This is a genomic window from Streptomyces sp. NPDC101225 (assembly GCF_044767585.1).
GTDB lineage: Bacteria > Actinomycetota > Actinomycetes > Streptomycetales > Streptomycetaceae > Streptomyces.
In genome coordinates, this window is the sequence record NZ_JBIWOE010000033.1 from 54331 (window position 1) to 111319 (window position 56989).

General features: G+C 71.9%; 42 protein-coding genes and 1 pseudogene. 27 read left to right on the forward strand and 16 right to left on the reverse strand.

What is annotated here, in order from left to right:
• Positions 1–393: 393 nt before the first annotated feature.
• Together ACIRPX_RS34050 and ACIRPX_RS34055 are read left to right on the forward strand one after the other, a co-directional pair.
• A complete protein-coding gene (locus tag ACIRPX_RS34050) occupies positions 394–3060 on the forward strand; it encodes a LuxR C-terminal-related transcriptional regulator (RefSeq protein WP_404202529.1) in 2667 nt (888 codons plus the stop codon).
• A gap of 308 nt (positions 3061–3368) precedes the next feature.
• Complete coding sequence (locus ACIRPX_RS34055) at positions 3369–3566, forward strand: hypothetical protein (protein ID WP_404202531.1); 198 nt, start codon at positions 3369–3371, stop codon at positions 3564–3566.
• Positions 3567–3582: 16 nt separating this feature from the next.
• On the opposite strand, the gene ACIRPX_RS34060 is transcribed toward ACIRPX_RS34055, so the two are convergent.
• Entirely contained in the window at positions 3583–4986 is a 1404-nt protein-coding gene (locus ACIRPX_RS34060; RefSeq protein ID WP_404202533.1) for a DUF2252 domain-containing protein, read from the reverse strand.
• 225 nt (positions 4987–5211) lie between these two features.
• On the opposite strand from ACIRPX_RS34060, the gene ACIRPX_RS34065 reads away from it, so the two are divergent.
• From ACIRPX_RS34065 to ACIRPX_RS34085, 5 genes are all read left to right on the forward strand, one after another.
• Positions 5212–5907, forward strand: coding sequence for an HdeD family acid-resistance protein (locus ACIRPX_RS34065; protein WP_404202535.1), 696 nt, complete (start codon positions 5212–5214; stop codon positions 5905–5907).
• 42 nt (positions 5908–5949) lie between these two features.
• Positions 5950–7299, forward strand: a complete 1350-nt coding sequence (locus tag ACIRPX_RS34070; protein WP_404202537.1) for a hypothetical protein — start codon at positions 5950–5952, stop codon at positions 7297–7299.
• A gap of 3 nt (positions 7300–7302) precedes the next feature.
• Entirely contained in the window at positions 7303–8160 is an 858-nt protein-coding gene (locus tag ACIRPX_RS34075) for a YhjD/YihY/BrkB family envelope integrity protein (RefSeq protein ID WP_404202539.1), read from the forward strand.
• Positions 8161–8275: 115 nt separating this feature from the next.
• On the forward strand, positions 8276–8740 hold the full coding sequence (locus tag ACIRPX_RS34080) for an SHOCT domain-containing protein (RefSeq protein ID WP_404202541.1): 465 nt from the start codon (positions 8276–8278) through the stop codon (positions 8738–8740).
• Between the two features lie 33 nt (positions 8741–8773).
• The gene (locus ACIRPX_RS34085) at positions 8774–9202 is read left to right on the forward strand and encodes a hypothetical protein (RefSeq protein WP_404202543.1); all 429 of its coding nucleotides are present in this window, start codon (positions 8774–8776) and stop codon (positions 9200–9202) included.
• Between the two features lie 118 nt (positions 9203–9320).
• Here ACIRPX_RS34085 and ACIRPX_RS34090 read toward each other — a convergent pair whose 3' ends face one another.
• On the reverse strand, positions 9321–11147 hold the full coding sequence (locus ACIRPX_RS34090; protein ID WP_404202545.1) for an FAD-dependent oxidoreductase: 1827 nt from the start codon (positions 11145–11147) through the stop codon (positions 9321–9323).
• Entirely contained in the window at positions 11144–13126 is a 1983-nt protein-coding gene (locus ACIRPX_RS34095; RefSeq protein WP_404202547.1) for a maleylacetate reductase and hydroxyquinol 1,2-dioxygenase domain-containing protein, read from the reverse strand. The genes ACIRPX_RS34090 and ACIRPX_RS34095 overlap by 4 nt, the downstream gene beginning before the upstream one ends.
• Positions 13127–13337: 211 nt before the next feature.
• Here ACIRPX_RS34095 and ACIRPX_RS34100 point away from each other — a divergent pair, with 211 nt between their 5' ends.
• Positions 13338–14216, forward strand: a complete 879-nt coding sequence (locus tag ACIRPX_RS34100; RefSeq protein ID WP_404202549.1) for a helix-turn-helix domain-containing protein — start codon at positions 13338–13340, stop codon at positions 14214–14216.
• 613 nt (positions 14217–14829) lie between these two features.
• Here ACIRPX_RS34100 and ACIRPX_RS34105 read toward each other — a convergent pair.
• Positions 14830–15444 carry a class I SAM-dependent methyltransferase gene (locus tag ACIRPX_RS34105; RefSeq protein ID WP_404202551.1) on the reverse strand — a complete coding sequence of 205 codons (615 nt, stop codon included), beginning with the start codon at positions 15442–15444 and terminating at the stop codon, positions 14830–14832.
• A complete protein-coding gene (locus tag ACIRPX_RS34110) occupies positions 15434–16090 on the reverse strand; it encodes a TetR/AcrR family transcriptional regulator (RefSeq protein ID WP_404202553.1) in 657 nt (218 codons plus the stop codon). Before ACIRPX_RS34110 ends, ACIRPX_RS34105 begins: the two co-directional genes overlap by 11 nt.
• A gap of 189 nt (positions 16091–16279) precedes the next feature.
• On the opposite strand from ACIRPX_RS34110, the gene ACIRPX_RS34115 reads away from it, so the two are divergent.
• On the forward strand, positions 16280–17506 hold the full coding sequence (locus ACIRPX_RS34115) for a glucuronyl hydrolase (RefSeq protein WP_404202555.1): 1227 nt from the start codon (positions 16280–16282) through the stop codon (positions 17504–17506).
• 81 nt (positions 17507–17587) lie between these two features.
• Here the strand turns inward: ACIRPX_RS34115 and ACIRPX_RS34120 are convergent, their stop codons facing one another.
• The 5 genes from ACIRPX_RS34120 to ACIRPX_RS34140 all read right to left on the reverse strand — a co-directional run bounded on the left by ACIRPX_RS34120 (position 17588) and on the right by ACIRPX_RS34140 (position 25955).
• Positions 17588–20344 carry an alkaline phosphatase family protein gene (locus ACIRPX_RS34120; RefSeq protein ID WP_404202557.1) on the reverse strand — a complete coding sequence of 919 codons (2757 nt, stop codon included), beginning with the start codon at positions 20342–20344 and terminating at the stop codon, positions 17588–17590.
• 4 nt (positions 20345–20348) lie between these two features.
• Entirely contained in the window at positions 20349–21707 is a 1359-nt protein-coding gene (locus tag ACIRPX_RS34125) for an ABC transporter permease (RefSeq protein ID WP_404202559.1), read from the reverse strand.
• On the reverse strand, positions 21704–22645 hold the full coding sequence (locus tag ACIRPX_RS34130) for an ABC transporter ATP-binding protein (RefSeq protein ID WP_404202561.1): 942 nt from the start codon (positions 22643–22645) through the stop codon (positions 21704–21706). Before ACIRPX_RS34130 ends, ACIRPX_RS34125 begins: the two co-directional genes overlap by 4 nt.
• 329 nt (positions 22646–22974) lie before the next feature.
• Positions 22975–23571 (reverse strand): GNAT family N-acetyltransferase, encoded by a 597-nt coding sequence (locus tag ACIRPX_RS34135; protein ID WP_404202563.1) that lies wholly within the window; start codon positions 23569–23571, stop codon positions 22975–22977.
• 107 nt (positions 23572–23678) lie between these two features.
• A complete protein-coding gene (locus ACIRPX_RS34140) occupies positions 23679–25955 on the reverse strand; it encodes a heavy metal translocating P-type ATPase (protein WP_404202565.1) in 2277 nt (758 codons plus the stop codon).
• A gap of 436 nt (positions 25956–26391) precedes the next feature.
• Here ACIRPX_RS34140 and ACIRPX_RS34145 point away from each other — a divergent pair, with 436 nt between their 5' ends.
• Entirely contained in the window at positions 26392–27180 is a 789-nt protein-coding gene (locus tag ACIRPX_RS34145) for an SAM-dependent methyltransferase (RefSeq protein ID WP_404202567.1), read from the forward strand.
• A 19-nt stretch (positions 27181–27199) separates the two neighbouring features.
• Here ACIRPX_RS34145 and ACIRPX_RS34150 read toward each other — a convergent pair whose 3' ends face one another.
• Both ACIRPX_RS34150 and ACIRPX_RS34155 read right to left on the reverse strand, forming a co-directional pair.
• Positions 27200–27748: a hypothetical protein gene (locus ACIRPX_RS34150; RefSeq protein ID WP_404202569.1), complete on the reverse strand. Its 549-nt coding sequence runs from the start codon at positions 27746–27748 to the stop codon at positions 27200–27202.
• 40 nt (positions 27749–27788) lie between these two features.
• Positions 27789–28292, reverse strand: a complete 504-nt coding sequence (locus ACIRPX_RS34155; RefSeq protein ID WP_404202571.1) for an ATP-binding protein — start codon at positions 28290–28292, stop codon at positions 27789–27791.
• A gap of 142 nt (positions 28293–28434) precedes the next feature.
• Here ACIRPX_RS34155 and ACIRPX_RS34160 point away from each other — a divergent pair, with 142 nt between their 5' ends.
• Entirely contained in the window at positions 28435–28665 is a 231-nt protein-coding gene (locus ACIRPX_RS34160; protein WP_404202573.1) for a DUF397 domain-containing protein, read from the forward strand.
• A 150-nt stretch (positions 28666–28815) separates the two neighbouring features.
• On the forward strand, positions 28816–29736 hold the full coding sequence (locus tag ACIRPX_RS34165) for a helix-turn-helix domain-containing protein (RefSeq protein WP_404202575.1): 921 nt from the start codon (positions 28816–28818) through the stop codon (positions 29734–29736).
• Positions 29737–29748: 12 nt separating this feature from the next.
• Here ACIRPX_RS34165 and ACIRPX_RS34170 read toward each other — a convergent pair whose 3' ends face one another.
• On the reverse strand, positions 29749–30567 hold the full coding sequence (locus ACIRPX_RS34170; RefSeq protein WP_404202577.1) for an SAM-dependent methyltransferase: 819 nt from the start codon (positions 30565–30567) through the stop codon (positions 29749–29751).
• A gap of 294 nt (positions 30568–30861) precedes the next feature.
• On the opposite strand from ACIRPX_RS34170, the gene ACIRPX_RS34175 reads away from it, so the two are divergent.
• Positions 30862–31641 carry a polysaccharide lyase family 7 protein gene (locus ACIRPX_RS34175; RefSeq protein WP_404202579.1) on the forward strand — a complete coding sequence of 260 codons (780 nt, stop codon included), beginning with the start codon at positions 30862–30864 and terminating at the stop codon, positions 31639–31641.
• A gap of 74 nt (positions 31642–31715) precedes the next feature.
• Entirely contained in the window at positions 31716–32432 is a 717-nt protein-coding gene (locus tag ACIRPX_RS34180) for an alpha/beta hydrolase (RefSeq protein WP_404202580.1), read from the forward strand.
• Between the two features lie 7 nt (positions 32433–32439).
• Here ACIRPX_RS34180 and ACIRPX_RS34185 read toward each other — a convergent pair whose 3' ends face one another.
• A complete protein-coding gene (locus ACIRPX_RS34185) occupies positions 32440–33594 on the reverse strand; it encodes an ROK family protein (RefSeq protein ID WP_404202582.1) in 1155 nt (384 codons plus the stop codon).
• A gap of 379 nt (positions 33595–33973) precedes the next feature.
• On the opposite strand from ACIRPX_RS34185, the gene ACIRPX_RS34190 reads away from it, so the two are divergent.
• From ACIRPX_RS34190 to ACIRPX_RS34220, 7 genes are read left to right on the forward strand one after another with little or no spacing between them, the layout of a single operon-like run.
• Positions 33974–36052 (forward strand): fibronectin type III domain-containing protein, encoded by a 2079-nt coding sequence (locus tag ACIRPX_RS34190; protein WP_404202584.1) that lies wholly within the window; start codon positions 33974–33976, stop codon positions 36050–36052.
• Between the two features lie 54 nt (positions 36053–36106).
• Positions 36107–37132, forward strand: a complete 1026-nt coding sequence (locus tag ACIRPX_RS34195) for a carbohydrate ABC transporter permease (protein WP_404202586.1) — start codon at positions 36107–36109, stop codon at positions 37130–37132.
• Positions 37133–37143: 11 nt separating this feature from the next.
• On the forward strand, positions 37144–38079 hold the full coding sequence (locus tag ACIRPX_RS34200) for a carbohydrate ABC transporter permease (RefSeq protein WP_404202588.1): 936 nt from the start codon (positions 37144–37146) through the stop codon (positions 38077–38079).
• A 32-nt stretch (positions 38080–38111) separates the two neighbouring features.
• Positions 38112–40526 (forward strand): glycosyl hydrolase family 95 catalytic domain-containing protein, encoded by a 2415-nt coding sequence (locus ACIRPX_RS34205; protein ID WP_404202591.1) that lies wholly within the window; start codon positions 38112–38114, stop codon positions 40524–40526.
• Positions 40520–41557, forward strand: a complete 1038-nt coding sequence (locus tag ACIRPX_RS34210; RefSeq protein WP_404202593.1) for an acetylxylan esterase — start codon at positions 40520–40522, stop codon at positions 41555–41557. The genes ACIRPX_RS34205 and ACIRPX_RS34210 overlap by 7 nt, the downstream gene beginning before the upstream one ends.
• Entirely contained in the window at positions 41554–42915 is a 1362-nt protein-coding gene (locus ACIRPX_RS34215) for an ABC transporter substrate-binding protein (protein ID WP_404202595.1), read from the forward strand. The genes ACIRPX_RS34210 and ACIRPX_RS34215 overlap by 4 nt, the downstream gene beginning before the upstream one ends.
• A 44-nt stretch (positions 42916–42959) precedes the next feature.
• Entirely contained in the window at positions 42960–45143 is a 2184-nt protein-coding gene (locus tag ACIRPX_RS34220; protein ID WP_404202597.1) for an alpha-galactosidase, read from the forward strand.
• Between the two features lie 64 nt (positions 45144–45207).
• Here ACIRPX_RS34220 and ACIRPX_RS34225 read toward each other — a convergent pair whose 3' ends face one another.
• A complete protein-coding gene (locus tag ACIRPX_RS34225) occupies positions 45208–46209 on the reverse strand; it encodes a LacI family DNA-binding transcriptional regulator (protein WP_404202599.1) in 1002 nt (333 codons plus the stop codon).
• Positions 46210–46390: 181 nt separating this feature from the next.
• On the opposite strand from ACIRPX_RS34225, the gene ACIRPX_RS34230 reads away from it, so the two are divergent.
• The 5 genes from ACIRPX_RS34230 (at position 46391) to ACIRPX_RS34250 (ending at position 55371) form a co-directional block, all read left to right on the forward strand.
• On the forward strand, positions 46391–47725 hold the full coding sequence (locus ACIRPX_RS34230; protein ID WP_404202601.1) for an ABC transporter substrate-binding protein: 1335 nt from the start codon (positions 46391–46393) through the stop codon (positions 47723–47725).
• A 7-nt stretch (positions 47726–47732) separates the two neighbouring features.
• A complete protein-coding gene (locus tag ACIRPX_RS34235) occupies positions 47733–48686 on the forward strand; it encodes a carbohydrate ABC transporter permease (protein WP_404202603.1) in 954 nt (317 codons plus the stop codon).
• Between the two features lie 47 nt (positions 48687–48733).
• Positions 48734–49540, forward strand: coding sequence for a carbohydrate ABC transporter permease (locus ACIRPX_RS34240; RefSeq protein WP_404202611.1), 807 nt, complete (start codon positions 48734–48736; stop codon positions 49538–49540).
• A gap of 32 nt (positions 49541–49572) precedes the next feature.
• Positions 49573–52299, forward strand: a complete 2727-nt coding sequence (locus tag ACIRPX_RS34245; protein WP_404202605.1) for a glycosyl hydrolase-related protein — start codon at positions 49573–49575, stop codon at positions 52297–52299.
• Between the two features lie 93 nt (positions 52300–52392).
• A complete protein-coding gene (locus tag ACIRPX_RS34250) occupies positions 52393–55371 on the forward strand; it encodes a glycoside hydrolase family 2 TIM barrel-domain containing protein (RefSeq protein WP_404202607.1) in 2979 nt (992 codons plus the stop codon).
• A 44-nt stretch (positions 55372–55415) separates the two neighbouring features.
• On the opposite strand, the pseudogene ACIRPX_RS34255 reads toward ACIRPX_RS34250, so the two are convergent.
• Positions 55416–56117: pseudogene (locus ACIRPX_RS34255) on the reverse strand (DinB family protein); the annotation flags it as partial.
• A gap of 284 nt (positions 56118–56401) precedes the next feature.
• On the opposite strand from ACIRPX_RS34255, the gene ACIRPX_RS34260 reads away from it, so the two are divergent.
• Positions 56402–56989: ricin-type beta-trefoil lectin domain protein (locus tag ACIRPX_RS34260; protein ID WP_404202609.1), on the forward strand; the 588-nt coding region annotated here is incomplete at its 3' end.

Consider the following 56989-nt stretch of genomic DNA (forward strand, 5'->3'; position numbering starts at 1 on the left):
GACGGACCTGTACAAGTGTCCAGTTCAACGCAGGCAGATGCTACAGGTGACCGGTGCGCTGTCGCCGCCGCATCGCGCGCGTACCCCGCACACCATGCGGGTCTCCTCGCCGAGGGGATCGGCCCGCCGGGGAGAGCGGCCCGGCGGCTTCCCGCGGGCCCCGCACCTCCCGCGCCGATCACGCCCGCCCTCTGGGCCCGCGCCGGGGGCGGGCGAGGGGACGTTCACGGCAGGCCCCGGCGGATCGTGGGCCGTTCGGCCCGTTGACAAGGGCCGATCGGCATGGTGAAGGGACCTTCGGACCACGCGTGCCAGGCGCGTTCGCGAGAAGAATGCGACTCTGAGCGAAGGGGAGCGCCGCCCTTGACCTGACCCACAGTGGTGGTGAATGCCGTGACTGATCACGAGGGGCATCCGGTACCGGCCGAGCACCGCGTCGATCCGCTCGGGGACCCGTTTCTGCGGACGCGTTTCACCCTGCCGACGAGGCCCGCGACGTTCCTGTCCCGCCCGCGGCTGACCAAGCACCTCGACCAGGCCCTGAGGACACCGCTGACGATGGTCAACGGCGCCGCGGGGGCGGGGAAGACGTTGCTGGTCGCCGAATGGGCCGCGGAACAGGCGCGGCCACTCGCCTGGCTCACCGTCGAGGCGGAGGAAGAGCGGCCCGGAATGTTCTGGGCGTACTTCCTGCACGCCCTGAGCGCGTCCGGCAACCCGCTGTCCGAGCAGGTCGGCTGGCCGGCCGAAGCCAACCATGTGAACCGCAGGGTGCTCTCCGCGATCGCGGAGGAGCTGGACGGGCGCAGCCCGGCCGTGACCGTCGTGCTCGACGAGTTCGACCGCGTCGCCGTCCCCGAGGTCGCGGAACAGCTGGACTTCGTGCTGCAGCACGCCGGGCGGGGGCTGCACCTGGTGGTCGTCACCCGTACGGAGCCGATGCTGTCGCTGCACCGCTACCGGGCGTCCGGCATCCTCACGGAGATCCGCGGCGCCGAGCTGGCCTTCACGCCCGAGGAGGCCGCGGCCCTGCTGGAGCGGCACGGGCTGCGGCTGCCCGTGGACGCGGCGCGCTCCCTCGTGGACCGCACCCGCGGCTGGGCCGCCGGCCTGCGGCTGTGTGCCCTGGCCGCGCAGGAGAGCCCGGACCCGGAGACCTACCTCAAGGAGTTCGAGGTGGGCCGGAGCACCGTCGCCGACTTCCTGCTGGCCGAGGTGCTCAAACGGCAGAGCCAGCAGACCCAGGACCTGCTGCTGCGCGTCAGCGTGCTGGATCGTTTCTGCCCCGAGCTGGCGAACACGCTGACCGGCCGGACCGACGCCGCGCGCATCCTGGGCGAGCTGTACCGGGAGAACGCGTTCGTCGAGCAGCTCGGGCACTCCTGGTACCGGCTGCACCCGCTCTTCGGGGAGATCCTGCGGACCCATCTGCGGGTGCGCTGCCCCAGTCTGGAGCCCGAACTGCACCGGCGGGCCGCGCGGTGGCTGCGGCAGGCGGGCTCACTGCCGGAGACGCTCAGCCACGGCGCCGCCGCGGGCGACTGGGACTTCACCGCCGCGGCGCTCGTCGACGACCTGGCGATCGGCCAGTTCTTCACCGGCATGCGCTCCGACGACCTGACCCGGCTGTTCTCCCGGATGGGGCCCGAGGCCACCAGCCCCGCGACCGACCTCGTACGGGCGGCCTACGACCTCTCCCGCAGCGACCTCGACCGCGGGATGGCTCATCTGCAGCAGGCCGAGGCACGGCTCGCCACGGACACGGCCGACCCCGCGGCGGCGCAGCTCAGCTGTGCCCTGCTGGAGGTGCTGGCCGCCCGCCTCACCGGCTCCCCCGCGCGGGCCGAACGCGCCGCCGAGACGGCCGACGAGGTGCAACCGGAGGTCTCCGCGCACCTGCTGGACAAGCACCCCGAACTCCCCGCCCTGCTGCTGACTCATCTGGGCTCCACGCGGGTGTGGGCGGGCCGGTTCGAGGACGCCCGCGCCCCGCTGTCGAAGGTCACCGGACAGCCCGGCAGGGCCGCCACCGTGCTCGCCCGTGAGGAGTCGATGGGCCACCTCGCGCTGATCGACTACCTCGACGGCTGGACGGGCCAGGCGGAGCACAGGGCCCTGGAGGCCGTGTCCGAGACGGAACGTTTCAGCCTCTCCCGGCCGTCCGGCTCCGGGATCGGCCAGGTCGTGCTGGCGGCCGTCGCGGTGGACCGCAACGAACTGGACCGGGCGCAGGCCCTCCTCGACGAGGCCGCCGAGCTGCCGGCCTCCCTCCAGGACCCGGTGACGGCCGCCGTACGGGCCATCGTGACGGCCCGGCTGGAGCTGGCCCGCGGCCATCCGCGCGCCGCGGTCGAGGCGGCCGGCCCGGACGTCGCCGCCGCCGAGGCCTCGCCGTGGGCGGACAGCCACGAGATGCTGGTGACCTCGGCCGCCCATCTGGCCGAGGGCCGGTCCGAGACCGCCGCCGAGGTTCTGGACCGGCTGAGCGACGGCCGGCCGGCGTGCGCCGTGGAGGCCGCCCGGATCCAGCTCGCCGCCGGCCATGCGGATGTGGCGATCGAACTGCTCGACGCCGTGCCCGGCGGGGAGCCGGCCGGTCCGGCGGTGACCGTCCGGGCGACGCTGGTACGGGCCCAGGCCGCGTTCACGGCCGGGGACACCCCGGCTGCCCGCAGGCTGGTCGCGCAGGCCCTGCTCGAAGCGCGGCACGACCTGCTGCGGCGCCCCTTCCTGGACGCGGGACGGTGGATCCGGCCCCTGCTGACCACGCCGCCGCTGAACCAGCTCGCGGCGGGATGGCTCGCGCCCGCCCCGTCGGCGCCCGGCGTGTCGAACGGGCTCGGGACACCCCCGTGGCCGATCGTCGTGGAGGAGCTGAGCGCCCGGGAGCGCGACGTGCTGGTGCGGCTGGCCCAGATGATGTCCACACAGGAGATCGCCGCGGATCTGTTCGTGTCGGTGAACACGGTGAAGACCCACCTGAAGAGCCTGTACCGGAAGCTCGGGGTGAACCGCCGCAGCGACGCCGTGCATCGCGCGCGCGACATGCGGCTCCTGTGAGCGCGGGGGCCTTGCCCACGGCGGGTGAGCCGCCCGCCCGCCGCCTCGGGCGCGGGCAGGGGGTACGCGCGCGGCCGGGCGACGGGCCCACGCGGACCGCACCGCAGGCGTCCACGGTCCGGTGCCCGCCGCGCCGGTGGTGATCCGCACCGGCGTTCCGCGTCGCGGTGGCGGGGCAGGTGGGACGGTCCGCCGCCGCGGTCCGGGCCGAGTCACACGTCCGGGGTGAGGCCAGGTGGGCGGTGCCGGGCGGACGATCGCAGAACGGGGCGCAGACCGCTTCCCCAGCCCCCGTGGGAGTAGAGCTCATGCGCTACGAGATCCGAGTCGACGGACACATGTCGGAGACGCTGGCCAAAGCCTTCCCGGAGCTCGAGCACGTGCTGATGTCCGGCCAGACGGTTCTGTACGGACCGGTCGTCGACGAGGCCCATCTGTACGGGCTGCTGACGCGCTTCCAGTCCCTGGGGCTGCACGTCCTGGAGATGAGGCAGCTGCCGGACTGACGTCCCGCGGACGCGCTCACACGTCGCGCGCGGTGACCCGGCCGGAGCGGGACGCGGCGGCGAGCGCCGCGAAGTCGCGCTCGTTCAGATCGGCGTAGGACTGGGCGAACTCGGTGAGGGCGCGGTCGAAGCGGTCGCTGCCTCCGAGGTAGGCGGCGATGGCGATCGGGTCGCCGGAGCGGGCGTGAGCCCGGGCCAGGGAGGCACCGCACAACTGCGCGAAGAGGTTCAGCAGGTCCGGCCCCATGGTCTCCGGCCGGGCGATGCCCTTCCAGTCGCGCAGCTGCCGTACGTAGAAGTCGCGCTCGTTGCCGTCGATGCCCAGCACATGGGTCCAGCCCAGGAAGATGTCGCTGGTGGTCTGGATCAGCCGCTGTCCGGTGACGACGCGGCGGCCCTGGTTGTCGTAGCGGTCACCGCCGGTCTGGGCGGACAGCACCGACTCCTGGGCCTCCTTCGCCTGGAGCAGCAGCGGGTCCTCGTCGTCCCTGCCGCGCAGGAGCACGATCCAGCAGCGGGTGCCGACACTGCCGACGCCCACCACCTTCCGCGCCATGTCGACCACGTGGTAGTGGCGCAGCAGATGCCGGCGTTCGGACGACAGGGTCGGCGCGTACCCCTCCAGGACCGACTGCAGCGCCTTCTCCTCCTCCGCGGAACCGGACATCAGATCGCTGAGCGGGGTGATCAGCGGCGGGTCGGGGGTGATGCGCCGGCCCTCGGCCGTGACGCGGGTGAGCTTCTCGAAGGCCTGCAAACCGGTGCGGGTGCGGGCCTGCGCCGTGGCACGGGCGGTGCGGCGCCTGGCCTCCTTGTCCAGCGAGGAGGCCATCAGTTCCCGCAGCGAGTCGACGTCGTCCTGGGCGTACCAGACGTCCAGGGTGCGCATGCCGGCGAACGCGTGCATCCGTTCCCGGTAGGCCCGCACACAGGTGCGTACGGCGCTGTTCTGCTCCTTGACGGAGAAGCCGTTGGCCCGGCCCGCGATCACGAAGCTGGCCGTCAGCCGCTTGACGTCCCACTCGAACGGGCCGGGAAAGGTCTCGTCGAAGTCGTTGATGTCGAAGACGAGATGCCGTTCCGGAGAGGCGAGCAGCCGGAAGTTGAGCAGGTGGGCGTCCCCGCAAAGCTGCACCCGCAGACCGGAGTTGGGCGTGGGGCCGAGATCCGCGGCCATGATCGCCGCAGCGCCTCGGTAGAAGCGGAACGGCGACTCGAGCATGCGGCTGTAGCGGATGGGCACGAGTTCGGCCACGCGGGTCGCCGACTGACGCTCGATCACCTCGATCGGGTCGAACCGGTCCTGGCCGGCCTCGAACCATCCGTGGCACGAACGCGACGCACGGGACCGCGCGTTACGGCCGATCGTCGCGCGTTCGGCGGGCGAGAGGGCCGCGGTGAAGGAGTTCGGTACGGTCATGGCTCAGCCTCCTGGTCCGGTGCGGCGGCGGCCCGGGCATCGCTCATCCCGCCTCGCGCTTCGCAACGTCTCCGGTTACAGCCCAGCGGCACGGCGCGGCGGGCGGATCACCCGGGACGGGTGACTCCGCCACCGGTGCCGCGAGGGACGCTGGCCTTCCGAGGTCCCCGCCCACCGCCCCGCCGGCGGTCCGGATCCGGACCGCTCGACGAGCGAGGAGGAGCCATGACCATTCCCCGAGGTCCGGCACCGCCCACCGGGCCGGAGCAGAGCCCCGACGGGATGGCCGCCGGCCGGGCGCCCGGCCAGGCCGACGGTGCCGCGCGGGCGCTCGAGCAGCTCGGGCGCTCCTGGACCTGGGTGCTGGCCTCCGCGATCATGACGCTCGTACCGGGTGTCCTGGTGCTGGTCTGGCCGGACGAGACCCTCCATGTGCTGGCCGTCCTGATCGGCCTGTACCTGCTGGTGAACGGAGCGTTCCGGTTCGTGGCGGTCTTCGCCGGCATCGGGCTCGTCGAGCGCGTCGTCTCGCTGGCGATGTCCATCCTGTTCGTCCTGGCCGGGGTGCTGTGCCTGCGCAACCCGCTCCAGACCATCGCGGCGGTGTCGCTGATCGTCGGGGTGGTGTGGCTGGTGACCGGGATCCTCACCCTCTACACGGCGATCGCCGCCGAGGACATGCCGCACCGCGGCTTCGTGCTGGGCATCGCCGTGATCGGCATCGTGGCCGGGATCGTCGTCCTGGCCATGCCGACCGAGTCGGCCCGCGCGCTGACCCGGCTTCTCGGGCTCTGGCTGGTACTGCTCGGCGCGGCCGAGGTGGTGCTCGCCCTCGCCTGGCGGGCCGCCCTGCGCAGGTCGGGTCTCACGGGCGGTACCGGCCCCTCCGTCACCGACGGCGCGACGACCCTCGGCGGCTGACCGGGGACCGCCGCCGGGTGCGGACACGACGAGGGAGACCAGATGAATCCCCCTTCGACCTCGGTGACGCCGGATTCCGGCGCGACCTCCGGGGCCACACACCTGATGACCGCCGCGGAACACGAGGAGTACGTGCGGCTCAGGCGCGCCGCGAAGGTACGTCACCGGCGGGCCCGTCGCGCGGGCGCCATCGCCCTGCTGGTGCTGACGCTGGTGCTCGCACCGCTCGCGCTCGTCGCGGCCTGGGTGCATGACGAGGTCGCCGACACGGGCCGGTACGTGCAGACCGTCAAGCCGCTGGCCTCGGAGCCGGCCGTGCAGAAGGTCCTCGTCGACCGGCTCACCGACCGGGTCGTGGCCAACATCGACGTCGCGGCGGTGACGAACGCGCTCACCGACACGCTGAAGAAGAACGGCGCTCCCCCGCTCGTGGTGCAGGGTTCCCAGTCCCTGACCGGGCCACTGCGGTCCGCGGTGCGCACGGTCGTGCAGCGCAATGTGAACCGCGTGATCACCAGCGACGTGTTCCAGGAGGCCTGGGTGGGGGCGAACCGCCGGGCGCACGCCGCCGTGGTGAACATGCTCACCGGATCACATGAGGGTGCGCTGCAGGCCAACGGAGACACGATCCAGCTGGACGTCGGAACCGTCGTCGACCAGGTGCGCCAGCGCCTCGTCGACGCGGGCTTCCAGAAGGCCTCGCTCATCCCGAACGTCGACCGCACCATCACGCTCTTCAAGACCGAGCAGCTGCACAAGGCGCAGAACGGGATGCGGCTGCTGGACATCGTCGGCACCTGGCTGCCCATCCTGACGCTGGCCTTCGCGGCCCTGGCCGTGTGGACCGCTCCGAACCACCGGCTGATGGTGATCGTCGTCGGCATCGGCGTCGCCGTGATGGCGGTGCTGCTGCTGGTCGCCCTGGCCGTCGCCCGACGGGTGTACCTCGACTCCGTCCCCTCGGCCACCCTGCCTCCGGACGCGGCGGCGGTGATCTTCGACACCTTCATCCGCTTCCTGCGCGCGAGTACCCGCACGCTGCTCGTCGTATCCCTGCTCGCGGCACTCACCGCCTACCTCTACGGCCCCAGCCGGGTGGCCCGGGGCGCGCGGAGCGTGGCCGGACGGGGAGCTTCGGCCGCCGGAGGAGGGCTGCGCCGCGCCGGAATGAACACCGGCCTCACGGGGCGCTGGCTGACCGCCCACCAGTCCTGGACCGTCGGCGTCACCATCGGGGCGGGCGCCCTGGCCCTGGTCCTCTGGAACCGGCCCACCGTGGGCGCCGTGGTCCTCGTACTCGTCCTGGTCCTGGTCGCGCTGGCGATCGCCGCCGTGCTCGCGGCCGCGGGTCCCGCACCCGACGCCGACGAACCGGGGCACGCGGTCACGTGAGCCATGGCCGAGGACGGCGCACCGGCCACCCGCAGGGAGCGCGCGGTCCAGGCGGCGACGACCTTCAGGGCCGGCCCCCTGGGCCTGCTGCTGCCGCGGCTGGCCGCGCTCAACCTCGTGGAAGGCGCCATGCGGCTGGCCGCGCAGGCCTTCCTGGCGGCTCTTCCGCTGCTGATGACCGTGGCAGCGTTCGCGCCCCCCAGTGTGAAGCAGCTGCTGGTCGACTCGCTGAGCTCGGTGCTGGGGGTGCACGGCGAGACGCTCGACGAGGTGAGACGCACCTACGACGCGGCCGACACCGCGCGGCAGTCCGTCGGCGCTCTGGGCGCGCTTTTGACGCTCGCGTCGGCGACCGCGTTCAGCCGGGCCCTGCAGGCGGTGTGCGAACGCTGCTGGCACCTGCCCCGGGCGCCGATGCGGGCGGCGGTCTGGCGCTGGCTCATCTGGCTGGTGGTGTGGCTGGCCTTCATGCTCGTCCAGGCACCCCTGCGGCGCGGTTTCGGCATCGGTCCGGCCACCGGACTGGCGCTGTCCCTGACGGGGTCCGTCCTGCTGTGGTGGTGGTCCCAGCACCTTCTGCTGAGCGGCCGGGTCGGCTGGCTGAGCCTGCTGCCGGGGGCGGTCCTGGCGGGCGTGGGCACGATCACGCTGAGTTCGGCCGGGCATCTGGTGCTGTCCAACGCCATGCGGCGCAGCCTGGAGGAGTTCGGGCCGCTCGGACCCGTCTTCACACTCCTGTCCTGGCTGATCAGCGTCTTCCTCGTCGCCATCTCGGGCATGGCCCTGGGCGAGGCCGTCGCGACCAGCGCCTGGTACCGCCACACCGTGGCCCTCCTCGGCCCCCCGAAGGCCGAGCAGTGACGCGGCCCGGCGGCCGCTCACCCGTGCCGGGTGAGGCCGCGCGGAGCTTGCCGTGCGCACGCTGAGAAGCGCAGAAGCAGGTCGCCGGGCGCATGCCCGGGACGGAGGGAGAGACATGAGCACGCCCACGTACCTCGCGTACGACTATCCGATGCTGAGCATCTTCTGGTCCATGCTGGTGTTCTTCCTGTGGATCATGTGGTTCGTCCTGCTCTTCCGGATCATCGTCGACATCTTCCGCGACGACGCCATGAACGGCTGGAGCAAGGCCGGCTGGCTGGCCTTCGTGATCCTCCTGCCCTTCCTGGGCGTCTTCGTCTACGTGATCGCGCGCGGCAAGAACATGGGACGCCGCGAGGTGGCGGAGCACCAGGCTCAGCAGCGGGCCTTCGACTCCTACGTCCGCGAGACGGCCAAGGGCGCAGGCGCGCCGAGCAGCGCCGACGAACTCGCCAAGCTCTCCGAGATCCGTGCCCGCGGCGACATCACCGACGAGGAGTTCGCGAGGGCGAAGGACCTGGTCCTCAGCGGCCACGGAAGCGGGACCCGTCCCGGCGCGGCCAGCACGTCCGGGCACTGAGCGCGCCGGGCCGAACGAAACGAGGTATTCAGGATGACCGCCACACACCCCACTCAGCCCACGCAGCGTGATTCGGCGAAGCAGCAGTGGGCCGCCGGCCTGGTGACCTTCGGCGGCGTCATGCTGGCGATCGCCGGACTGCTCGCCGTCTTCCGCGGCATCATGGCGATAGCCAAGGACGACGTCTTCGTCGCCACGCCCAACTACGTCTTCCAGTTCAACCTGACCAGCTGGGGCTGGATCCACCTCGCCCTGGGCGTCATCGCCGTGGGCGTCAGCTTCGGGCTGTTCACGGCGGCCACGTGGGCGCGCGTCTCCGGCGTGGCGATCGCGGGCCTGATCATCATCGCCAACTTCCTTTCGCTGCCGTACTACCCGGTCTGGTCCGTCGTGATGATCGCCGTCTCGGGCTTCATCATCTGGGCCCTGTGCGTGGTCAAGCGGGAGGAGTACCAGATGTAGTGCCCCGTGAGGCCGGGGACGCGAGACCGCCGCGGCGGGGGTAGGAGGGCAACGCCGGTGGCGGCCGGGGGGAGGCGGGACCCGCACGGCGTGCGCGGCGTGCGGGTCCCGCCTCGTGTCATGCCGGTCCTCGCCGCCGGTCCGGGTCCTGGGCCCGGTCCTCGCGGCCGGCGTCTCCCGGACGTCGGTCGTCCCGGCACAGCACCGTCGTCAGCGCCTCCCTGAGCAGGCGGGTCGCCTCGGACACGTCCGCGGGACCACCGGGGCGCCGCCAGGCCACGTAGCCGTCGGGGCGGACCAGCAGGACGCCCTCCTCCTCGATCTCCGCGCGCCGGCTCCACTCGCCGTAGGCGTCGTCTGCGTCGCGGTCGACGACGACCGCGCGCAGGGCGACACCGAGTTCGGTGGCCAACTCCTCGGCGGCGTCGGCCCATCGGGTTCCAGCGAGACCGGTGACGACGCTGAAGCCGCCCTTGCCCACGAGGTCCAGTGTCGAGACCCGTCTGCCGTGCCGGCCGACGAGCCAGGCGTGCGGGAGCTTCGCGCCGGGACGGGAGGTCGGACGCCCGAAGAGCTCGTCGTCACGGGTGATCGTCTCGGCGGTGCCGTCGGGAACGACGGCGGCCGACTGGTAGCGCTGGTTGTGCTCGACGCCGTGGGCGTTGAACTCGTAGTGCTTCAGCTCGATCGCCTCGCGGACGGCGCGCCGCCGCTTCGCCCCTTCGGCGTCCGGCTGCCGCACCGCGCGCAGGGCCTTGGCGATCCCCTCCTCGTCCCCGCCCACCACGCCGATGGCCTCGAAGAGGGGCAGGAACTGGTCGCGGGAGAGGTTCGCCCGCTCCACGATCTGCCGTGCGACAGGCGCCCGTTCGTCGGTGTAGGTGTCCAGCAGCCCTGGACCGGCCTGCCCGTTGACGACGGCCGCCAGCTTCCAGGCCAGGTTGAAGGCGTCCTGGACGGAGGTGTTGGCGCCGAGTCCGTTGGACGGCGGGTGGCGGTGGACGGCGTCCCCGGCGCAGAAGACGCGGCCGGAGTGCAGACGGGTCGCGTAGGCGTGGTTGACCGTCCACAGCGAGGCGCTGTCGATCTCGACGTACAGGTCGTCGTCGCCAACGAGGTCCCGTACGATCGCGGTCGCCGCCTCGTCGGTGACCTGCGGGGCGGGGCCGTCGATGTCGTAGCCCCACACGACCAGCCACTCGTTCCAGGGCCGGACCATGCGCAGCAGGCCCATGCCGATGCCGCCGACGTCGGCGCCCGGACGCATGATCCAGTACAGGACGCTGGGCCGGTGCCGCACGTACCGCGCGAGATCGGCCCGGAAGACGATGTTCATGCTGCCGGCCTTGCCCATCCGCCCTTCCATGGGCAGCCCGAGCCGGTCCGCGACGAGGCTGCGGCCGCCGTCGGCACCGACCAGGTAGCGGGCGCGCACGGTGTGTTCCCGTCCGCTGGGCCGGTCGCGCAGGCGCGCGGTCACACCGTCCGCGTCCTGCTCGAAGTCGACGAGTTCGGTGTTCAGCCGCACCACGGCGCCCCGCTCGGCGGCCTTCGCCAGCAGGATCGGCTCCAGGTAGGTCTGCGGCAGGTCGATCATCGCGCACGGGCTCTGAGCCGCGTACTCGCTCAGGCTCTCGTCCCCGGTGCCCCAGGTGCGGATGCGGCCGATCTCCTCGCCCAGCAGCGCGGTGGCGAAGACGGTGTCACCCATCAGCCGGCTCGGTGTGCCCTTCTCCAGGGCCAGTTCCTCGATGCCGAGGTCCCGGAAGACCTCCATGGCACGCTGGTTGGTGATGTGGGCGCGCGGAGTGTCCGCGAGCCAGCCGTACTTGGTGACCAGCTGGGTCCGCACACCGTAGGTGGCCAGCAGCAGCGCCGTGGTGCCGCCCGCCGGTCCGCTTCCCACGACCAGGACGTCGGTGTCGTGGTTCTGGGGGGTCTTCATGCCGTCTCCGTGGAACTCGTCGGGGCGCGTTCGGTGCCCGAGGGGGCGATGCGGAAGGTGAAGTCGAGCAGGCGCCACTCGCCGTCGACCGGCCGGCCGTCGGGCGTGGGCCCGGTGTGCGGGGTGAAGTCGGTGACCAGGTCGTCCTTGACCCCGAAGACCGCGTCGCGCTGCCCCGGGGCGCCGTCGAGGTGGGCCCCGCCCCGTACGAAGAGCTGGGTGATCAGCGGCTGGTGGCCGGGGGCGTCGATCAGGAAGTGCACGTGCGGGGCGCGGTAGGGGTGACGGCCCACGGCGGCGAGCATCCTGCCGACCGGGCCGTCGTCCGGGATCGGATAGGCGGACGGCAGGATCGACCAGAACGTGAACCGACCGTCGTCGCCGGTGGTGAACCGGGCGCGCAGCACCGGCCCGTCCAGGTCCGGGAGCTGGACGTCGTAGAAGCCGTCCTCGTTGGACTGCCACACGTCCACGACGGCTCCGGCGACCGGTGTGCCGCCGGGGCCGGTGACCTTGATGTCGGCCCACATGGGCGTCCCCGGCAGGCCGCCCGCGATGTCGGTGCCGTGCGCGGCGGCGGGTGCCCCCGCCACGTGGAAGGGACCGAGGATCGCGGACGAAGTGGTCTCAGGGGTGCGGGAGTTGGTGAGGGTGTCGACGACGCTCGAGAGGCCGAGCGTGTCGGACAGGAGGATGAACTCCTGCCGGGTCCGGGTGGTGATGTGGCCGGCCTGGGTGAGGAAGTCGACGGCGCGCTGCCACTCCTGGGCGGTCAGGTCGTTGCGGACGGCGTAGCCGTGCAGGGTGCGCGCGAGGTCGGTGAGCAGCTGCCGCAGGCGCGGGTTCGTGCAGGCGTCGAAGCTCGCCACGACCTCGTCGGTGAGCGCGCGCAGATCGGGGGGCGAGCCGGCCGCGGGCCGCGGGCGGCTGCCCCGCCAGGCTCGGCTCAGCAGGTCGGTGAGGCCGGCACGGCTGAGGTCGCGCGGGTTCGGATACGGCTGTGCGGTGGCGAGGTCCGCCGCACGGTCCAGGTCGGCCTCCGCGAGCCCGAGTTCGCGCAGAGACGTGGGCCCGCCGACCCGGCGCACCAGGTCGTGGACGCCGGTCGCGGCGTCGGGCACGCCCAGGGCGTGTGCCACACATGCCATCGCCTCCGGAGCGGCGGGGGCGTTGTAGGCCATGGCGTGCGGGAGGACCACGGTGTGGGTCTCGGCGTGCGGGAGCCCGAAGGCGCCGCCCAGCGTGTGGCACAGCTTGTGGTGGAGCCCCATCCGGACGCCGCCCAGGCAGATGCCCGCCAGCCACGCCGCCTGGAGCAGGTCCGCCCGCGCCGCCCTGTCGGCCGGGTCCTCGTGCAGGGCGGGGAGGGCCCGGCCGACCGCCGCGACCGCCTCCAGGGCCAGGGCGTCGGTGACGGGCGTGGCGTCCGGTGCGTAGAGGGCCTCCACGGCGTGGGCCAGCGCGTTGACTCCGCTGGTCATGGAGAGGGGGACCGGCAGGCCGAGCGTGAGCTCCACGTCGTACACGACCGTCTCCGGCAGGATGCCGGGTGCGGTGCGGGTGGTCTTCCGGCCGTCGGCACTCTCGCCGAGCACCGGTGTGACCTCGGAGCCGGCGTACGTGGTCGGCAGGACGACCTGCGGCAGATCCGTGCGCGCCGCCAGCGCCTTGGCGAGTCCGGTCACCGACCCGCCGCCGAGCGCCACCAGGCAGTCCGCGCGCCGCTCGCGCAACAGGCGGAGGGCCCGCTCGGTCACCTCGACGGGCGTGTGCACGACCGCGCCGTCGAACTCCGCGGCCAGCAGGTCGCCCAAGCCCTCACGGAGGCGTTCGACGTCCTTGCGCAACGCCGCCGATCGGCCGGACAGCAGCAGCACCCGGCCGCCACCGAGCCGCACCACCTCCTCCCGTACGCGCGCGACGGTGCCCGCGCCGAAGATCACTCTGCTCGGACCGGTCGTATGGACGAAACTTCGCATGAAGCCGCTCTCCAGGCTGTGCGGTGCGGGGGTCGGGGCGTCTGCCGCAGTATCGGGGCCCGGGCGCGCGTTCCTCCTGCACCGTCGCGGCGTCCCTCTGCACGAAAAGCGCGACCGGCCGCGCCCTGCCGCACGCGGAGGGGTCCGGACCTCGTGCTTGCCCGCCGGTCCGCGCTGCGGGGAGACTGGCCGTGGCGCGAGGGAGGGCCGCATGAGCGAGATGGGGCTCGGTGACACGCACGGCATCCTGGCCCTGCCGGGCGTGCGTCCCCTGCGCAGCAGCGCGGGGCTGGGCTGGGACCGGCTGTACGTGTCCACCCAGCGGGAACTCCCCTACCGGGAGGCGTTCCAGGGGGCCGGCAGCCACCTGCTGATCCTGCACCTGGACGGCCCCGTCACCGTTCGCCGCGGACGCCGGGGGCTGACCTCGGCCCGTCAGGTGCCTCCCGGCGGCCTGTTCCTGCACCCGGCGGCCACGGAACTGGACGTGGAGCTCGGCGGGCACCTGAACACGGTCCACGTCTACCTGGCCGACGCCGCGCTGCAGGCATCGGCGGACGAGGGAGGGCCGGTACGGCTCAAGGAGGAGTTCGGCGGCACGGACCCGCTGCTGGAGCAGCTCGTCCTGGCCCTCGACGGCGCCGTACGCCACTGGGAGCCCAGCGGCTCCGCCTACGCCGACCAGTTGGCGCTGACGATCGCGGCGCAGCTGGCCCGCAGGCACAGCATCCGACGTCGCGGGAACGAGCCGCCGGCCGGGCGGACGGGGCTGCCCGACCGGCAGTTCGCGGCCGTACGGGAATTGCTCGCCGCCCGGCTGTCGGAACCGTTGTCGCTGGCGGACCTGGCCTCGGCGACCGGTCTGAGCGTCAGCCAGTTCGCCCGGCAGTTCAAGGCCCGGACGGGGTCTCCCCCGCACCGGTATCTCGTACGGCTGCGGGTGGAGCAGGCGGCCCGCCTGCTGCGCGCGGGAACCATGCCCATCGCCCAGGTGGCGGCGGCCTGCGGCTTCTCGCACCAGGAGCATCTGACCCGCGTGCTGCGCTCCCACCTCGGTACGACACCGGCGGCGCTGCGCCGCGAGGGCTGACCCGGCCGCGGTGCGGGGGCGCGCGGGGCAGTCCACCGATTCCTTCGGCGGTCCCGGCGGTCCGTATGAACGAAGGCTTCGCGGCCGAGCACGGGCGGACGTCGCGGAGCGGGACGACCCACGACGCCGAGGAGACCGTCATGACCAGCGACACCACAGGGAACGAGGCCGAGCGCGCGGCACGCGCGGTGCCAGTCCCCCCTTCACGCGGCCCGGGGTGGCGGCAGGCGCGGCTGGCATCGCGCCGCGCCACACCGGGACCGCCACCGCCGTCCAGCCCGGCGCCCGCCCGCCCGGCAGGAAGGCGGTCCAGGACACCGTGGCCGCCCTCTTGGCAGGCGAGCCGAAGGACTCCTCCGCCCGGCACGGGGTGCAGGGCGTCCGGTTCGTCGCGGGCGGGAGGCGTGCCCCTGGCCGGCAAGGGGGCGGACTCGGTCCGCGGGCACTGGACGGCGGCGTGCCGCGCCATGGTGGAACCGGACGCCGAGCCGCTCGACGACGAGGCCTGGGGCGATCTCACGGCCGAGCCGCGTGGGGTCGACCACGTCGAGACCGGGTCGGGCGGTGCGGTTCGGCCTGCCGTCCGTCGATCCGGTCTCCGGGTAGGGCCGGCTCACCTCGTGCGCAGGGCCCTCAGGACGGTGTCGTGCGTGTGGCGCGTACCGGCGGGCGGGGGGCCGGTGCGTGGGCGGGTCGCGTTGACCAGGACCGTCCAGTCCTCGCCGAGGAGTCCGGCGATGTCGTCGGGCCGGTAGTGGTCGCCCGGGTCGAATCCGCGCTCCGGGCACGCGGTCGGGCCGGCGAGGTCGTGCGTGGCGAAGAGCAGGGTGCCGCCGGGCGCGACGGCCTCCAGGAGACCGCGCAACACCGCGTGGTCCGGCCGGCGTCGCAGCGGGAAGTACTGGACGGAGACGAGATCGTAGGCACCGGGCGGGGGCGGTGCGGCCGTGAGATCGGCGCGCGCCCATGACAGACGGCCGTCCGGAGCCTCCGCCACGGCGGCGCGCCGCAGGGCGGTCGCGCTGATGTCGACCGCGGTGACCCGCCAGCCGCGCCGGGCCAGCCACCGCGCGTCGGCGCCCTCGCCGCAGCCGACGTCGAGGGCGCGCCCGGGCGGCAGGCCGGTGGCCTCGGCGACGAGGACGCCGTTGGGGGCGCCGCTGAAGACCTGGTCGCGGCTTCGGTACATGCCGTCCCAGAACTCGGCGGTCGTGGACTCAGCGGTCATCGGCGCCTCCGTCGGCGAGCGCGCCGTGCAGGAAGACGGTGACCAGGTCGGCGGTGCCGAGGGCCACGGCCTCGAGTTGCTGCGGCCGGTGGAACAGCAGACCCAGGAAGAGCGCGGCGGCCTGGTCCCCGGAGACACGCAGGAGCTCCGCCTCCGGCGCGAACAGCTCCGCGAGCGCGTCGCGGATCGCCGCCATCGACGCCTCCCGGGCTCCGGCCCGCGGTCTCCTGCCCTCCTCGTCCCGTACCCGCCGATGCCCGTGACCGGACGCGTGCAGCACTCCGGCGACCGCGCCCATCCGGTCCAGGTGGGCGCCGAGCGCGTCGGCGGCCTCCGACAGGCGCTGGGCCAGGGGCTGGTCGAGGGAGACGGAGGAGATCTCCCGTACGGCGTGATCGTGGCGCATCGCCTCCGCCATGACCGCGTCGAGCAGTTCGTCCTTGTCGGCGTACACGCGGAAGATCGTCCCCTCCGCGATACCGGCGGCGCGCGCGATCTGGCCGGTGGTCACCTTGGCTCCCGCCTCGGCGACGAGAGGCAGCGCGGCGGCGACGATCATCTGACGGCGCTCCTCCGGCTCCATGGCGGGCGCGCGGCGACGGGGCTTCTGAGTCCTGGCCTCGGCGGGCCGGTCGGGTGAAGTCATGCGCCCACGATACGAGTGAGTCCTCACTCAGTCAATGAGTGAGGACTCACTCGCTGCCTTCCCGACAAAACCCGGCCGACTCACCCCATTCACATGAATGAACATGACTCACATGGCTGTACGTGGTCCCACCACGTGTGCAACGCTCGTCCAACTCCGCGCTCCCCACGTCCAGTTGGAGGCACAGCCATGACCATCTCCCGGCGTACGGTGCTGTCGACGGCGGCCGGTGCCGCGGCCGCCTGCGTGACCGCGGCACCGGCCGCGGAAGCGGCCGAGAGCGGGACGCCCGCGGCGACCCTGCGCACGCTCGGCGCGGCCGTCGACTACGCCGTCGAGAAGGTCCGTTCGGTGGCACCGGGGGTGACCGGCTTCCCCGTCGGAACGAAGTTCGAGAAGTGGACGTACTCGCAGAACGGCGACTGGGTCGGCGGATTCTGGCCGGGGACGCTGTGGATGGCGTACCTGCGCAGCAAGGACGAGGCCTTCCGCACCTGGGCCCTGGCCTCGGCACAGAAACTGGCGCCCCGTCAGAATGACACCAGCACCCACGACGTGGGGTTCCTCTTCTATCCGTCGTGGGTCACCGCCTGGCGGCTGACGGGCGACGACGCCTGGCGGACGGGCGCGGTCCGGGCCGCCGACTCCCTGATCCAGCGCTACAACCCGCGCGGGCACTTCATCCGGGCCTGGGGCGCGCTCACCGATCCGGCGAACGCGGGCCGGGTCATCATGGACACCATCATGAACCTCGACCTGCTGGCCTTCGCGAGCCGGCAGACCGGCGACACCACCTACCTGGACATCGCGGTAGAGCACGCGAAGACCGCGCAGAAGGTCTTTCCCCGCGCGGACGGGTCCACCCCGCACGTCTACGACTTCGACCCGGTCAGCGGCGCGCCCATCGGCCCCGCCACCGTGCAGGGTTACAGCCCCTCCTCCTGCTGGTCCCGCGGACAGGCCTGGGGCGTCTACGGCTTCACCACCATGTACCGCAGGACGGGGAACGAGGAGTTCCTGGCCACCGCCGGCAGACTCGCGGACTTCGCGGTGGGTGCCCTGAGCCCGGACCACGTCCCCGTGTGGGACTACCGGGCACCGCAGCAGCCCTACGACGTCAAGGACGCGTCCGCCGGTGCCGTCATGGCGTGCGGGCTGCTCGATCTGGCCGCGGCCACCGGCCGGCAGGCCTATCGTGCCGTGGCGCTGCGCATGCTCACGGAGCTGTCCACGACCTGCCTGACGAGGAACTCGGCGCGCGCGGACGCGGTGGTGGCCCGCTGCACCCGCAACCGCCCGGCGGAGGACGGCGTCGAGATCTCCCTCCCCTACGCCGACTACTACCTGATGGAGGGCATCCTGCGGGTCCTGCAGCCGCGGGACGTGGACCGGGCGGTCGATCTGTCGACCGTGTGAACACCGGCGCGGGGTCGGGGAACCCCTGGCCGGCGGTGGTGCCCGGCCAGGGGTTCCCCGACTTCCTGCCGCGCGGACGCGTCAGCCGTCGTTCTCCGGCGACGGGAGGTAGGCGCCGGGCACGTCGTCGGGCGCGTAGACCTTGCTGTCACCGGGGTACGGCTTGGTCCAGTTGTGCGTCTCGTACCAGGTGAGGCGGTTCATCTGCGCGGGGTTGGCGTAGTCGGGCACGGCGTGGGGGCCGGTCAGCCGCTGGTGCGACTCCCACGTCTTCCACTGTGCCGCGAGCTTCTGCTTGTCCGCCGGCACCTTCGCCGCCGTCGGCGCGGGGGCCGCCTTGGCGTCCTGCGGGGCCGGGGTGTCCGCACCGCAGGGAGGCAGGGTGCTCAGACCGTCGGTCAGCGAGGTGCGGTTGGCCTGCGCCGTGAACGGCGTGCTGTCCGGCTTCCGGCTGAACGCCCCGTACATCGGCGTCGCCGCGCTGTCCTTCTGGTTCATCGGGTGGATCCCGAGGATCTGCTCGATGGTGCGGATCATCGTGATCTGCGAGTAGTAGTGGCTGTCCACCGTGGCGTGCTGGGACCAGGGGCTGATGATCTGGACCGGAGCACGGTGCCCGTCGACGTGGTCGAGGCCGGCCTGGGAGTCGTCCTCGACGACGAAGATCGCCGAGTCCTTCCAGTACTTGCTGTGCGAGATCTCGTCGACCATCCTGCCGACCGCCAGGTCGTTGTCCGCGACCTCGGCGGCGGGACTCGGCGGGCCGCCGGTGTGGTCGTTGGAGAACCAGAACATGTTCAGGTTCGCCGGACCGTTCTTCTCGAAGTCCTGCTTCCAGATCTGGTACTTGTAGACGTCCGGCACGGCGAGGTCGAACAGCGGGAAGCCGGGCACCGAGACCTTGTTGAGCGACGGGATCGCCGAACCGGTCTGGATGGGGTACGCGGTCCCCGCACCGGTCGCGTCCATGTTCTTGGCGTCGCAGTACAGGTTCTGCCACGTCGCCCCGGCCGGTTTGCTCTCGACCGACTGGAACTCGCCGTAGTCCTTCACGGACTTGCCGGCCGCCTGCGCGCCGGACCAGATGAAGCCGCTCTTCTGGTGGCCGAGGACGTCGTTCTCGGTGTCGTAGCTGCGCGTGTACTCGCCGGCCGACGACTCGGTGTACTCCGGGTTGTCGGACTGCATCAGCCAGTTGTGGCCCTCGGCGGAGTTGGTGCCGATGTCGTAGAAGTTGTCGTAGAGCCCGAACTGCTGTGCCAGGGCGTGCTGGTTGGGCGTCACGTTCTCGCCGAACTGCGTGAACGTCGGGTCGCCGTCACCCTGCGGCATGTCGCCGAGGACCTGGTCGTAGGTCCGGTTCTCCTTGACGAGCAGGAAGACGTGCTTGATCGTCGAGGGGTCGCCGAGCCGCGCCGGGACGGGCACGGGCCTGGCGTGGCTCTTGCCCTTGGACGTCCTGACCGAGCCGGGGGTCCAGCCGTTCTGCTTGAAGACCTTGGCCGTCTGCGACCGCACGGTGCGGTCGTCCGGCAGCCTGAACTGCGTCAGGCTCGACGTGGTGTCGTGGGTGCCGTGGCCGCCGCTGGTGGAGGGCCGGCGGGCGTCGATGCCACGGGTGTGGGAGACGACCACGTTCCTGCCCACGGCGGTGATCTCCGAGGGGAAGTAGTCCGTGGGCAGCAGGCCGACGTAACTGGCGGGTTCCTGAGCGGACCTGAAGCGGTACACGGCGACCGCGTCGGCGCGCCCGAGCGTCACGAGCAGACGGCCGTCGTCGGTGAGCGTCACGGCGTTCGGCTCGTAGCCGACCGACGCCTCGGGCCACGGCTGGGTGGAGATGGTCTGGACGACCTTGTCCTTGCGGCTGTCGATGACCGACACGTTGTTGTCGGCGGTGTCGGTGACGAACACCGTGCCGTTCTTCGCGTACACCGCCGTCGGGTGCAGCCCGACGTCGATGCTCCCGACGGCGGCGGACGGGTTCGCCGTGTCGATGACGCTGACCGTGCCGGTGGTGCTGGCGCCGGTGTCCGGGTTCGCCACGACCTGAGTGCCGTAGGAGTTGATCGTGGTGTCGCCGGGCCGCGCCGGGCGCCCGCCCTCGTTGCTGACGTACAGCTTCCCGCCGACCAGGGCGAGTCCGCGGGGAGCGTTGCCGACGGCCCAGCTCTGCTCGATGCTTCCGGTCGCCGCGTCGATGGCGACCACCCTGTTCTGGCCGTTGACCGCGGAGTAGACGGTGGAGCCGTCGGCGGAGAAGACCGCGGCACCCACGAGCGCGCGCTTGGAGCCGTCCGCCGGGATCGAGACGGTCGTGGGGTCGGCGAGGGTGCCGTCCTCGTTGACGGTGAACTTGGTGTAGCCGTCGCTCTGGCCCAGCCACAGCTGCGTGCCGTCCGGCGAGTAGGAGGGGCCCTCCTGGCCGACGGCACCGCTCTTGATGCGCAGGTCGTCCGCCGCGTTGGTGCCGACCTTCTGCTTCACCTGCCCGGTCTTGAGATCCATGACGACCAGCGACGCGTCGCCGTCGGCCACCGCCGCCGCGAGGTGGCTGCCGTCCGGGCTGACCGTGGACGACATGATCTTGCCGTCGTCGATGACCGTGCGGTGGCCGTACGGCGCGATGTACTGGTCGGCGGAGACGACCCGGCCGTCGGCGGTGACCTGGCCGACCTGCTGGGTTCCGAACCGGTGTGTCGAGGCGACCGCGGTCCCCGTGACGGCGAGGGCGACGGCGATGCCGGACGTCACCAGCAAGGTCCGGCGACCGAGGCGTCTGCCGAAGACGCTGATCTGCTCCTTCTCGTTCTTTCGGCGCTGCCGTGTTACCTGCATGAGGTCATCCCTTCGGGGTGGTGTCGAGCAGGTCGACGTTGCCGTCGAACTGCCAGAGCGGGTTCGGCGCGTCACCGGTGGGGGTCCGCACGAGGAAGTAGCCGTTCACTTCCTTCGGTCCGTCGCCGTCGGCGACGAACCGTCCGTCCGCGGTGAAGTCGAGTTGGTAGATGGCCGATCCGGTGGCCTTGGCGCCGGGCAGATGCCAACTGATGACGCAGCGCCAGTCGTTGCCCGGTCCCTCGGCGGCGAGCCGGCCGGCGCCCTTGTTGCACGCCGCCGAGGCCCGCAGCTGCTCCTCGGTGACGGCGGGGCGGTGGAGCTCTTCGGTCTGCAGGCGGTAGAGGTGCGCGAAGGCCGTGGCGACGGACCGCTGCACCTTGGACTGCCGGATGCCCGAGCCCGCGGACGGAGTCGCCACGGCGACGACCGCGACCGTCAGGGCGAGCAGCCCCGCCAGCGGCACCAGGCCGGCGGTGACCGCGCGGCGCCCGGCGCCGTCGTACGTCAGGTCGGTGAAGTCCCGGCGCACGAAGAGCAGATGGGCCAGCACCGTGGCGAGCACGGCCCACAGCAGGCTGACGGCGATGCCGATCAGCAGGGGGCGCAGCTGCATGGGGCTGGTGAACAGGCCGTTCCAGGCGATGAAGGCGTAGCCCGGCAGGGCGAGGCGCACGGCGACGGGCAGCGGCAGCATCTGCGCGAGCTGCATCACGAGCGCCACCACCGCGGGCAGCAGCAGCCCCATCGGGGAGCGTCCCAGGGCGATCGACCCGAGGAGTCCGATCGCCGCGAGCGCGAGGGTCGGTGCGAGCACGCACGCCCAGGCGAGGAAGACCCTTCCGGCCGCGTCCGACGGCGCCAGCAGATGGCCGTCGAGGCCGACCAGCGGCTGGTTCCCGACCGCCAGGAGCCCGCCGGCCGCGCTGGAGCCGGCCAGCCCGGCCACGAGCAGCAGGATGACGGTGAGGCCGGCGAGCGACTTCGCCACGAAGATGCGCCGCGGCGAGCGCACCGCCACGAGCAGATGGCGCCAGGTGCCGAGCCGGTCCTCGGCGGCGAACATGTCCCCGGCGACCACCGAGGTCAGCAGCGGTAGCGCCCAGGTGCCCGCGAATCCGAGCATCACCAGCGGGGCCGCCCAGCCGGTGGCGAGCATCCAGCGGCCGAAGAGGGTGTCGGTGGGCAGCGTGCTCTGCCGGCCCACTCCGACGACGAACACGGCGGGCACGATCCAGCAGGCGAGGACCAGCAGCCTGATCCGCCACTGCGAGACCAGCTTGACCAGTTCGAAGCGGTAGCCGCGCGCCACCGTGACCGGATGGGCCGCCGTGGCGGCCGCGTCGACGACGGTCGCGGTCATCTGGAGGCCTCCTGCTGATCGGTGAGGGCGAGGAACGCGGCCTCGAGCGGTGACACGACGGGGGTGAGTTCGCGCAACGCGACGCCCGCGCGCACGAGTTGGACCACCAGTTCGTCGAGGGCGGGCACCCGTGCGCGCACCACGAGCACGCCGGCGTCCTGGCGGACGTGCGTGTCGTCGACGACGTGGATCGCGGTGGCGTCGGCGGCCACCCGGCGCGCGGCCTCCGGATCGGAGGTGACCAGCCGGTAGTCGAGCTCGCGGTTCTCGGCGGCCAGCTTGCCGGGCGGACCCGAGAACACGACCCGTCCGGTGGCGAGGATGGTGACCTCCGAGCAGAGCGCCTCGAGGTCGTCCATACGGTGGCTCGACAGGACCACCGCGGTGCCGTCGGCGGTGAGCCGGTTCAGGATGCCGTGCACATGCCTCTTGCCCGCCGGGTCGAGGCCGTTGGAGGGCTCGTCGAGGACGAGCAGCCGGGGCTGGGTCAGCAACGCGGCCGCCAGGCCCAGCCGTTGGCGCATCCCGAGGGAGAAGCCGCGCGTCCTGTCGTCGGCGACGTCGGTGAGCCCGACCTGGTCGAGCGCCTCGTCGACACCCGCCGTCCGCGCGTCGCGGCCCCGCAGCGCCGCCAGCGCGGAGAGGTTCTGGCGGGCGGTGAGCGAGGGGTAGAGCCCGGGCCCGTCCACGAAGCCGGCGACCCCGTCGGGAGCGGCGAGCGCCCTTCCGACCGGCGTGCCCAGGATCTCCAGCCGGCCGCCGTCCGCGACGGCCAGGCCCAGCAGCAGGCCGAGCAGCGTGGTCTTGCCGGCGCCGTTCGGCCCGACCAGGCCGTGTATCTGACCGGGCGTCACATCCAGATCGATGCCGTCGAGTGCGACGACCTCACCGAAGCTCTTCGTGATCCCCCGAGCCCTCACCGCGTGGAGTGTGTCCATAGCCCCTTCTTTCGAAATCCGCAGGGACCATAAGGACGGCACACACCCCGGACACAGACGCCTGGCTGAACGCTCAAGGAACGGATCGTCAAAGGGTGGGCAAGTCGCGTGTGGCACACACGTACACCGGCTGCCGGCACCTCCGCACAACTGGCGTACGGGACAAGCCCATCGGGGAAGGACAATCGGCGCTCCAGGGGCCTTCCGGTCCCGGAACATGACAAAGCCCGGGCGCGGGCCCGGGCCGATACCGCTTCGGCTCAGACGCCGATACCGCTTCGGCTCAGGCGGCGATACCGACTCGGCTCAGGCGGCGATACCGACTCGGCTCAGACGGCGGGCCACTGCTCCGGCCGCAGGGCCGGGACGTCCAGATCGCCCGGCCTCAGCCGGAAGACCTGCAGCGTCAGTCCGTAGTACTTGTCCGTCTCCCCCACCCATTCCATCCCCACCCGCCGGGCCGTCGCCGCGCCGCGCTCGTTGCGCGGCCGCACGACCGCGAAGAGCTCCTCCACCCCGGACGCGAAGGCGTGGTGCGCCACGGCGTGACCGGCCTCCGCCGCCAGGCCCTGCCCCCAGGCGTCGGGCGCGAGCTGCCAGCCGATCTCCAGGTCCCGCCGGTCCGGGGGCAACGGCAGCAGCACGACACCGCCCACCACGCGCCCGCCGTCACGGAGCTCGATCGCCCACCGTCCCGCCGGCGTCTCCAGCTCGCCGGCGCTCGACACCCACCGCTCCAGGACAGTCCGCATGGCCGCGGCGTCCGCCACGCGCTCCATCGCCGGGGCGAGCCACCGGGCGACGTTCCCGGCGCCGTAGACCCGCAGGGCGGCCTCGGCGTCCTCGACCGTCCAGGGCCGCAGGAGCAGCCGCGGGGTGATGATCCGGGAGCCCTCGACGACGACACGATGCTCGCGTTCGGTCATGCGGGCACGCTACCAACCGCTGCCCGCCGCGCCGGAGCGGCACGACCGGACCACGGCCACCCCGGCGGTCGGTGGCCGAACGGCCGGCCGCCGACCGCCTCGGCCGTTCACCCCGCCACGGCCCGGAAGCTCCGCAGCCGCAGGCTGTTGCCGACCACGAACACCGAGGAGAAGGCCATGGCGGCCCCCGCGATCATCGGGTTGAGCAGGCCGGCCGCGGCGAGCGGAAGCGCGGCGACGTTGTAGGCGAAGGCCCAGAACAGGTTGGACCGGATCGTGCCCAGCGTCCGGCGGGCGAGCCGGATCGCGTCGGCGGCGACGCGGAGGTCTCCTCGTACGAGCGTCAGGTCGCCCGCCTCGATCGCCGCGTCCGTGCCGGTGCCCATCGCCAGGCCCAGGTCCGCCTGGGCGAGCGCCGCGGCGTCGTTGACGCCGTCGCCGACCATGGCGACCGAACGTCCCTCGCCCTGCAGGCGCTTGACGACGTCGACCTTGTCCTGCGGCAGCACCTCGGCGATGACGTGCTCGGCATCGATGCCCACCTCGGCGGCCACCGCCTCGGCGGCGGCCTTGTTGTCGCCGGTGAGGAGCACGGGAGTCAGGCCGAGACCACGCAGCCGGCGGACGGCCTCGGGGCTGGTCTCCTTCACCGCGTCGGCGACCTCGACGACGGCGCGGGCCGCACCGTCCCAGGCGACCGTGATCGCCGTACGGCCGGCGGACTCCGCCGCGGCCTTGGCGCGTGCGAGGGCGGGCGGCAGCGACATGGCCCACTCCTCGAGCAGTTGCTCGCGGCCGACGAGTACGGCGTGTCCGTCCACGACCCCCTGGACGCCGAGGCCGGGGACGTTGGCGAAGTCCTCCACGGCGGGGAGGGGACCGGTCCGGGACACCGCTCCGGCGGCGACAGCCCGGGCGATCGGGTGCTCGGAGGAGTGCTCCAGGGCACCGGCCAGCCGCAGGGCCTGCGTCTCGTCCGTGCCTTCGGCCGTGTGCACGGCCAGCAGGGTCATCCGGCCGGTGGTGACGGTGCCGGTCTTGTCGAGGACGATGGTGTCGACCTTGCGCGTGCTCTCCAGCACCTCGGGCCCCTTGATGAGGATGCCGAGCTGGGCGCCGCGTCCGGTGCCCACCATCAGCGCGGTGGGGGTGGCCAGACCCAGGGCGCAGGGGCAGGCGATGATCAGGACCGCCACCGCGGCGGTGAAGGCCGCGGTCAGCCCGGCGCCGTCGGCGAGCCAGAAGCCCAGGGTGGCCAGTGCCAGGGCGATCACGACGGGGACGAAGACGCCGGAGATCCTGTCGGCGAGCCGCTGGGCGGCGGCCTTGCCGTTCTGCGCGTCCTGCACCAGTTCGGCCATACGGGCGAGTTGCGTGTCGGCGCCGACCCGGCCGGCCTCGACGACCAGACGTCCGCCGGCGTTCAGGGTGGCGCCGGTGACGCCGTCCCCGACCGTCACCTCGACCGGGACGGACTCGCCGGTGAGCATGGAGGCGTCCACGGCCGAGGACCCCTCGACGACCGTGCCGTCGGTGGCGATCTTCTCGCCGGGGCGCACGAGGAAGCGGTCGCCGACCTGCAGCTCCCCCACGGGTATGCGCTCCTCGCGCTGCCCGCGCAGCACGGTGACATCCTTGGCACCGAGCTCCAGCAGCGACCTGAGCGCCGCGCCCGCCTTCCGCTTGGACCGGGCCTCGAAGTACCGGCCGGCCAGGATGAAGGCGGTCACTCCGGCGGCGGCCTCCAGGTAGATGTTGCCGGAGCCCTCGCTGCGGGCGATGGTCAGCTCGAAGGGGTGCTTCATGCCGGGCGTGCCGGCCGTTCCGAGGAACAGGGCCCATACGGACCACAGGAACGCGGCCGACGTGCCGACCGATATCAGTGTGTCCATGGTGGCGGCACCGTGCCGGGCGTTGGTCCAGGCGGCCCGGTGGAAGGGCCAGGCGGCGTACGTGACCACGGGGGCCGCGAGCGTCAGCGACATCCACTGCCAGTACTCGAACTGCAGTGCCGGCACCATCGCCAGGACGATCACCGGGACCGCGAGCACCACAGCCGTGGTCAGCCGCTGCCGCAGCGAACGGAGTTCCTCCGGCTCGGGCTCGTGCCCCGCACCGGTCCCGGGCTCTTCGGCGCCGGCTCCGGGCGCGGCGGGCGCCGGTTGCTGCGCGGTGTAGCCGGTGGCCTCGACGGTGGCTATCAGGTCCGCGACGGCGACGTCGTCTCGGAAGGCGACCTTGGCCTTCTCGGTGGCGTAGTTGACGGTCGCCTCGACGCCGTCCATGCGATTGAGCTTCTTCTCGATACGGGCGGCACAGGAGGCACAGGTCATACCGCCGATGGCGAGTTCCACCTCGGCGGCACCGGATGTGGTGGTGGTCATGTCTGCCATGTATACCCCCCACCCGTATACAAGGCAAGGGCCGTCCGGCCTTGACTTGGTACCCCATAGGGGTACCCTGAAGTGCGTCGAGCGGCTCGCCGAGATCTGATCATCGCGAGGCGCGGCCCGACCGCCCGCCGCCGCCTCCACCCGACCCGCGCCGCGGACGGCGGCCGGCCCTCGCGTCGGTCCGCGAGCCCATGACGGCGGCACGACCGAGGGGCGCGCCCCCGCAGAGCGGCGCCGCCGCTGGGCACGCGACCACCCCGGGGGGTGCTCCGTTTCGCCAGGTCACCGCTTCGGGAGCGTGTCGCCGGCCGGGCCGGTCAGGCGTGCCGGCCGTTCCAACTTCCCTCGCACACCACCAACATCACTGTCCGAGTACGATGATCGGGTATTTCGCCTGCCCCTGATTCACCGGCGCGATGGAGTTGCGATGACGACCGGCCCGGAGCCGTCCCTTCGGATCGACACCAGCAAGGCGCATCCCGCGCGGGTCTACGACTACCTGCTCGGCGGCAAGGACAACTACCCGGTCGACGAGGCCGTGGGCGAGCAGTTGCCGCCCGAGGCACGGGATGCCGCGCGACAGAACCGCGAGTTCATGAACCGTGCGGCGGCCTGGCTCGCCGCCGAGGGCATCGACCAGTTCCTGGACATCGGCACCGGCATTCCCACGGAGCCCAATCTCCACCAGATCGTCCAGGGCGTCGTACCGTCGGCGAAGGTCGTCTACGCCGACAACGACCCGATCGTGCTGCGCCATGCGGAAGCGCTGCTGGTCAGCAGCCCCGAGGGAGCCACCGACTACATCGAGGCCGACGTACGCAGGCCGGACGGCATCGTCGAGCACGCCCGCCACATGCTGGACTTCGGCCGTCCGATCGCCCTGTCGCTGATCGCGCTGATGCACTTCATCCCCGATGCGCAGGACGCGCACGGCATCGTCCGCGGCCTGGTCGCGACTCTGCCGAAGGGCAGCTATCTGGTGCTGTCGCACGCCTCGTCCGACCTGTTCCCGGAGCTCTCCGCGCAGGTCACCGCCGAGTACGCGAAGGGCGGCATCGAGCTGGGCTTCCGTGCCCGCCCCGAGGTCGAGCGCTTCTTCGACGGCCTGGACCTCGTCCCGCCCGGCCTGGTGACGGCGACGGAGTGGGGGATGCCCGGGCAGATGCCCGAGCCCGAGGACAGCGGCATCTACGCGGGCGTGGCCCGCGTCGTCTGAACCACCCCTGCCTCCGCCCTCAGTCGGTGAGGGTGGAGGCCAGCGCCCGGGTCGCGTGGACGAGTTCGCTGTCCTGCTCGGCCAGCAGCCCCACCAGGGCGCCGCGCTGGGCGCGTACCGCGTGGCGGGCGGCGGACTCCCACTCGACGTAGACGCCGTGGCGCCGGCGGACCTTCGGATGGGCGGCCGCCGTGATCTCCCACTGCCGGGCGTCGGCGATGTCCCGCAGGAGCTGGAGGATCTGCACCCGGCAGGTCGTCCTGGGGCGCTGGGCGAGGCCCCACAGGAAGGGGACCGTGACGGCCGTCGCCTGACCGACGACGAAGCCGTGCCGGCAGATGCGGTGCCGCAGCCGGTCCAGGGCGTTGAGAGCGGCGGCCGCGTCGCCGGAGGCGATCGCGGCGAGCAGGAACGGGATGGCCGCGGCGGACCCCGAGGAGTCCTCGATGTCCTGCCAGGCGACCCGTCCGACCTCCTGGAGCGCCGTGATCGGCGCCTTGTCCGTGACCCTGTCCGCGACCTGGTCCGTGACCCTGTCCGTCACCTGGTCCGTCACCTGGTCCGTCACCGTACGCTCCCCGCTTCGGACCTCGGTCGTGACTTCATCGTCAAGTGCGCGCCTCGGTGGGCAGCATCGCCCAGACGGTCTTGCCGACGGGGTTGCACCGGGTCCAGCCCCAGTGCTGGGACAGCGCCTCGACGATGATCAGTCCACGGCCGCCCTCCTCGAGGGACGCGCCTTCCCGTCCCGGGCGGGGAAGCGCCTCGCCCCGGTCGGTGACGGCGCACATCAGGTGTGCCGGACGGCGCTTGAGCCTCAGCAGCAACTCGGACTCCACTCCCCCACCCGCGTCGCCGGCCGGACCGTGCAGCACGGCGTTGGCGACCAGCTCCGACACGACGGTCAGGGCGTCGTCAAGGAGGTGATCCAGCTCCCAGTCGCCAAGGACGCGCTCGGTGAACTCCCGTGCCTCGGCGCACGCCGTACGGCCGCCGCCCAGAGACAGGCCAGCGGCCCCGGCTCGGGCGCGCGGGCAGCCCTCGGCCGGGGTGGTGCGGCCTGGGAGCGGACTCGGTCCGGACCAGGGTGCTGGTTGCACGGGCAGCGACACGGCATCTCCTGCGGTGGCGTCAGGACGGGGCGCTGACACGGACGTTGGTGCCTTGGTTATTATCCACGTCGACAGCCAGTCCGTGCAATTTCACGAGAAATTGCGCGTGCAGTTCGAGCCAGTCATGTGCAAGGAGACTGCAGTGCCATCAGTTTCGAACGGGGTGCGGGCGAGTTCACTGGGCGTCCGCTGGGTCAAGAGCCGACGCAGCAACGCCGAGGGCAACTGCGTGGAGGTCGCCGCCCTGGCCGAGGGAGGAGTGGCGATACGCAACTCCCGCGATCCGCACGGCCCCGCGCTGATCTACACGGCGGCCGAGGTCGCCGCGTTCCTGGCGGCCGCGAAGGAGGGCGAGTTCGACGACCTGGTGTGACGTACCGCCGGGGGCCCGCGGCGCCGGCTGAGCGCACATCCGCCGGCCCGCTCGTCCGGACGGCCGCCCTCCTCTTCGGTCCACGCATGCGCCCGGACGCCAAGGGGTGGAATAATGCGGCCTGTTGTCCCCTGCCCACCGGGAGTCAGGATGCCCTCCGAGTCGCCGCGTGTCTCCCGCCTGGAACCGTATCTGCATCGCACCGAGCCCGCGCCGACTTTGCTGAAGATGCTGGTCGGGGTGCAGCTGGCGGGCATCCGCGAGGACGCGGGCCTCGCCCAGGAACAGGCTGCGCGCGCCGTCGGTTTCAGCCCGGCGAAACTCTCCCGTATCGAGGCGGGAAAGGGCCGTCGGCCACCCACCGAGAGCGACGTCCGGGCACTCCTGGACTTCTACAGGACGGAGGACTACGAGACCTCCGTCCTGCTGCAGTTGCTGCGGCGGGCCGGAGAACCCGGATGGTGGCAGCGCTTCGACAAACGGCTGATCCCGGAGTGGTTCGACCGGCTGGTGGGGCTCCAGGAAGCGGCCCATTCCATTCGTACGTTCGAGATCCAGTACGTCCCGGGGCTGCTGCAGACCCCGGCCTACACCCGGGCGGTGGTGGAGCGCGGCCTGCCCTCGGCTCCGGAACGCGAGGTCCACCGCCGCGTGGAACTGCGCACCAGGCGGGGGCAGCTGCTCCAGCGTGCGGACGCACCACGGCTGTGGGCGATCGTCGACGAGTCCGTGCTGCTGCGTGTGCTGGGCAGCCGCGAGATCATGCGTGAGCAGCTGGAGCACCTGATCGCGATGGCCCAACTGCCGCATGTGACCGTGCAGGTCGTCCCGTTGGACGTGACCGACGCCTCCGCACCGGCCATTCCCGTCACGTACCTGCGCTTCGGCGGCCTGGATCTGCCCGACATCGTCTACCTGGAGCACATGAGGAGCGCCACGTTCCTGGAGGACCGCGACGAGACGGAGCAGTACCGGGTGGCCCTCGACCAGCTGGCCGACGACGCCCTCAGCCCGCGCGACTCCCTGAGCCGCCTGCGCGAGACGGCCCGGCAGCGCTACGGGGCGGAGTGACCGGGCGGCTCGCTACGGGAGCCGGCCCACTCCGCCGAACTCGATCCATTCCTGGGTGAGCTGGCGCGGCGCCACGTCGTTGTCGGGCCGCCAGGTGGACACCTCCACCAGGCCCGGATCGAGGATCTCCAGCCCGTCGAAGAGCTGTGCCACGTCCTTCTCCTGGCGCACCCGGCCCCAGTGTCCCTGCGTCGCCTTGTCCATGAAGTCGGTCACGAAGGCCCGCACCTCCGGATCCTCGCTGACCAGCTGGCACATCAGCAGGCAGCTCCCGGGCACGAGCCGCTCGATCACGCGCTCCACGACCGCGATCGGGCCGTCGGTCTCGCTGTCCGGAATGCAGTGGAACACGGAGTTGAAGAGCACGGCGACCGGCTGCGAGAAGTCGATCAGCCGCCGGGTGTCGGGGTGGGAGAAGATCGTGTCCGTGTCGCGCAGGTCGGCCTGGATGACGGCGGTGTGGTCGTTCTGGTCCAGCAGGGCCCGGCCGTGCACCAGGACCATCGGGTCGTTGTCGACGTACACCACGCGCGAGTCCGGATCGATCTGCTGCGCCACCTGATGCACGTTGTTCTGCGTGGGCAGCCCTGATCCGTGGTCGAGGAACTGCCGTACGCCGTACTCCCGCGCGAGCGTCCCGACCACCCGCTGCAGGAAGCGCCGGTTGTTCAGCGCCAGCGCCCGGGTGCTGGGCACGACCTTGTCGAGTTCCTCACAGGCGGCCCGGTCGACCGCGTAGTTGTCCTTGCCGCCGAGGTAGTGGTCGTACATGCGCGCGGCCGTGGGGACCGTGGCATCGATCTTGGTGGACAGCCGCTTCCCGGACTCCATCGTCTCCCCCAGCTCCGAACCGCGCCGGGCCAACCGGACCGGCAGACAACACATCCTAGGGAAAAGCCACTTGGACCTGCCACTCCTTCCACCCGAACGGTTCGGCGCCGGCCCGCAACGCTTTCCCTCCTCACCCCTTGACGCCGCTGGTGCAGACCTTTAGGTTCTGCCACACCTTCGAGTTCACGGACCAGCACCGCGTTCACCCACATGAACACGCTGGCCTTCGGACCCCGAGGTCCGCAACGCGCTCGGGAACGTGCTCACCCCCCACTCCAGAAAGCAGGGCACGCCATGCTCCGTTCGAAACTCCTGGCCGGTGCCACCGTCACGGCCGTCGTCGGCGTCCTCGCGGTGACGGGCACCGGCGATGCCACCGCCGCGGACCCGGGCAAGGCACCCGGCGGCAACTTCGACCTGTCCGTATGGCAGCTCCAGGAGCCCGTCGGCTCTCCCGGCTCCCCGACCACCATTCCCTCCGCACGCCTTCAGGGCGCGAACGGCTACCAGGACGCGTACTTCTACACGGACCAGCGCGACGGGGCGATGACCTTCTGGGCGCCGGAGAAGGGCGTCACGACGCCCCACTCGAACTACGCCCGCTCCGAGCTGCGGGAGATGAACCGCGGCGGCGGCGCCGCCGACTGGTCGCTCCACGGCAGCCACCGGCTCGGCGCCACGCTGCGGGTCGTGTCGGTGACGAAGAACGTGTGCGTCGGGCAGATCCACCTCGGCAGCGGCGGATCCTCCACCAAGCCCCTGGTGGAGCTCTACTACCACGCGAACGGCGACATCGTCCTCGGCACCGAGAACTCCCCCTCCGGCGGCCAGACCTCACACACCGTCGGCCATGTCTCCCTCGGCAAGACCTGGAGGTACACCATCGCCGTCTCCGGTGGCGACACCATCGACCTGACGGTCGACGGCAGCACCACCCACTACCCGATCCCCTCGTCCTTCTTCTCCTACAAGCAGTACTTCAAGGCCGGTTCGTACAACCAGTCCTCCTCGGGCAGCACCACCAAGGGCGCGCGGGTCGCCTTCTACGGGCTGACGGTCTCGCACAGCGGCTGAGCCACGGCGGCGCGGCGTTCTGCTGTCGGCCGAGAATGTGGCGGCATCCCCGGTGCGAGCGGCAGGATCGTCGCATGCGGCCGATCTTCGTTCTCGTGCACAGCCCCTCCGTGGGCCCCTCGACCTGGCATCCCGTGGCCGAACGCCTCACGGCCGCGGGACACCGGGTCCGGGTGCCGTCCCTGCTGCACGTCGGCGCGGGTGCGCCGCCGTTCTGGCCCCGCGCCGTCGAGGCCGTACGCGACGATCTGCGGCAGGTCCCGGCGGGCGACCCCATCGTGCTGGTGGCACACAGCAACGCGGGGTTGTTCATGCCTGTGATTCGCTCGGGGCTCGACCACCCGGTCGCCGCTTCGGTGTTCGTGGACGCGGCACTGCCGGCCCGATCCGGGGCCACGCCCGTCGCCACACCCGAACTCCTCGGATTCCTGCGCCCGATGGCCGTGCACGGCAGGCTGCCGCGCTGGACCGACTGGTGGGACGAGGCGGACGTCGCCCCCATGTTCCCGGATGCCGCCACGCGCCGGACCGTCGTGGAGGAGCAGCCCACCCTGCCGCTGTCCTACTACGAGCAGCGCATCCCGGTCCCCGGCGGATGGGACGACCACCCCTGTTCCTACCTGCTGTTCGGCCCTCCCTACGACGACCTCGCGGCCGAGGCGCGCGACCGCGGCTGGCGCGTGGCGCAGCTGCCGGGCGAGCACCTGCACCAGATCGTGGACCCGGCCGGCACCGCCCGGCAGCTCGTCGAACTCGTCGAGCCCGTCACCGAAGGCGCCGAAACGCCCTGACCGAGGGCTACTTGGCGGGGGCGAACACGCGGTGCGCCGCGATGGCGGCCCCGCCTCGCGCCCACTCCTCGAACGGCAGCGGGCGCACGACGAGATCGCAGTCCACGGCAGCGCCGAAGGCGTGGTCCACGAAGCTCTGCCGGATGTGGTCGGCGAACAGGTCGTAGGAGGCCACACCCTCGCCGGAGATGATGATCCGCTCCGGGCCGATCAGATTGGCGACGCAGGCCAGCGCCAGGCCCACGGCACGCCCGGCCCGGGCGAAGACCGCGCGGACGCCGGGGTCTCCGGCGTGGGCCAGGCGCACCGCCTCGTCCATGGTCAGCTGCGGGTCGCCGGTGGCCTGCCGGGCCTGCTCCGTGATCGCGTGGGTGGAGGCGACCGCCTCGACGCAGCCGGTGTTGCCACAGGTGCAGACACGGTCGGCGCCGCTCACCGGCAGGTGCCCGACCTCGCCCGCCACGCCGTGCGCCCCGGAGACCACGCGGCCTCCGACGGACAGGCCCGCGCCGATACCGGCGCCGACGGTGACCAGGGCGAAGGTGGACAGGCCGGCTCCCGCGCCGAACCACTGCTCGGCCACGGTCAGCGCCCGTACGTCGTTCTCGATGACCGTCGGGGTTCCGGCGGCGGTCTCGACCAGCTGGGCGAGCGGCACGCGACGCCAGTTGAGGAAGGGCGAGTACTGGACCAGGCCCAGCTGGCTGTCGACGTCGCCCGAGATGGTGACCCCGATGCCGTGCAGCGCCGTGTCGTCCTCCACACCCGCCGCCGCCCGCAGGTCGTCCACCAGCCGCGCGATCGCCAGCACCACGGTGCCCACGTCCCGCGAGTCGAGCCTGACCCGGCGTGAGGCGAGGGGCTGCGCGGTCAAGTCGGCCAGCACGCCGATGAGTTCCTCCCCGGTGACCTTCACACCGGCGAACAGGGCGCGCTCCGCCCGCACCGCGATCAGGATCGCCGGACGGCCGCTGGCCCGCTCCGTCGCGGACCGCCCGAGCTCGGTGATCCAGCCGTCGGCCATCAGCGGGGTCGCCACCTTGGTCACCGCTCCCGGCGTCAGCCCGGTCCGCCGCCCGATCTCGGCGCGGCTCAGCGGTCCGTGCTGGAGCAGGGTCTGGAAGACCAGGGCGGCCGCGGGCGGCTGATCGGCGAGCGTCATGCGGCGACCTTACCTTTCCTCCGGAAACTAAGACAAGGCCGGATTCACCCTACCTTCCCTCAAGGAAACCGCAGGTCACTCGGAAGACGACGCTCCAATGGGCGCACTCCGATCCGAAGACATCGGATATTCCTGTGTGCCCACTATGTTGACGCTGGAAGGAAACCCGGCCTACATTCGCCGCACTCCTCGCCGGAGCGGACGGGACGGTCCCGCGCCGCCGAGGACCGTGGCCCCCACCCACGCACCCGTTGGTCACAGCGATCCCCTCGGTGATGTTCCGGGACGACCACCGCCGAGAGGCTCTCCCCGCTGAGCCGTTTCCCCGTTCCCGCGGGCGGATCCACCGCCTGCAGTCGCGCCCTGACGGAGTACATCCATGTCTCGTCCAGCTCGACCCGCACGTCTGAGAACCCTGACGGCCGTCACCGCACTCGCGGTGGCACTCGCCGTGCCCGCCGCGGCGCGGGCCTCCGCTCCCGCCGACGCCCCCGCGGCCACGGCGTCGTCCGGCACCACCACCGCGCCCCTCGTGGCGGCCAAGCCGTACATGGGCTACAGCACCTGGAGTCTTGAATCCACCAACTTCCCCGGCTACGGCGGGCAGAACTGGGTCACCGAGTCCCACGTCCTCCAGCAGGCCGGCATCCTGGCCTCGAAGCTGAAGTCCCACGGCTACACCTACGTGAACGTGGACGCCGGCTGGAACGTCGACAACGGCAAGAACGTCGGCGACGCCTACGCCCGCCCGACCGCCGACCTCAAGAAGTTCCCGCACGGCATGAAGTACGTCGGCGACCAACTGCACCGCAAGGGGCTCAAGTTCGGCCTCTATCTGGCGGTCGGCCTCTACCAGGACTACTACAACGACGGCAGGACGCCGATCCACGGCGCCCCCGGCTGCACCACCAAGGACATCGTCTACCCGGACCTGCGCAAGACCAGCGGCTGGGACAACGTCTCCTACCAGCTCGACTTCTCGAGTCCCTGCACCACCAAGTACATCCAGTCCATCGCCGACGAACTCGCCTCCTGGGGTGTGGACTTCCTCAAGATCGACGGCGTCGGCCCCGGCTCCAACCAGGGCGACGCGGCGCACAACAACATCCCCGACATCAAGGCGTGGCACACCGCGCTGCAGAAGACCGGCCGCCCCATCCAGTTCGTCCTGTCCTGGTCGCTCAGCCACAACCAGGCCGACGTCTGGAAGGCCAACTCCAACGGCTGGCGGGTCGACACCGACGTCGAGTGCTACTGCGACACCCTGGTGACCTGGAACAACTCCGTGAAGAGCCGCTGGAACGACGTCGTGCCGTGGATCGACGACGCCGGACCGGGACACTGGAACAACCTCGACTCGCTCGACGTCGGCTCCGGCGTCATGGACGGCATCAACAACGTCGAGCGGCAGAGCTACATGACGCTGTGGGCCATCGAGTCCGCGCCCCTCTACATCGGTGACGACCTCACCAGGCTGGACTCCTACGGCCTGAAGCTGCTCACCAACGACGAGGTCATCGCGGTCGACCAGGCGGGCAACCCCGCCGAGCCGGTCAGCCAGAAGACCCCCGAGCAGGTCTGGTACGCCCGCAACGCCGACGGCAGTTACACCGTGGCCCTGTTCAACCTCGGCAAGGGCTACGCCGACGTGACCGCCGACTTCCGCGACCTCGGCATCAGCGGCAAGGCCGCGGTGCGCGACCTGTGGAGCCGCAAGAACCTCGGTTCGGTGGCCGGCCACTTCACCGACAACCTGCCCCCGCACGGCTCGCGCCTGCTGCGGATCACCCCGCGCCGCGGCGGCCACCACCCCGGCGTCCCGCTCGCCGTGCACGGCACCGGGTCCACCGCCACGAGCGTCTCGCTCGCCTGGGACGCGGTCAACTCCGGTACGAGGACCACCGGGTACGACGTCTACGCGAACGGCTCGAAGGCCGCCACCGTCACCGGCACCTCCGCCACCCTCGGCGGGCTCAAGGCGGGTACCGCCTACTCCTTCACCGTCCTCGCCCATGACGCCAGGGGCCGAACGTCCACCCCCAGCAAGGCCGTCGACCTCACGACGCCGGCAGCCGGCGGACCCGTCTCCTACGAGGCCGAGGCCTCCGGCAACACCCTCACCGGCAATGCCTCCGTCGCGGACTGCTCCGCGTGCTCGGGCGGCAAGAAGGTCGGCAACCTCGGCGGCGGCGGTTCCGTGACGGTCAACCACGTCACCGCGCCCAAGGACGGCACCTACCTGATGAAGATCGACTACACCGACGGCTCCTCCGGCCGCACGATCGTCGTCAGCACGGGCGACACGTCCTTCCAGGTGCCGCTGCCCGGCAGCAACGACAACGACTGGGGCACACCGCAGTCGATCACCGTCACCGTGCCGCTGAAGGCCGGTGACAACACGATCGGCTTCGGCAACCCCGCGGACTACGCCTCCGACATCGACCGGATCACCCTCTGACCCCCTGCCCGAACCCGACCGACGTTCCACCCGCCTGAACCAGAGGAGAGTGCCGTGGTGGTCCCATCACAGGGCAAGCTCACCCAGCCGGCCACGCCGCCGCCCGCCGCGGTGACCACCACGGCCACCGCCTCCGGCCGAACCCCCCACGTCCGCACACCTCTTGGCCCCCGCAGGGCCGGCCGCCCCACGCCGGCCAGGTCCGCCGCGGCCCGCCGCCGCGACCTGCCGGCCGCGCTGCTGCTCATCCTGCCCGCGGTGGCCGGGTTCGCGGTCTTCTTCGCCTATCCGACCCTCCGCGGCATCTACCTCAGCTTCACCGACTTCCACGTCCTCACGCCGCCGCACTGGGTGGGGCCGGCCAACTTCCACCAGATGGCCGGCGACGACGTCTTCTGGCACTCCCTCCTCGTCACCGTGTACTTCGTCGCGCTGTCCGTCTCCTTCGGCACCCTGGTCTCCCTGGTGACGGCCGTGGTGCTGCACCGGGTGACCCGCTCCTCGCTGCTGCGCGGCGTCATCCTGCTGCCGTTCCTCATCTCCAACGTGATCGCCGCCCTGGTCTGGCAGTGGATGCTCGACCCGAGCCTCGGCGTCGTCAACAGCGTCCTCAAGGCACTGACCGGCCACAGCATCCTCTTCTTCGGCAGCGGCGGCTGGGCGGTCCCCTCCCTCGCCGCCATCAGCGTCTGGAAATGGATGGGGTACTACGCCCTGCTGATCTTCGCCGGCCTGCAGACCATCCCGCCCACCATCTACGAGGCCGGACGCGTCGACGGCGCGGGCGAGTTCCAGATGTTCCGCCGCCTCACCATCCCCCTGCTGCGCCCGATCCTGGTCATGGTGGTCGTCCTGACGGTCATCAACTCCTTCCAGGTGTTCGACATCGTGCAGGTCACCACCCGGGGCGGACCGGCCAACGCCTCGAACGTGCTGCAGATGTACATCTACGACAAGGCCTTCCGCCAGTTCGACTTCGGCTACGCCGCCGCCCTCTCACTGGCCCTGTTCGCCCTGCTCGTCACGGTCACCTTCACCCAGCTGCGGCTCGCCCGCGCAGGCGAATCCGACCTGAGCTGAAGGAGCCCGTCATGGCAGTCGCCCTCACCCCCGGCCGGACGGTCACGCCGCACGAGCACACCCGCAGGCGCTCCCGCGTCTCCCCGGGCAGGATCGCGGCCTGGATCTACCTCGGCGTCATCGTCCTGGTCACGCTCTTCCCCTTCTACTGGATCCTGCGCACCGCGCTCTCCGACAACTACCAGCTGGCCACCAACCCCTCGTCGCCACTGCCGGTCGGCTTCACCTGGGGCGCCTTCCAACGCGTCCTCGGCCTCGCCTCCACCGCCGACGCACAGGCCCAGGGCGGCTCCGGCGCCTCCCTCGACATCGCGCTCTACCTGCGCAACTCACTGATCTACGCGAGCGTGCAGACCGCCCTGATCGTGCTGTTCTCCGCGTCGGCCGCGTACGCCTTCTCCCGGCTGCACTGGCGCGGCCGCAACCTCGTCTTCAATCTCCTCATCGCCGCGCTGATGGTCCCCACCGTCTTCACGCTGCTGCCCAACTTCGTCCTCGTCAAAGACCTCGGGCTGTCCGACACCTTCGGCGGACTGATCCTGCCCGGCGCCCTCTTCCAGGCCTTCACCCTCTTCTTCCTGCGGCAGTTCATGCTCGGCCTGAGCAACGAGGTCGAGGAGGCCGCCATCATCGACGGCGCGGGCCCGCTGCGGATCTTCCTCCGGATCATCCTGCCGATGTCGTCAGCGCCGATCGCCACGGTGTCGCTGCTGATGTTCGTCAACGCCTGGAACGACTACTTCTGGCCGCTGCTCATCACCAGCAGCCAGGACGTGCAGCCGCTCACGCTCGCGCTCGGAGTCTTCAAGCAGTCCTCGCCGCAGGCCGCCCCCGACTGGGCGGGCCTGATGGCCGCCGCCCTCGTCGCGGCGCTGCCGATGCTGCTGCTCTTCGTCGCCTTCGGCAGGCGCATCGTCAACTCCATCGGCTTCTCCGGTCTCAAATGACCGGGCGTACACCGCGATCGGACGGCACCGCCATGCACCCCGGCGACCTGCTGCTCAAGTGGCCCGCACCCGCCGCCGCCTGGACCGAGGCCGCCCCCGTCGGCAACGGCCGGCTGGGCGCCATGGTCTTCGGCGGCCCCCACCGGGCCCGCATCCAGATCAACGACTCCACCGTGTGGTCCGGCACACCCGGCGGCCCGGCCGCCGCCCTGGCCGCCGTCCGCGCGGCCGGCGCCGGACCGCGGCGGCTCGAAGAGGTCCGCACCGCCCTCCGTACCGGCGACCACGCAAGAGCCGAGCGACTGCTGTCGACCTTCCAGGGGTCCTACAGCCAGGAGTACCTTCCCTACGCCGACCTGCATCTGACCGTCGCGGGCGGCGAGCGGGCCGCTTACCTCGGCAGGACCCTCAACCTCGACACCGCGGTGGCCGAGGACCGCTTCCGCCTCGACGCGACCTCGGTGCACCGCCGGGTCTGGGCCGACGCCGTCACCGGCGCCCTGTGCACCACGCTCGACGCGGACGGCGGCACCGTGGACCTGGCCGTCGATCTGTCGACCCCCCTGCGGGAGGCGCACCGTTCGGCCACGCCGAAGCACCTGGCCGTGGGCATCGAGATCCCGGTGGACGGCGCTCCCGCGCATGAGCCGCAGGTCGCCGAGCCCCTGCGCTACGCCGACGGCCCGCTCGACGGCTACGACCCGTTCGCCGCGCTCGCCCTCGCCCTGCACACCGACGGCGAGGTGACCGTCGCCCACGGGAACCTGCTCGTCACCGGCGCCTCCCACGTCCTGCTCACGCTCGCCAGCTCCACCGCGGCCGCCCGGCACTGGCACGGCGCGGACCCCGCGGACCGCGCCACGCACCTGGCCCTCGCGAGCGACACCGCCGCCCAGGCCCTCGCACAGGGCGCCGGCCGCCTGCTCGACGGCCATGAGGCGGACGTACGCGCCCTGCTCGGCGGCACCTCACTGCGCATCGGCCCGCGCCGCCACGGAACCTACGACGTCGCCCGGGACATCCTGTGTGGCGACGACGAACTCCTCACCGCCACCGTGCTGTTCCAGCTCGGCCGCTACCTCCTGGCCACCGCGTCCCGCCCGCACACCGGTCCCCCGGCCACCCTTCAGGGCATCTGGAACGCCGACCTGCGCCCCGCCTGGTCGTCGAACTACACGATCAACATCAACACGCAGATGAACTACTGGGGCGCGGAGGCGGCCGGACTCTCCTCCTGCCACGCGCCCCTGTTCGACCTGCTCGACCGTATGGCCGCCCACGGCGCGCTGGTGGCACGGCAGTTGTACGGCGCCCGCGGCTGGGTCGCGCACCACAACAGCGACATGTGGGGCTGGGCGCTGCCCGTCGGCATGGGCCACGGCAGCCCCTCGTGGGCCCTGTGGATGACAGGTGGCGCCTGGCTGACCCAACACGTATGGGACCACTACGAGTTCACCCGCGACCCCGGCTTCCTGCGCGAGCGGGCCTGGCCCTTGCTGAGCGGCTGCGCGGAGTTCCTGCTCGACTGGCTGGTCGACGACGGCACCGGCTTCCTGGACACGCTCCCCTCCACCTCCCCCGAGAACCTCTTCCTCGTCGACGGCACGCCCAGGTCCCTGACGCGTTCCTCGGCGATCGACACCGCACTGGTCCGGGCGACCTTCGAGCGGACCGCGAAGGCGGCCGAGCTCCTCGGCCTGGACACGCCTCTCGCCGGCGCGGTGCGGGCCGCGCTGCGCCGACTGCGCCCGCCGCGGATCTCGGCGGAGGGCCGGCTCCAGGAGTGGGCGCAGGACCTGCCCGAGGCCGACCCGCACCACCGCCACCTCTCCCCCCTGATCGCCGTGCACCCGCTCGGCCTCGTCGATCCCGACACCGCGCCCGAACTGGCCGCGGCCGCACGGAAGTCGCTGGACCGCCGCGGTCCCGGCGCCATGGGATGGTCCTGGGCCTGGAAGACCGCCCTGCGGGCCCGTCTGCGCGACGCCGCGACGGCCCGCTCGCTGCTCCTGGAGGCGAGCCGCCCGCTCGACGGCGACCCCGCCCGCGACGCCCCGGCCGACGGTTCCCGGTGGGGAGGGCTGCTGCCCAACCTGTTCTCCACCCACCCGCCGTTCCAGATCGACGGCAACTACGGCTTCATGGCCGCCATCACCGAGATGGTGCTGCAGAGCCACACCGGCACGGTCCACCTGCTGCCCGCCCTGCCCGCGCAGTGGACCGACGGCCGGGCCACGGATCTGCGCTGCCGCGGCGGTCTCGCGGTCGACTTCAGCTGGGCCGACGGCGTCCCGGACGCGGTCACCGTGCGCCGCCTGGCCGGCGACGCGGACGAACCGGTCCGCGTCCGTCACCGCGACCGCACGACGGAGATACGCCTCCCGATCGGCCACCGGGCCGAACTCGACGCCGGCCTGCGGATGCGAGGGGAGCCGCTGCCGTGCTGACCGAGCAGGACGTGCCCGAGCTGTTCGCCTACCGCAGCGCCTACCGGGAGCCCACCGACTTCGACGCCTTCTGGCAGGACACGCTCGCCGAGGCACGTGCCGAGCGCCCGGCGTCGCTGGAACTGACGGCCGTCGACACCGGCCTGGAGACGGTCGACGTCCACGACGCCGTCCTCCCCGGCTTCGGCGGCCACCCGGTCCGCGGCTGGCTCCGCATGCCCCGGCACCGCACCGGACCGCTTCCGGCCGTCGTCCAGTTCCACGGCTACGGCAGCGGGCGCGGCGCCCCCGTCGACGACCTGCTGTGGGCGTCCGCCGGATACGCCCACCTGCTGGTGGACGCCCGCGGACAGGGCGGCGCCTGGGCGGGCGGCGGCGCGACACCCGACCCCACCGGCAGCGGACCCGCCCACCCCGGCTTCCTCACCCGCGGCATCGAGGACAAGGACTCCTACGTCTACAGGCGGGTGTTCACCGACGCCGTACGCGCCGTGGAGGCGCTGCGCAGCCGTGACGACCTCGTCGACCCGGCGCGGCTCGCCGTCGTCGGTCCCAGTCAGGGCGGCGGCATCGCCCTCGCGGTCGCCGGGCTGGTCCCCGGCCTGTCGGCCGCCCACTTCCAGGCACCCTTCCTCTGCGACATCCGCCAGGCCACCCGGCTCACCGGCGCCGACCCCTACGCCGAGCTCGTCGGCTACCTCGGCGCCCGCCGGGACCGGGTCGCGCAGACCTTCGAGACCCTCAGCTACTTCGACGGCCTGGCCTTCGCCCGCCGCGCCACCGCCCCGGCCTGGTTCTCCGCCGGGCTGCGCGACGAGGTGTGTCCACCCGTCACCACGATCGCCGCGTATCACGCCTACGCCGGTCCCCGGCAGCTGCGTCTGTGGGAGTTCAACGGCCATGACGCCGGCGGCTCCGAAGACCTGGCCATCGCCCTCGGCGCGTTCCGCGCGCTCCTCAAGACGTCGTCCCGTCCGCCGGTGCTGCCGTCCCCCGCACCCTCCGCGCCATCCCGAAAGAAGGTCCGATGAAACGCTCCACGGGAGTTCGCAAGGCCGTCGCGCTGGGCGCCACGCTCACCCTGGCGGCGGTGCTGTCCGCCTGCTCCGACGGCTCCTCCTCCGCCGGCGGCTCCAAGACCGTCAACTGGTGGACCTGGGACGACAAGCAGGCCGCCGCGTACCAGGTGTGCGCCACGGACTTCGAGAAGGCCAACCCCGGCGTCACGGTGAAGATCACCCAGTACAACGTCGACGACTACTTCACCAAGCTCACCGCGGGATTCGTGGCCGGCAACGCGCCCGACGCCTTCCAGAACAGCGTCCAGTTCTTCCAGGCGTACGCCTCCCAGCACCAGTTGATGCCGCTCGACGACTTCATCTCCCGCGACAGGTTCGACCTGTCCCGCTTCTCGGTCGGCGTGGACGCCTGGAAGTTCACCGACGGCAAGCAGTACGCCCTGCCCCTGGACTGGGCGGCGACCGGCCTCTACTACGACCAGGACGCCCTGGAGAAGGCCGGATACACCGAGAAGGACGTCGACTCGCTCGACTGGAACCCCGACGACGGCGGCACGCTCGGCAAGATGATCGCCCACATGACGATCGACACGAAGGGCCGCCGCGGCGACGAGCAGGGCTTCGACAAGTCCCACGTGAAGACGTACGGCTACGGGGAGGTCGCGGCCAAGGACTTCATCGGGCAGGTCACGTGGAGCCCCCTGGTGGACACCACGGGCTGGCGCCTCGGCGACAAGGCCACCTGGCCGACGGTGTTCAACTACGGCGACCCGCGGTTCGTGAGGACCATGGACTGGGTGCGTTCCCTGACGGACAAGGGCTACGCGCCCAGGATCGGCCAGTTCACCGACAGCGTCAGCGACATCGACCTGCTCTCCTCCGGCAAGGTCGCCATGGAGAGCGCCGGATCGTGGGAGGCCTCGACCTTCGTGAAGATCCCCGGCCTCAAGGTCGGCATCGCACCCACGCCCTACGGCCCCGACGGGAGGACCCGGGCCGTGCTGAGCAACTCCAACGGCAACAACATCTGGGCCGGGACCGGGAACGCCGGCCTCGCCTGGAAGTGGGTCTCCTACATGGGCAGCGAGGCGTGCCAGTCCAAGGCCTCGCTGACCGGCACCTTCTTCCCGTCGATCCCGGCCTCGATGGACGCCTCGGCCAAGGCACTGGCCGCGAAGGGCGTGGACCTGTCCGTCTTCACGGACATGATGAAGAACAAGGTCCTCTACCCGTCCCCGGTCTACGGCAACGGCGCCGCCCTCCAGGACACACTCCAACCGCTCTTCCAGGCCTACTTCGCCGGCCAGAAGGACGATTCCGTCTTCCCCGAGATGCAGAACAAGAGCAGGCAGCTGCTCGCGAAGAAGTGACTCACCCGCCCCACGACACCGCACCCTGAAAGGCAGGACTCCGCATGCCGGACACCACCGCGCGGATCCACACCCTGCGCGCGGCAGGCACCGCGCTGATCGTGGAGCTCACCGAGCCCGTGCCGAGAGTCCTGCACTGGGGGGCCGACCTGGGCGAGTTGCCGCCGGAGGCCCTGGCGGCACTCGTCCTCACCGGCGAACCCGCGGTGCTCAACAACTCCGTCGACATTCCGCGCCGGTTCACCGTCTGGCCCACCGAGGCCGACGGCTGGTCCGGCACGCCGGCCCACGAGGGCCACCTGGCCGGCACCTTCGCCGCACCGAGGCTGACGCTGACCGACAGCGTGTACCGTCCGCGGCCCGAGGGCGGGGAGCTGGCCCTCCGGCTCACCGACGAGGGAGCCGGTCTCGACGCCGTCGTCACCTACCGGCTGGAGCCGTCCGGTGTGCTGGGCGTGCGGACGACGCTCACCCGCCGGTCCGACGCCGATCCGGCGCCGTACGACCTCGCGCACGTCACGACGCTGCTGCCGTTGCCGCGACGGGCCGCCGAGGTCCTGGACTTCACCGGGAAGTGGAGCCGGGAGCGGTCCCCGCAGCGGCGCCCGCTGGCCTTCGGCAGCCATGTCCGGGAGGTACGGCGCGGAAAACCCGGACTGGACTCGCCGTATCAGGTCACCGTCGGCGTACCCGGGTTCGGCTTCCGCAGCGGGGAGGTCTGGGCGGTGCACATCGCCTGGAGCGGCGATCAGCGGTATCTGGTCGAGCAGTTGCCGGAGGGCGCCGGCACCCACGCGGCGGTGCTGGGCGGCGGCGAGCTGCTGCGTGCCGGGGAGATCCGGCTCGCGCCCGGCCAGTCGTACACCACTCCGGTGTCTCACTTCGCCTGGTCCGGCGAGGGGCTGGACGGGCTCGCCGACCGCTTCCACACCCTGCTGCGGGCCCGTCGCGGCCATCCGCGCCGTCCCCGCCCGGTGATCCTCAACAGCTGGGAGGCGGTGTACTTCGACCACGATCCGGACCGGCTGCTGCGGCTGGCCGACAAGGCCGCCGAGGTCGGTGTCGAGCGGTTCGTGCTGGACGACGGGTGGTTCCGCGGGCGCCGCTCGGACGACGCCGGGCTGGGCGACTGGACCGTGGACCCCGTGGTGTGGCCCGAGGGGCTGACGCCGCTGGTGGACCATGTCCGGTCGCTGGGCATGGAGTTCGGGCTGTGGGTCGAGCCGGAGATGGTCAACCTCGACTCCGACCTGGCCCGCGCGCACCCGGACTGGGTGCTCGGCCCGGCCCGTGGGATCGGGCCGCCCGCCCGCCATCAGCACATCCTGGACCTGTCCCACACCGGGGCCTGGCAGTATCTGCTGGACTCGCTGGACGCCCTGGTGGGGAAGTACGGCGTGGCCTACCTGAAGTGGGACCACAACCGGGAGCTCCACGAAGCCGTCCACGGCACGGCCGACCGGCCGGTCGCACACGCGCAGGTGCTGGCGCTCTACCGGCTCATGGAGGCGCTGAAGGAACGCCGTCCCGGGCTGGAGATCGAGAGCTGTGCCGCCGGGGGCGGGCGCATCGACCTGGGCATCCTGGAGCGCACGGACCGGGTCTGGGCCTCGGACTGCAACGATCCGCTGGAGCGCCAGGCCATCCAGCGCTGGACCGCGCAGCTGCTGCCGCCGGAGCTGGTCGGCACCCACGTCGGTCCCGGCACCAGCCACACCACCGGCCGGGTCGGCTCCGACTCGCTGCGGCTGGCCACCGCCCTGTTCGGGCACGCGGGCATCGAACAGGACCTCACCCGCTGCTCACCCGGCGAACTGGCCCGGATCACCGCCTGGACCGCGCTCCACCGCGAGCTGCGCCCCCTGCTCCACGGCGGGCGCACGGTCCGCGCCGACCTGGCCGACGAGGCGACGCTGCTGTACGGGGTGGTGGCGCACGACGCGTCCGCCGCGCTGTACTGCTGGGCCCGCCTGGCCACCTCGCCCGAGGGCCAGTACGGGCGGGTCCAGCTGCCCGGTCTCGCCCCGGGGGCGACGTATCAGGTGCGTGTGCGCACGGAGCTGGGCCTGCCGTCCTTCCACCAGACCGAGGGGCCCGCCTGGCTGCCGGCGGCCCTGGACGGGGGGCTCACCCTGCCGGGCCCGGTCCTGGCCCTGGCCGGACTGCCGATGCCGAACCTCAACCCCGGTCAGGCGCTCCTCCTCGAACTGCGCCGCACCGGGGCCTGACAGCGGGGTCCTGGCCGGTGCTGTGGCCGTAAATGCTCACCGGCCGCCCCTCCCGGCCGCAGCGCTAGGCGGACCCACGCAGCCGCAGTTCCGCCCCGACCGCCGCCTCGTCGCGGCTGAGCGGGCCGCTTCTGGTGAGCAGCCGGGCGGCCTGCTCCACGGTGAGCGCGCCGAGTGCCCGCGTGTCGAGGGCGACGGTGGTCAGCGGCGGTTCGACCAGGGTGCCGAGCTGCAGGCCGTCGAAGCCGATCACGGCGAGGTCTTCGGGGACGCGCCGTCCGAGCCCGCGTGCGGCGCGCAGGGCCCCGATGGCGATGATGTCGTTGAAGGTGAACACGGCGGTGACGTCCGGGTGTTCGGCGAGCAGTGCGCGCAGTGCGCCCTCGCCGCCCTCGATGCTCTGGTCGGCGCGGCTGACCGTGCCGGAGTCCAGTCCGCAGGCGGACATGGCGGCGTCGAACCAGCGGTGGCGGATGCTCGGCTCGGACCGGGTCGCGTGGTCGATCATGCCGATACGCCGGTGCCCCGTGTCCACGAGGTGCCTGATCGCGTCGCGGACGCCTCTCTCGCCGTCGATGCGGATCGCGCTGAACCGTTCGGCGCGGTGCTCCCGGTCGATGAGGACCACGGGGAGCCCCCGGGTCAGCTTGTCGATCTCCTCCTCCGGCAGGGTCAGATACCCCACGACGGCGTCCACCTGCGAGGCGATGACCTCCAGCGTGCCGCGCTCCTCCTCGACGCGGTCCCCGGTGTCGTAGACGACGACGTGCCAGCCCCGGGCGCGCGCCGCCTCCAGCGCGGCGGCGGCGACCTCCGTGAAGAAGGGGTTGAGCAGGTCCGGGATCACCAGGCCGACGCTGATCGTGTCCTGCCGCACGAGTCCCCGGGCGAACCGGCTCGGCCGGTATCCCAGTTCATGGGCCGCGTCGAGGACGCGCTGTTTGGTGGAGGCGTCGATCTCGCCCTTGTCGTTGAGGGCGCGCGACACGGTCTGCCGGGACACCCCGACGGCCCGTGCCACATCGTCGATCGTCACCCGGCGCGGGCCGGTCCCCGACGACGCCATCGTCCACCTCCGTCTGCGGGGTGCGCCCCCGGTCGGTGTGATTCCGGAGCCTTGACACTAGTCCTTACATCAGCGCAGACTCCGAATCGCTTGCTTCCGTGAGCGCTCACGTTACCGCTCACGGACCGTGGTTCCAACCCACCCAGCTACCGCCGCCAGTCGTTCTCTGGGAACGGAAAACATGAGCTGCACAGTCACCCGCACCCGCCTCGCCGCCATCGTCGCGGCCACCGGTATCGCCGTACTCTCCGGCTGCTCCTCGTCCGGTCCGTCGGACAAGGCGGCCGCGGCCTCCTGCGACCCCGCGAAGGGCAAGGTCACGCTCCAGTACTGGAACACCGTTCCGGGCATGGACAAGGTGGTCGCCCTCTGGAACGAGAAGCACCCGGACATCCAGGTGGAGACGAAGAACATCTCCAACGACCAGTACGGCGTCCTCGGCAACGCCCTCAAGGCGGGCAAGGCGCCGGACCTGGCGCAGGTCGGCTACGACGAGCTGCCCAACCTGCGCACCCAGAACGCCTTCGTGGACGCCTCGGCCTGCTCGGCGGCCACCGCCGCCAAGCCGAAGTTCGTGCCGTGGACCTGGTCGCAGACCAGCTTCGGCAACACCGGGGTGTTCGCCCTGCCGCAGGACACCGGCCCGATGGCCCTCTTCGTCCGCAGCGACCTCTTCAAGAAGTACGGCATCGCCGTCCCCAGGACCTGGGACGAGTACGCGGCCGCGGCCCGGCAGCTGCACCAGGCGGACCCCAGGCTCACGATCACGTTCTTCGACCCGAACAACGCCGAGTGGTTCAACGGACTCCTCTGGCAGAACAGCGCCAGGATGTACAGCTACTCCGGCGGCACGTGGCAGGTCACCGTCGAGTCCGAGAAGAGCAGACAGGTCGCGGACTACTGGCAGAAGCTGATCTCCGACAGGCTCGTGCGCACCGACCTCGCCAACGGCTCGACCCAGATGTACGCCGCGTACCAGAAGGACCGGATCGCCAGCTACGTCGGCGCGGCCTGGGGCTACAGCATGTTCCGCGACAACCTGCCCCAGCAGGCCGGCAAGTGGAGCGTCGTGCCGATGCCGACCTGGGGCGCGAACGGCTCCTCCGGCGACTGGGGCGGGTCGACCGTGGCGTTCATGAAGGGCTCCAAGCACCTCTACGAGTCGGTCGAGTTCAACACCTGGCTGAACACCGACCCCGAGGCCCTGGCGATGGAGAACAAGCTGGGCGGTCTCTACCCGGCGGCCGACGCCGGGCTTCGACTGCCCGCTCTGTCGAAGGGTGTTCCGTACTACAACAACCAGAAGATCTTCGACGTCTTCGCCGACTCCTCCAGGAAGATCGACACCAGCTTCGCCTGGGGCCCCACCCAGAAGACGGTGAACCTGGCGCTGCAGGACGCGATGGCCAGGGCGGCGGCAGGCGACGGCACGCTCGGCGACGCGCTCGCCAAGGCCCAGGCCACGGCGCTGAAGTCCATGAAGGACCAGGCGATCCCGGCCGCGGCGGGCAAGTGACCACCGCATGACCGACATCGCGACCCGCACGACCCGTGCGATCCGCGTGGCGCAGCCGCCCGGGGGCCGCCGTCCGCACGGCGGCGGCCCCCGGGCGGGCACGATCGCCGCGTTCCTCACCCCGTTCTTCCTGCCGTTCGTGCTGTTCTACCTGGTGCCGATCGGCTACGCGCTCTGGCAGAGCTTCCGCGTCGTACGGCGCACCGGCGGCCAGTACGGCACCTCGTACACCACCTTCGGCGGCTTCCACCAGTACGTGCAGGTTTTCCAGAACGGCGAGTTCTGGTCCAGCATCGGCCGCATCGGCCTGTTCGGCGTCGTGCAGGTGCCGGTCATGCTGTTCGTCGCCCTGATCATGGCGCTGCTGCTGGACACGCCGCTGCTGCGGCTCAAGCCGTTCTTCCGCATCACCGCGTTCATGCCGTACGCCGTGCCGGGTGTCATCGCCGCGATCATGTGGTCGTACCTCTACTCGCCCCAGCTCAGCCCGGTCGTCGACCTGCTGAACGGCATCGGCCTCAAGCCCGACTTCCTCGGCCCGGGCGCCGTGCTGTGGTCGACGGCGAACGTCTCGACCTGGCTGTGGACCGGCTACAACATGCTGATCATGTACTCGGCGCTGCAGTCGATCCCGCAGGAGCTCTACGAGGCGGCACGCATCGACGGCGCGGGCGACTGGACCGTCGCCTGGCGGATCAAGGTGCCGATCATCGCCCCGTCGATCGTCCTGACCACGGTCTTCTCCATCATCGGGACGCTCCAGCTCTACGCCGAGCCGGCCGTGCTGCGGCAGATCTCCTCGAACATCTCCAGCACGTTCACGCCCAACATGCTCGCCTACGCGGTGGCCTCCGGGAACAACTACCAGCAGGCGGCGGCGATCTCCGTGGTCATCGCCGTCATCACCTTCGTGCTGAGCTTCGGGTTCATGCGCCTGACGTCGAGGAGGGCCGGGCTGTGAGCCACCGACCCGCCGGCCGCGAGAGCCTCCCCGGCCGTACGGCCGTCATGGCGCTGATGCTCCTGCTGGCCGTCTACTTCATGCTGCCCGTCTACTTCCTGATCGTGGCGGCGACGAAGCCGCAGGGCGACCTCGCCTCCACCAACGGCCTCACCTTCTCCCACTTCCACCTGTTCGAGAACCTGCGCATCCTGTTCACCCGGAGCGACGGCATCTTCGGGCGGTGGGCGGTGAACACCGTGATCTACGCGGTGCTGGGCGCGGTGGTGGGGACGCTGATCTCGGCGCTGTGCGGCTACGCCCTCGCCAAGTTCCCCTTCCGCGGGCGGGAGTTCCTGTTCTCCGTCATCCTCGGCGGCGTACTGGTGCCCACCACCGCGCTGGCGCTGCCGCTGTTCCTGCTGTTCTCGGCGACCGGGATCGTCAACACCTACTTCGCGGTCTTCCTGCCCAGCATCGTCAGCCCGTTCGGGGTCTACCTGGCGCGTATCTTCGCGGGTGCCGCCGTACCGCAGGAGCTGATCGAGTCGGCGCGCCTGGACGGCGCGGGCGAGTTCCGCACCTTCTTCTCGGTGGCGTTCAGGCTGATGACGCCGGCGCTGGTGACCATCTTCCTGTTCCAGTTCGTGGCCATCTGGAACAACTTCTTCCTGCCGATGGTGATGCTCCAGAAGGAGTCGCTGTTCCCGATCACGCTCGGCCTGTTCGAGTGGAACGGCCAGACCGCGCGGGCCCCGCTGCTCCAGGAGTCCGTGATCACCGGCTCGCTGGTGTCGATCGTGCCCGTGATCGTCGTGTTCGTCCTGCTCCAGCGGTTCTGGCGCACGGGGCTTGCCGCCGGGTCCCTCAAATGACGCCCCCATCCACCCGGAAAGGGTCCGTCCGCATGTCCCACTCCGCTGTGTTCGTGCCCCACTTCCACTGGGACCGCGAGTGGTACGAACCGTTCCAGGTCTTCCGGCACCGGCTCGTCACCGCGCTCGACACCGTGCTGGAGACCGCCGAGGCCGATCCGGACTTCCGCTTCACCGTCGACGGCCAGATGGCGGCGGTCGAGGACTATCTGGAGATGCGGCCCGACAACCGCGACCGCGTCGCCGCCCTGGTCCGCGAGGGGCGGCTCGCCGTCGGGCCGTGGCTGATCCTGCTCGACGAGTTCCTCTGCTCCGGCGAGACCATCGTGCGCAATCTGCAGCGGGGCTGGGCGGTGGCGGAGCGCCTCGGCGGCGCGATGCCGGTCGGCTATCTGCCGGACATGTTCGGCCATGTCGCGCAGATGCCGCAGATCCTGGCCCGCGCGGGGATCGAGCACGCGGCGCTGTGGCGCGGTGTGCCGGGCTCGGTGGACGGTCACGCCTTCCGCTGGCGCGCGCCCGACGGCTCCGAGGTGCGCACCGAGTTCCTCTTCGACGGCTACGACAACGGTCTCGACGTTCTGCTGGTGCCCGACCGGATCGGCAGCGCGCTGGGCGAGTACGACCGGATGACCGCCGAACGGTGGGGCAACGACCCGGTGCTGGCGATGGCGGGCACCGACCACAGCGCGCCCGACCCGCGGCTGGCGGCCTGGCTGCGGCGCGCCTCGGGCGAGGAGCGCCCGATCACCCTCGCGACGCTCGACGAGTACGTCCGCGAGCACGTGCGGGACGAGGCGCGCTCCGTCGTCACCGGGGAGCTGCGCAGCCATGTGCGCGGCAACATCCTCCCCGGTGTGCTGTCCGTACGGCTCGGACTCAAGCAGCGCATGGCCGTGGCCGAGCGCACCGTCGACCACGCGGAGCGCATGAACGCGCTGTGGTCCGGCCGGGACGACTCCGCGTTCCTCGCCCTGGCCTGGCACAAGATCATCGAGTCGACCGCCCACGACTCGGTCGTCGGCTCCGGCACCGACGAGACCTGTGACCAGGTCGCGGCACGCCTCGAAGAGGCCGCGCAGACGGCCCGGGCGGTACGGGACGCGGCACTCGCCGAGCCGGCCGCCCGGGTGCCGAGCGACGGCCATCTGGTCGCCAACCCGCTGCCGGTGGCGCGTACGGCGCTGGTCGAGGTGGATGTGGCGGCTCCCGCCGAGGGGGTCGCGCTGATCGCGGCCACCGCCGACGGATCGTCGCATCCGGTGCAGCTGGTCTCCGCGGCCCCGACCGTGCTCGGGGACGAGCGCCTGGACGCCTCGCAGCTGGAGCGCGTGCTGCGCCGCATCCACCGCCGCGAACTGTTCGGCCGGCAGATCGACCACTACGAACTCACCCCCCACTCGCTGGTGTTCCGTCTCGCCGAGGTGCCGGCCGGCGGGCCGTTCGATCTGATGGTCCTGCGCCGCGAGGTCGCCGCCGCGGCGTCCGCGCATCCGGGCGGATGGCGGGTGCGGACGCTGACCCAGGCCCGCGCCACCGCGCTGGTGGCCGTGCCCGTCCCGGCCTGCGGACTGGCCGCTCTGCGGGTCGGGCCGGGCGAGGTCCCCGACGCCACGCCGAGGTCCGCACCCGCCACGGCCACCCCCGGCACGCTCTCCAACGGACTGGTCGAGGTGGTGGTCGCCGCCGACGGCACGCTGGAGGTGACCGGTGCCGACGGCACGGTCCTGACCGGCGTCGGCCGGCTCGTCGACGGAGGCGACCGCGGCGACAGCTACAACTACGCGCCGCCGGCGCTGGACGCGCCCGTCTCGGAGCCGACCGGGGTCACCGTCGACGTCCTCGAGAACGGCCCGCTGCGCTCCCGGGCGCGGGTCACACGTGTCTACGAGTGGCCCGCCGCGCTCTCCTGCGACCGTGACGTGCGCGGCTACCGCACGGTGCCGACGCCCGTCGAGATGGTGGTGGAGCTGCGCGCGGGCGAGCCGTTCGTACGTATCTCCACGTCGTTCCTCAACCAGTGCGCCGACCACCGGCTGCGCTTCCACGTGCCGCTGCCCGAGCCGGTGACGACGTCGGCGTCGGCGGGTCAGTTCGCCGTCACCGAGCGGGGGCTGACCGCCGAGGGCGGCTGGGGCGAGCATCCGCTGCCGACCTTCCCCGCGAGTTCCTTCGTCACGGCGGGACCGGCCACCGTCCTGCTCGGCCACTCCGCCGAGTACGAGATCGTCGACGACGGCTCGGTGCTCGCCCTCACGCTGCTGCGCGCCGTCGGCTCGATCAGCGTCAACATCCATCCGCTGCGTGACGAGCCGGCGGCGAGCGAGATCCCGGTGCCCGGCGCGCAGGAGCTCGGCACGCGGATCGAGCACCGCTTCGCCGTCCTGCCCTCGGCGGCCGGCCGGCCGGATGCCGGCACGGTCGCCCTGGCCGAGGAGTTCCGCAACGACGTACTCGTGGTGCGCGGGACGGCGCCGGGCGGCGGGCCGCTGCCCGAGGACACGACCGGCGTGCGGGTCGAGGGCCGGGACGTCCAGGTCTCGGCCCTGCGCCGGGTGGCCGACGACGCGGGCGGGACGGGCGTCGAGATCCGGCTGGTCGCGATGAGCGACACCGCGACCGACGTCCGGGTGACCGGGCCGTTCACGCAGGCCACCACGGTCGACCTGCTCGGCCGCCCGCTCGCCTCCGTGCCGGTGCGGGACGGGGCCGAACTCACCCTCGGACCATGGGAGATCCGCACCGTCGTGCTCAGCTGACCGGATCCGGGCCGCGTGCCCGACGGCCGCATCCGGACGGCCGACCACTCCTGCGCGCACAGCGCCTGTCGCCCTCCAGAAAGTTGTGACCTCTTGCCTTACGAACTCCCCGCACGTGTTTCGGACACCGCACCAGGGCGTGGCGCGCTGCGGCCCGCACGCTCATGGCTGCATTCCGACGCCCCCTCGCTCTCCCTCAACGGGCCCTGGCGGTTCCGTCTCTCCCCCACGGCGTCCGTGCCGGAGGACTTCGCGGCCGAGGGCTTCGACGACGGCGGCTGGGACAGCATCCCGGTGCCCTCGCACTGGGTGCTGCAGGGCGACGGTGCCCACGGCCGGCCGATCTACACGAACGTCCGGTTCCCGTTCCCGATCGACCCCCCGCACGTCCCGGACGAGAACCCCACCGGCGACTACCGCCGCCTCTTCGACGTTCCCGCGGGCTGGCCGGACGCCGGCCGTGTCGTGCTGCGCTTCGACGGCGTCGAGTCGCTCTTCCGGGTGTGGGTCAACGGCGTGGAGGTGGGCAGCGCGAGCGGCAGCCGGCTGGCCCACGAGTTCGACGTGACGTCCGAGGTGCGCCCGGGCGCCAACGTGGTCGCCGTGCGCGTGCACCAGTGGTCGGCGGCCAGCTACCTCGAGGACCAGGACCAGTGGTGGCTGCCGGGCATCTTCCGCGACGTCACCCTGCTCGCCCGGCCGGACGGAGGCATCGAGGACGTCTGGCTGCGCACCGGCTACGACGACGGACGCGGGCGGGTCGACCCGGAGGTCTGCGCCGGTCCGGCGGCCTTCCCCGTCACCTTGCGCATCCCCGAACTGGGCGTCGAGCGCGTGTGGGCCTCGGCGGCCGACGTGGCCCCGGTCGAGGTGGCCGGGGTGGAGCCCTGGTCGGCCGAGCGGCCTCGGCTGTACGAGGCCACCGTCTCCTCGGCCGCGGAGAGCATCACCCTGCGCGTGGGCTTCCGTACGGTCGAGATCCGCGGTGACCGGTTCCTGGTCAACGGCCGCCGTGTCGTCTTCCGCGGGGTGAACCGGCACGAGACCCACCCCGAGCGCGGCCGCGTCTTCGACGAGGCGCACGCGCGCGAGGACCTGGCCCGTATGAAGCGGTTCAACGTCAACGCCATCCGCACCAGCCACTACCCGCCCCACCCCCGGCTGCTCGACCTCGCGGACGAACTCGGCTTCTGGGTCGTGCTCGAGTGCGACCTGGAGACCCACGGCTTCGGCAAGGTCGACTGGGCCGGGAACCCGAGCGACGACCCCACCTGGCGCGCGGCCTGTCTCGACCGCGTCCGGCGCACCGTCGAGCGGGACAAGAACCACCCCAGCATCGTGATCTGGTCGCTGGGCAACGAGGCGGGGACCGGCAGCAACCTCGCCGCCATGTCGGCCTGGGTCCACGCCCGCGACGCCGAGCGCCCCGTGCATTACGAGGGCGACTACACCGGCGACTACACGGACGTCTACTCGCGCATGTACCCCTCGGTCCTGGAGACCGAGCAGATCGGCACCGACGGTTCCCGGGCACCGCTGCTCGGCTGCACCCCCGCGCAGGGCGCCCGGCAGCGGACCAAGCCCTTCCTGCTGTGCGAGTACGCCCACGCGATGGGCAACGGCCCGGGCGCCCTCGACCAGTACGAGGCCCTGGTGCATCGGTACCCGCGGCTGCACGGCGGGTTCGTCTGGGAATGGCGCGATCACGGCATCCTCGCCACGGCCGCCGACGGAACGCCGTACTACGCCTACGGCGGCGACTTCGGCGAGGTCGTGCACGACGGCAACTTCGTGATGGACGGCATGGTGCTGAGCAACGACGTGCCGACGCCGAGCCTGTACGAGTTCAAGGCGGTCGTCCAGCCGGTCCGTTTCACCTTCGACGGCGACGAGGTCGCCCTCACCAACCTGCGCCACACGGCCGACACCTCGGACCTGCGCTTCCGCTGGCGCGTGGAGCACGACGGAACGCTCGTGGAGTCGGGCGACCTGGACGCGCCCGTCGTCGCGGCCGGGGAATCCGGCCGGGTGCCGCTGCCACCGGTCGCGGTGTCCCCGGACGCCGAGACGTGGCTGACGATCGACGCCGTGTTGGCGGCGGAGACCGCGTGGGCTCCCGCGGGGCACGTGGTGGCAACCGCCCAGCTGGACCGGTCGGTCCGGCTCCCCGTCCCCGCCGTCCGGCACCGGGCCGCATGGCGACCGGCCGCGGGGACGCTGACCCTCGGCATCGCCGAGTTCGTCGACGGAACGCTCGTCCGCCTCGCCGACCGCGCCGTGGCCGGACCCCGGCTGGAGCTGTTCCGCGCGCCGACCGACAACGACGAAGGCACGTCCGACCGGCTCGACGGGAGCGACGACAGCTTCGCCGAGCTGTCCAGCGCCGATCTGTGGCGACGGGAGGGTCTGCACCGGCTGACCTCGCGGCGCGTCTCGGTGGAGGAGGCCCCCGACGCGCTGCGCACCGTCGACAAGGTCTCCGCCGCGGACTCCGCGCTGTACGTGATGGTGGAGTCCGTCTGGTCGCTGGACGACGGCGAGCTGGAGCTGCGCGTGGAGATCCAGCCCTCGCACGGCTGGCGGACGGTGTGGCCGCGGATCGGGGTCCGCTTCGACCTGCCCGACGGGACGGCCCCCGTCGACGCCGCCGAGTGGTTCGGCCGGGGGCCGCTCGAGTCCTACCCCGACAGTCTGCACGCGGCACGCACGGGCCGTTTCTCGGCCACCGTCGACGAACTGCGGGTCGACTACGCCCACCCGCAGGAGACAGGACACCGCTCCGCCCTGCGCCGGCTGACGCTGAAGGCCGGCGACTCGGAGGTGCTGTCCCTGGTGGCCCTGCCCGACGCGCGGGGCCGCCGCCCCGGTTTCACCCTCGGCCGCCACACCCCGCAGCAGATCGCGGCGGCCGGCCACCCCTTCGAGCTCCCCGACTCGACCACGAGTCACCTGTTCGTCGACGCGGCGCAGCACGGCCTCGGTTCACGGGCCTGCGGACCCGATGTGTGGCCCGAGTTCGCGCTGCGCCCCGAAGCCCGCACGATCAGGCTGCGGATCACCGCGACGCGGTGAGGACGGGCCGCCGCTCCCCGAGCACCCTCGGTGCGAGGGGAGCGGCGCGCTCGCCAGAGGTCACGGAGCAGCGCGATCTCGGCCATGTGGTGGATGAGTTCGAGGTTGATGCCCCACAGGACGGCGATGTGGGGCTCGTCGGGATGGGAGCCGTACGGGTACTGCCAGAGCCCGACCGTGTCGAGCTGTTCGTCGCTCAGGGTCGCCACGCTCTCGCGCCGGCGGTCCACCGTCGCCCACAGCCGTTCGACCGCCAGGGCGGCGCTGGGGGTGAAGTCGACCAGGTCGTGCGGGTCCCGGCGCCGTTCGCCGAAGGTCCACTCCCAGTCGCCCGCGACGTCGGAGTGCAGATGCCCCAGCCGCCAGGCGATCGTGGTCACCGGCGACGCGTCGGGCTCGCCCGGGCCGGTGTGGGCGAGGACCTGCTCGACCCGCTCGACGCTCACGCTCCAGTCCAGGGCGACCTTCTCGATCGCCATGCCGCCGGCCACCTGCCGTGCCACCTCGGCGTATTCGCTCGCCGGGATGTCCGCGGCGCCTTTGTCCAGCACCCACTCGCCCGGCCCGAACGCCCTCGGGGTCCGCGCCTCGCCCCTGCGGCGGACGGACGAGGAACCGGGTGCCGGCTCCCACACGTACTCCTCGTCGCCGAGGCCGGTGAGCCGCACCTGGGCCATCTCCCTGGCGCAGTCGAACTGGTCGAGCAGAGGGCCGAATCGGTCGGTCCGGACGCCCGCTGTCTCCATGCCCTCTCCCCCGTCGCCCTGCCGGTCGTCCGTCCCGTTCCGCTCCCGCGGAGGCCAACGGTCCACGCCGGCCGGCCGCGACGCATTTCCGCGTCCACGGCCCGTGCCGGGACCTCCCGGCAGGACCTCTTCAACTCCCTTCCCTCAACTCTTACTTCATATCTTGACGAAAGTGGTCCATACCTTTAGTTTCACCGGGCGACACCACCCCCGTACGTGCACTCGTCCGTTCACAGGATGAACGCGGCCCCGAGCGCCCCACCCCCCACGAAAGGCCGTTCGCCATGGCCAGAACGAGATCTCTGCCCGCGTCCGCCGCGCTGGCGGTCACCGCTCTCACCCTCTCCACCGCCCTGCTCTCCGCCTCCCCCGCCCAGGCCGCCACCGGCACGATCACCGGCCTGGCCGGCAAGTGCCTCGACGTCGCCGGCGCCAACTCCGCAAACGGCACCGCCGTCCAGCTCTACGACTGCAACGGCACCGCGGCCCAGCAGTGGAGCGTCGGCAGCGACGGCACCATCAGGGCCCTCGGCAAGTGCCTTGACGTGACCGGCAATTCGACCGCCGACGGCGCCCAGCTCCAGCTGTGGAGCTGCACGGGCGGCGCGAACCAGCGGTGGACGGTCACCGCCGCGCACGACATCGTCAACCCGCAGGCGAACAAGTGCATGGACGCCACCGGCAACTCCTCGGCCAACGGCACCCGCGCCCAGATCTGGAGCTGCACCGGCGCGGCCAACCAGAAGTGGACCGCGCCCTCCTCCGGCGGCTCCACCCCGTCCGCGCCGATGGCGGTGGCGCCGTACCTCTACAACGGCTGGGGCGACCCGCCGAGCCCCACCACGATCACCGACGCCACCGGCGTGAAGTGG

Coding starts and splice junctions, on each gene's coding strand:
- ACIRPX_RS34055 (WP_404202531.1), top strand. CDS start 3,369: ATGCGCTACGAGATCCGAGTCGACGGACACATGTCGGAGACGCTGGCC.
- ACIRPX_RS34060 (WP_404202533.1), bottom strand. CDS start 4,986: ATGACCGTACCGAACTCCTTCACCGCGGCCCTCTCGCCCGCCGAACGC.
- ACIRPX_RS34065 (WP_404202535.1), top strand. CDS start 5,212: ATGACCATTCCCCGAGGTCCGGCACCGCCCACCGGGCCGGAGCAGAGC.
- ACIRPX_RS34070 (WP_404202537.1), top strand. CDS start 5,950: ATGAATCCCCCTTCGACCTCGGTGACGCCGGATTCCGGCGCGACCTCC.
- ACIRPX_RS34075 (WP_404202539.1), top strand. CDS start 7,303: ATGGCCGAGGACGGCGCACCGGCCACCCGCAGGGAGCGCGCGGTCCAG.
- ACIRPX_RS34080 (WP_404202541.1), top strand. CDS start 8,276: ATGAGCACGCCCACGTACCTCGCGTACGACTATCCGATGCTGAGCATC.
- ACIRPX_RS34085 (WP_404202543.1), top strand. CDS start 8,774: ATGACCGCCACACACCCCACTCAGCCCACGCAGCGTGATTCGGCGAAG.
- ACIRPX_RS34090 (WP_404202545.1), bottom strand. CDS start 11,147: ATGAAGACCCCCCAGAACCACGACACCGACGTCCTGGTCGTGGGAAGC.
- ACIRPX_RS34095 (WP_404202547.1), bottom strand. CDS start 13,126: ATGCGAAGTTTCGTCCATACGACCGGTCCGAGCAGAGTGATCTTCGGC.
- ACIRPX_RS34100 (WP_404202549.1), top strand. CDS start 13,338: ATGAGCGAGATGGGGCTCGGTGACACGCACGGCATCCTGGCCCTGCCG.
- ACIRPX_RS34105 (WP_404202551.1), bottom strand. CDS start 15,444: ATGACCGCTGAGTCCACGACCGCCGAGTTCTGGGACGGCATGTACCGA.
- ACIRPX_RS34110 (WP_404202553.1), bottom strand. CDS start 16,090: ATGACTTCACCCGACCGGCCCGCCGAGGCCAGGACTCAGAAGCCCCGT.
- ACIRPX_RS34115 (WP_404202555.1), top strand. CDS start 16,280: ATGACCATCTCCCGGCGTACGGTGCTGTCGACGGCGGCCGGTGCCGCG.
- ACIRPX_RS34120 (WP_404202557.1), bottom strand. CDS start 20,344: ATGCAGGTAACACGGCAGCGCCGAAAGAACGAGAAGGAGCAGATCAGC.
- ACIRPX_RS34125 (WP_404202559.1), bottom strand. CDS start 21,707: ATGACCGCGACCGTCGTCGACGCGGCCGCCACGGCGGCCCATCCGGTC.
- ACIRPX_RS34130 (WP_404202561.1), bottom strand. CDS start 22,645: ATGGACACACTCCACGCGGTGAGGGCTCGGGGGATCACGAAGAGCTTC.
- ACIRPX_RS34135 (WP_404202563.1), bottom strand. CDS start 23,571: ATGACCGAACGCGAGCATCGTGTCGTCGTCGAGGGCTCCCGGATCATC.
- ACIRPX_RS34140 (WP_404202565.1), bottom strand. CDS start 25,955: ATGACCACCACCACATCCGGTGCCGCCGAGGTGGAACTCGCCATCGGC.
- ACIRPX_RS34145 (WP_404202567.1), top strand. CDS start 26,392: ATGACGACCGGCCCGGAGCCGTCCCTTCGGATCGACACCAGCAAGGCG.
- ACIRPX_RS34165 (WP_404202575.1), top strand. CDS start 28,816: ATGCCCTCCGAGTCGCCGCGTGTCTCCCGCCTGGAACCGTATCTGCAT.
- ACIRPX_RS34170 (WP_404202577.1), bottom strand. CDS start 30,567: ATGGAGTCCGGGAAGCGGCTGTCCACCAAGATCGATGCCACGGTCCCC.
- ACIRPX_RS34175 (WP_404202579.1), top strand. CDS start 30,862: ATGCTCCGTTCGAAACTCCTGGCCGGTGCCACCGTCACGGCCGTCGTC.
- ACIRPX_RS34180 (WP_404202580.1), top strand. CDS start 31,716: ATGCGGCCGATCTTCGTTCTCGTGCACAGCCCCTCCGTGGGCCCCTCG.
- ACIRPX_RS34185 (WP_404202582.1), bottom strand. CDS start 33,594: ATGACGCTCGCCGATCAGCCGCCCGCGGCCGCCCTGGTCTTCCAGACC.
- ACIRPX_RS34190 (WP_404202584.1), top strand. CDS start 33,974: ATGTCTCGTCCAGCTCGACCCGCACGTCTGAGAACCCTGACGGCCGTC.
- ACIRPX_RS34200 (WP_404202588.1), top strand. CDS start 37,144: ATGGCAGTCGCCCTCACCCCCGGCCGGACGGTCACGCCGCACGAGCAC.
- ACIRPX_RS34205 (WP_404202591.1), top strand. CDS start 38,112: ATGCACCCCGGCGACCTGCTGCTCAAGTGGCCCGCACCCGCCGCCGCC.
- ACIRPX_RS34215 (WP_404202595.1), top strand. CDS start 41,554: ATGAAACGCTCCACGGGAGTTCGCAAGGCCGTCGCGCTGGGCGCCACG.
- ACIRPX_RS34220 (WP_404202597.1), top strand. CDS start 42,960: ATGCCGGACACCACCGCGCGGATCCACACCCTGCGCGCGGCAGGCACC.
- ACIRPX_RS34225 (WP_404202599.1), bottom strand. CDS start 46,209: ATGGCGTCGTCGGGGACCGGCCCGCGCCGGGTGACGATCGACGATGTG.
- ACIRPX_RS34230 (WP_404202601.1), top strand. CDS start 46,391: ATGAGCTGCACAGTCACCCGCACCCGCCTCGCCGCCATCGTCGCGGCC.
- ACIRPX_RS34235 (WP_404202603.1), top strand. CDS start 47,733: ATGACCGACATCGCGACCCGCACGACCCGTGCGATCCGCGTGGCGCAG.
- ACIRPX_RS34240 (WP_404202611.1), top strand. CDS start 48,734: ATGGCGCTGATGCTCCTGCTGGCCGTCTACTTCATGCTGCCCGTCTAC.
- ACIRPX_RS34245 (WP_404202605.1), top strand. CDS start 49,573: ATGTCCCACTCCGCTGTGTTCGTGCCCCACTTCCACTGGGACCGCGAG.